Below are 56,653 nucleotides of genomic sequence, written 5' to 3' on the forward strand. Positions count from 1 at the left end.
GTCTGTGAAGGTTGTGAAAGCAAAAAGTGCAAAAGTCCAGGGATGCGCGCGCGTGTCACCCGCGCGTGAGAAAACCATTGCTGTGCGAACATCTTTAGGACGTCACACAATGAGACGCTCCAAATGAGTGGTGCAGGGAGGGAATTTCTGTCCCTTTGTGCTAACCCAGAGTAAAAACAGTGAAGAAGGTGGTGGAGCAATGCCAGTGTGCTCATAGCTTAGTTGGTGTAATTTCTTTGTTTTGCTAAATAGTGATAGCAATTACGGGTGTACTTGAATGGAAAATGTCAGTTTTTTGCCGTTTTTTCTCACTTTCCCTCTTTATCTACCCATATATAGTAGGGGGGGCGTGCAAAGCATCCTAATAGCAATGTGGATAGAGGAGGGTGAGCAATCCCGAATTGGGGTAAGGGAGTCACTAGAGAGAAGTTCTTCTGTTCCACTAAGGCGGTTGCTTGTAGACTATCTTTGACGGAAATCTCATTCCTCCCCTTATATTGGGGCTTATGAGGTGGGCATTATTGGGTAGAAAGATTTTTTTCTTATATTTGCATTAGAAAAGTGTAGTAATAAATTAAAACGAAACAAAATGGATTATGTTACTGCCTTAGGGTTGGTGTTTTTCACCTCCATTCCTTTAGTTGCTGCGGTGCACTTTTTGCGTCTTGCCTTGAAGCGTGAGACCATTGGCACTAGTCGCGCAGTATGTTGGGGTTTCGGATTTTGGGCACTCGTTTTCACCTTTTGGGTGAGTTTCCAAAAGGGAGAATGGGTTTGTGCTGATGCTGTGACCTTGTTGTTCAAACGCTCCATTCTTTTGGTGCTGCTGTTTAGATTCTACAACCCTAAATATACAAGTGCTTCTCTATAGCCATATCTGCTTTTGTAAACAAATTTTTTCGTCAGATGAAAAGTCACTTTAATACTTTAGCCTCCATAACAATCGTCGTTATGTGGATGATTTTTGGCAGTAGCTATGCACAGCAAAAAGCACTCGTCACTTTTGAACTCAGACAGGTGGTAACAGAGGAAGTGATCATGCAACCCAAGTTCGCGCTTTTCTTCCAAGACAGCATTGCGGTGCCATTTCAAGAATTTGCTATTCACGACCCCAATAGCGGTGTGCACTCTTTGGAGTTTGAATATAAACCAGGGCGGTATACACTGCGGATCAGCAAAGAGGGCTACCAAAATACAGAGAAACAATTTCTGGTGCGCACACGCCGCAATTCAGCTTTGGGCATCGGTACAATCCAAATGAGCAAAGCCAAAGACTACAAGCTGGGCGAGGCTGTAGTGAAAGCTACGCACATTAAAATGGTGATGCGCGGCGATACATTGGTCTACGATGCTGCGGCTTTTGAGTTGGCCAATGGTTCGATGCTTGATGCGCTGGTAGCACAGCTCCCTGGTGCAGAACTCAAAAACGGACAAATCAAAGTGAACGGCAAGCATATTGAGAGCCTAATGATCAATGGCGAGGATTTCTTCGCTGGTACGCCAAAGGTAGCTTTGGAAAATCTACCTGCTTACACCGTGAAGAATATCAAGGTCTACGACCGCGCAGCCAATGATGCCTACCTTCGTCGTCGCGCAACAAGTGGAAAGAAGCTACCGAACGAAGACGAACATATGGTGATGGACGTTCATCTCAAGAAAGCCTACTCCACAGGCTGGATGGGCAATGCTGAAGCTCACTACGGTGTACCCTCCGAACGCTATTTGGGCAAGGCTTTCGGTTTGGGATACTCTGACCGCCTGCGGCTGGCGGCCTTTGTCAATATCAATAATATCAAAGACACGCAGGCTGGCAATGCCTCGGGACAATGGGGAGGAGGATGGCCACAAGACGGCTTGCTTAACCTCAAGATGGGTGGTCTTGACTATCTCTATAAGGTGAGGAAGACCAAGGTGTTTGGCAACGTGATGCTCACCCACGAAGATGTGGACACCGAGAAACAGACAAGCAGTGTGAACTACTATACCAGTGGCAACGTGTTTGGACGTACACTCTCACAGCAGATTGACAAGAAATTTCACTTGATTTCGTCGCACACGCTGCAGCACTTTGGAGAACAGATGTATCTTCAGCTTGCTCCCTCCATTGACTATCTGCGCAATGACTACACTTCTCTCTTGCGCACAGCAAACTTCAAGGCTAATATCCATGAAAACCACCGATTGGCATCCCTTGACTCCCTCTACTCTCCCCTCGGCCTACGCTCTTCACTGGCACAGCATCTACTCAATAGTACTAATCAAGAGAAAGAAGGACGCTTAGGATGGTTCATTGGAAGACTAAATGGTGGGGCTACTATTTCGTTCCCCGGCTTGCGTGATAACCTCGAGATAGGAATGAACGGAGAGTACAGACACAACACAGACCGACCACTCATGGCAACGCATCGTTTTTCTGACTTTCAGACGCATACCAATGGCACGGGCGATCGTCTTAGCCAACGTCAAGATGGAGTTTCCACCTCCTACAACATCAATGGAGGAGCTGCATACTCTCTCTCTTTGATGCCTTATAATCCTCAAAATGGACACTATGGAATCGTACAATTCCGTGCCACTTATGGTCGCCAATACAATAAGCAAGACGACAACTATTGGAAGTTGCGCGAACAACTTGCCAATGGAGCGATGGCCACACTCTTACCCCCTTCTGCCATTCGTCCTGAGGTATTGCAACAAGATTTGAATAATAGTGTACATTCCGTTTATACACGAGACACCTATTCCCCAGGAGTGGAAATGGATTATGTGTATCAACCCAACATCAACGTAGAAAGACAATATAACGTCAATCTCAAATTGGCGAGCAATGTACGTCGTGAGTCATTGCACTATCTGAAGCATCAGTTAGACACTACTCTCATGCGATGGGCACATGAGTTCTCTCCTGCGCTCTCGCTCCGATATAGCTACAAGACTGGCATTAGTGCGAAGGAAGCCAAAGTAAGTTATGCTTTCTCCGAAGGCATCCCTAGCATCTACTATCTGCTGCCGACAGTGAACGATAGCGACCCGACCAACATCTACGCCAACAATCCCAATCTGCGCCGATCACTATCGCACAGCGTCAATGGGTATTACTCCTATCAACACCACAGTACGCACAGCAATATCTCTTTCAGCACGGGATACGGACGCACGGATCGCGCCATTGCCTACGCACGTCAATACCAGCGCAACACGGGCACCACCAAGTGGACACCGCAAAACATTGACGGCAACTGGAACGCAAATGCCTCCCTGCAATACTCCACTCCCTTGGGCAAGAAGGAGGCTTTCCAACTGCAAGGTACGAGTGCGGCCTACTATCTCAACTCGGCAGACTTCACCACCGACACCGATGAGATGACGCGCTCCGTGGTGCGCAACCTCACCCTCTCGCAGCATTTAGGCTTGACCTACCAGTTTGGCCAAAATCGTGTTGGACTGGAAGGCCGCGTCTCTTGGTTACGCAGTCGCTCCGATATGCGTAACTTCCCATCCACCGACGCTGTAGACTACAATGCCAAAGCCAGTGGTCTTTTCCACCTGCCTCAAGATTGGGAAATCGGTAGTGACATGAACTTCTATGCCCGTCGCGGCTACAACGATGCTACGCTCAACACGACCCACTGGGTGTGGAACGCTTCACTCTCAAAACTTTTGATGCGCGGTAACTTAGTCGTCAAGCTCACTGCCGTAGACTTACTCTCGCAAATAAGCAACCTGCAATACAGCATCAATGGCCAAGGCCGCACCGAAACGTGGGTTAACGCCCTGCCTCACTACGTGATGCTCGGTGTGCAGTATCGCTTTCACATCATCCCTAAAAAGAAACAATAATGAAGTTTTCTCGACAATTTGATCAGATGGACTGTGGTCCAGCATGCATATAAATGGTTGCCTCTCATTTCGGAAAGGAATGCCCATTGTCATATCTGCGCTCTTTCTCTCATTTAACAAGAGAGGGAGTTAGTGTAAGTGGCATTAGGAATGCACTAAAATAGAGCATTATGCCCCTTTTTGGAATACATTTGATCATTAAGTGCTTATTTAATAGAGAAAGCCTATGGACAGGTGTGGACCAATAGTCAACAATATGGTGCACTAGCGAAGGTGCTGGGCAAAGCCGTGCTCACTTTCCTCGTTGCGGAAGCCGTTGGCTTAGGTTGCTACGTCTTGTGGTTGAAGTTTATAGCCTAAGCACTCTCGCTATAGATGACACCCAAGATGATGGCTTACGCAGCTGTTGCCCCACTCATCTAGCATCTCAAAAGAAAATCCCGCCACTCACAGTGAGAGGCGGGATTTTACTATCCAGAGGGAGCGGTAAAAGTAGCTCCAACGAGGGACGAATAGGCTTATTGTCGCACCATCTTTTGGGCAATCTTTGCTCCTGAGGTGGAGACTTGCAGCACATACACACCAGGAGTGAAGCGGTCGGTGTCGATGTTCACTTCGTCACCTTGTGCGATGCTAGACAGTTGTTGGCGATAGAGGTTGCGACCATCGAGCGACGTCACCTCAATGGTGGCAAAGCGTTCGGGGTTGTTGAAGAGCACTTGCCATTGTGTTGCGGTGGTGTGGAAAGTGGCAGGGGCTGCACTGCCCGACACGCGCTCGATAGCGGTGAGCGGATCTTTACCAGCCTTTTTCAGCGCAAGTTTCAAGCCTTCATACACGTTGATCAATCCGTAACCATAGGTGGGTGTCCACTCTTTGCCAGCCATGTCTTCGTGTTTGGTAGAAGTAGCTTTGATGATATCCAATACATCGGTGTAGGAGAGTTGAGGATTGGCTTCGAGCCATAGGGCGATGCTACCCGCCACAAAAGGAGTCGCCATAGATGTTCCCTCTTGGTAGCCGTAGCGGTAAGTTTTGTTGTTCCACTTGCTAGAGTAGCTAGCCTCGTCTTGGTCAAAGTCAGGAGCATACTGGTTGAGCGCGCTCATGATATAAGAACCAGGAGCCAGTACGGCGGGCTTCGTGTAGTTGGCATTGAGCCATGGCCCATTGGAGGAGAAGGTGCTGCGTGTGCCTTCTTTTTCATCAGACTTAGCACCTTTGGGCACGTGGGTGGTGAAACTACCTACTGCGATGGCAGAAGGGATGGAGGCTGCACCTTCCCCCACGATGTAGAGATTGTCGGGCTTGATACTCTCGAGAGTAGAATTAGTGGCGAGTTCGGTGAACTCTGCAGAGTTGGGCGCATCGGCATAAATCCAGCCGTGGAGCGTGGCAGGTGTAGTGTTAGTTTTTTTTGCCGTAATCTCTAGACCAAAAATCACATCATCATATTTCTTGCCTATGTCTGCCAAGAGTTTGTTGATCTTTACGGCAACATAGTGGTATTCTCGCTTGTTGTTGGGATCAATACCCGTAAGGATTTGTCCCTCATCAAGATATTTCTTCCAAAAATTTGCATTACGTTTGGTGATTTGTGGTTCTGCATCTTCGTCATCGTTGCCATTTTGAGTGAGGGCAAGGATGGGAGTAATGGTAAATTGCTCAGTGGCGTTGGTGTCAATGCCCCAGAAATCAATATACGTGAGATCGTCTTCCGTGCCGTCTTGGTCTTTAAAGTAGTCCACAAAAAGATGTTTCGTCTCGCCAGGTTGGAAGGCAGAAGAAGCGTGGAGCAACTGATCTCCTTCGTTGCCCATGGCGGCTGTGATAATGCCCCCCTTGCCGCGCGCCATTTTGTCCATAGCTTGGTCGTAGTCGGTGCTACCATCGTGCGGGCCGATGACGCTACCCAAGCTCATGTTCACCACCCAAGGTTGCTGCTGTTTTTCGGCATATTCCTTAATCTTCTGCACGTCTTCGATGATTTCATCTTGTGCGAAGGCAGACGGAATCATGATGATGTCGGCGTTGGGAGCCACCCCATAATAAGGGTTGTTGCCGTGCTTTGAGCCTACGGCGATGTTGGTCACGTGTGTGCCGTGTCCGCTGCCCGTGTCGTAGGTGTCGTGGGTTTGTTTGCTAGCATCCACATCGAGAATGGGAGCTGCCGTGCTTTGGAGATCCTTTTCATAGTCTTTCGAGCGGTCCCAAATCATTTTGGCTCGTGACTTGCCATCTTCTCCCATGAAGCCCATGTGCTTGAACTCAAAACTCTGATCGATGACACCCACGATGACTCCTTTACCTGTGAAGGGAGTGTAGAGGTTATCTTTTTGGTGCACGCGGTCCACGCCGGTGGCAGCGCGTGCCTTTGCGAGAAAAGGGCGCAAACGCTTTGAAGCGGTGAGTTGCACCACTCGCTGGTCTTCTACCAGGCGTGCCAGCCATTCGGGAGCCACGCGCGCGGTCACGGTGGTTGCGCTGATGCGTGTGGCGTGCTGTCCTGCCTGTTGGAGCATCTCAGCTACATCTGTCGAAGCATTGGGCTGCGTGGTGATGATGAGTGAGAGAGGAGCGAGGATGGATTGACGTGTGCCATTGTAGTTGATAGTGGGTGCAGCGAGTGAGTCGGCAGTAGTGAGCGCACCGCCAGCGCGTGTGGCGCGGTGGGAGAGGCCATAGGCTTCTTGTTGTCGCTGTACTGCGCGGAGTGTGCGATCGAGCTTGGCGTTGGAAGTAGTCTCTTGGTGTTGGGTGGTCTGTGCAGAGCTGGAGAGTGCGAGTGCGCAGAACACCACGGGGAGCATGTATTTCTTCATGTGGAAGTCAGCGTTTAGTTGAGAAAAAGATCTGTTGATGTGCAACCATTTTGCTGGAAAAGTGGGGCATGAGTAGCTGTCCAACAGACTTGGGCTGCGAATATACAAAAAACTGAGAATATCGTGCACGAATTCTCAGTTTTTAGTGGTTAAAGAAGGACGGAATGCTCCAGAATGTGAGTTGCTGAAGTCCGAATCTTTGTTTGTGATTAGTGATTCACTACCACTCTGTGGGTGATTTGTGCACCCGGAGTGACGATGCGAAGGAGATAGACTCCTGAGGTGAGGGTGGTGAGATCGAAGGTTTCTTCATGACCTTGCGACACCTGTTGTAGGTTGCGTTGGAGAGCCACACGACCATCGAGGGCAACGACGGAAATTGTGGCAGAGCGTTCGGGATTGTTGAAGAGAATATTCCACACGCGACCATCCCCTTGAAGGGTGACAGGTTGAGTAGAGCCTGACACACGTTCGATAGAGGTGAGCGGATCTTTTCCTGCCTTCTGCAAAGCCAACTTCAGACCTTTATAGGCATCGATGCGGCCATAGCCTGTTAGTTTATTCCAGTTGTTAGACTTTCCTGGGTATATTTTATAGGAAGTCTTGTCGATGATTTCTTCGATGTCATTATGATCCAAGTTGGGATTAGCCTCCAACCACAGTGCTATCACGCCCGACACGAAGGGAGCTGACATGGAAGTGCCTTGCATATCGGCATAGTAGTAGTCTTCGCCGTTGACTTTCACCTTTTCAGATATCATCCAGAACTTTTCATCAAAGCCAGGATAGAGCTTGTTCATCGCACTGCACACTTGTGCGCCAGGACCGAGCACAGTGGGTTTCTTCACCTTATCATTGAGTACAGGGCCTATGCTGGAAAAATAGCTGCGCTGTCCGATGGCGTCTGGAAAATTGAAGCTCTTCTTGGTGATGGTGTTGGTGTGCGTGTTGCGACTAGTGTAGGCACCTACGGTAATAGCTGATGGGATGTTTCCTGCTGCATCCGCCACGGTGTAATTATTATCCCCTTTGAGGATTCGTTTGCTATCTATCTTTGGGATAGACTTCTTTACATAGGCTCCACGTTGTGATACCCAACCGTGCACCGTTTCTACTTGCACCTTGTCGGTGTTGGTTAATTTCAGGCCAAAGAGGATGGTGGCATCGTTCTTCTCCAGACGGACTTGGGGGAGCTTAACCCAAAATTTGTGTTGGTGCTTATGAGTAAACTTGCTGCTTCCCGTGTGAAACCATGCATGGTCTTTCCAGAAGGCAGCATCCATGTATTCCACCTTGTTATTGATCAAGAGGAAAGGTTTCACTTCTAGGCGGTCTACCTTGTCAGTGCTCTGTGACCAAAGATCGAAGGTGAAAGTCTTAGACTTCTTTTGGTCATCGGTGAGCTTTTCGTAGTCTTTGTAATCAAAGAGGATGAAACAAGAATCACTTGCAGGAATGTTGTGAGTGACGTGAATGTTCAAATCGCCATCATTGCCAGCTGATGCCACAAGAATGCCCCCTTTGTTTTTACCTACCAGTGACATGTTTTGGTCATAGCCTGTAGAGCCATCATGAGGGCCTTCTTGTGTGCCAAAACTCATGTTTACGACCCACGGCTTTTGGGCTTGCTTCGCTTTATTGCGCACAAATTTCACGTCTTCCAAAACCTCTGAGTCGAGGAAGGTGGATGGAATCATGATGATGTCGGCTTCAGGGGCTACACCATATTGAGCATTGCCTACGTCGCTACCAGCGGCAATGCCAGTGGTGTGGGTGCCGTGACCTCCCGAACCGCGGTCTTGAAAGTCTGTACCCACGGGAATTTTGTCCGTCGCAGATTTAGATTGGTTGGAAGTGGCTTGGGGAGAATAGCCTGAGCGATCCCAAAGCCATTTCACACGTGAGTTGCCGTTTTTGTCAAGGAAGGCCGCGTGGCGAAACTCAAAACTCTGGTCGATTACGGCGATGATGACGTCCTTTCCCTTGAAAGGAGTGTAGAGTTCTTTGGCTTCATGAATCTCGTCTACGTGTGACATTTTACGCGCTTCTTTCATGAAGGGGTATGCCCGTTGAGGCATCGCCATCTCCACCACCTCAGAAAGCTGAGCAACGGATTGAATTTGGGCAATAGGAATCTCTACCAAAAGGAAGTTCTCGGTGATTACGTTGGCTGTGCCACCGAGTTTCTGGACTTGCTGTGCCACCGCTTCAGCTTTGTTCTCTGTGGTATGGATATTGAACGCTACGGTGTTGAGCAATTGGAAATTGCCATCAGGAGTGGTTTGCTGCAGGGTAGCACTGTCGAGTTGGGCGGCTCCACGGGTGGCGATGAATTGCGTTGCCTGTTGATAGCCCTTTGCCAAGAGGGTGAGGGTTGCATCAAGTTTTGGCAGTGCCTCGTAAGGTGCGGTGAGTTGTGGAGTGTTTGTGCTGATTGTTGCACCTCGAGTGGGAGGTGCTGGTGTGGCAGGAACAAGGATGCGCGCTGAGACAGCAAGCGAAGAAGCAAGAAGAAGGCTGCTGACTAGGGGGAAAGAACGCTTCATGAAGGGAGAGATGGAGAGGGAAATAGAAAAAAGGCGCAAAAGTGGGCTACTTCAAGTGAGTGTGTACCACTTTTGCGCCAAAGATAAAAGATGTTGCAAGGATAATTCACCACATTGGGTGATTATAGCTTGGTGGTGAGGCCAGAATGCTAGGTTAGAAGTCGGTAATTCTTATACCTAACAAGGCTCTTGGCTACTATTTCTTGGGACGACCAGGTTGTACGTAGGTGATTACTGTCGATGCACCGCCCGAAGAGAGTTGGAGAGTAGCTGTACGAGGCTTTTCGCCTGTGTTTTCTCCATAGGTGAGTTCGACAATATTGCGTCCCTTGGCAGGTTGTTTCGCGTTGGCAGGGATCGTCAACCAATCTGCGTCAGAGGTGAGGGAATGGGTAGAGACTTGGTTGTCATAGAGTTCAAATACCATGCGCGTGGTTCCCCCCTTCTGTTGGAGCACCTCACTGAAATTAGGCTGTATGCTCTTAGACTGTTCGGAATAGGCTGCAACGGGACTGCTGATATTGAGCCAGCCTACTTGGTTGATGCGGCGTGACAAGCCGTTGAGAGGGCCTCCTAGCGGAAGGATGCGGAGGTTGGCTTGTTGCAGAAGTTGGGTAGCTGGCACTTGAGCCGTAATGACCACTGGTGTGACGATGTAGTATCCAGGTTTGACGGTGATCTCTTTAGGAGCGATAGTGAAAGCTGCTGGCGCGGTGGGAAGGGCGACTCCTGCGCTGCGATCCTCATGGGTTGAAGTGGTCGCGGGAGTCGTGGCCTGGTTAGCACCTTGTTCGGTAGTGGCTTTAATCATGTCTACACGAGAGGTCCATGATTCAGTGCTGGCCACCCACACGGTGTCAGTGGCCTGGTCGGCATAGAGGGTAGAAGCCAACTTGCGGTCGCGGCTTTGTATGCTCATCTGATGATTTTCAACATCAGATTTCGAGTTACAACTTGCGAGGAGCGCGATGCCGCCTAGTAGGGCTGTCGCTACTGAAAAGAAGTGTTGTTTCATGATGAGGTTTGTTTTGCCCAACCTGTGGAAGAATACGTCCTTCCACAGGTTGGAGGTTTATAAGTAGATCAATAGGGTCATAATTGATGGTTGTATGCTGCACTAAGATGCTCTTGCGAACGTGCTTTTCATTTCTTCGACAGCAGTGCATCAGGGGGACTAATACCAATCAATATTGCTGGAGTAGCTGCTTCGTTTCTCATACTTCAATGCATCGGCAAGCTCTGCTGCGCGAGCACGGAAAGAGAAGTTGAATGAAGAGTAGGGCAACAAGACAATGCTACAAGACATCTCAAAGCAGTGCAAATCTCGAGAGAGCGATGCTGTGGTCATGGAGAGCTTCTTATAGTTGAAATCGTAGCCCGAAGAGAAGTTGATGTTCCACCCCTTGGCCAGTGTGATATTACCCGAGAAGTTGAGTGTCTGGGTGAAGGAATAGGGATAGCGCATGTTGCGCGTGTTGATGGGCTTGGAGCGATCTTCAGCCATGGTGACACCATAACTAAAAGTGAGCGACCAGGGTAATGAGAAAGCTAGGTAGCCGTCATCATCGACGTCGGCACTTACTTTCTTTTCATTCTTCTTGTCTCTATTCTTTCTGAGCATGGGGTCAGTATTGGCCTCTTCTTCATCCTCGAGTTGGTCAGAATCGTCTTTGGGATTGGGACGCTTATCCTCTTCTTTGCGCTTCCCGGCAATGCCTTCCCAGACTTTGTCCCAACCACGACCAGCGAGTAACCCGAAGAATGTGGACATCTTCTTGTTGTCGAGGGTGTAGGAGATGTTTTGACTCATGCCTTGGAAGCGTCCGAAGCGACCGTGACTCCACTCAGTGGTGTTGCCCACTATGACTTTGCCGTCTTTGTCGAACTCATAAGCATAGGTGGCGAAACGTGCTGCCATGGAGAAAGTGTAGCGAGGAGAGAGTCGCAGACGGATATTTGTGGAGAGGTCACTCCATGGTTGGAAATCTGTGGCTAGATTGTAAGACATCGAAGCTGAAAGCTCGTCGATGAGCGAAATCTTACGGAATCCGCTGGTGTCTGCATCAGACTTGATTTTCATCTCCACATTGTTGGAGATGCTCATGTTGATGCTTCCTTGGCGTTTGCCCGAGGGATAACCATAGAGTCCTGAAGCGTAGGGTGAATAGTCGACTGTGCTTACCTTGCCATCTTTGTCAGTGCGCACATAACTGGTGACATAGCCATAGCTGCGTGTGGTGAAATCGGGAGCATAAGAGAAGCTCATGCTGGGTTTGAACACGTGGCGGATGGTTTGAATGCGACTACCGAAAAGTTTGCTCCAAGGTTTGTAGAAACCATAGAGGGTGGTGTTGAACGACATGGAAGCATTCCAATCATAGAGATTGTAGAAACCATAGGTGGTGTCGCGACGCTCTTCTTGTTGTGTGTTGTCCCAACTACGGCGTTCGCGTGAGAGATAGGTGCGACCGCTGAAACTGAGCGAGGGGGAGATGTTGATGTATTTGAACAGCTGGAATGTAGCATCAATGGGGACACGGTGCTGCATACCATTTTTCCATTTTAGAAGGGGGGTATGAAAAAGTTTATCTTCTTTAGTGTTGATGGAGTTGGAGAATTGTCCCGTGTAGGAAAGACTGATTTTCTCATACCATCGTTCCTTACCTACTGCCTTCTTGCGGCGGAAGGGGTAGAAGCGATTGACATTGATGGAGATGTCGGGCAAGGTGATGGCGAGTGAAGAGTCGCGCATGTTTTGCGTGATGTTGCTTGACCCCGAAAGAGAGATGCCGAGTGAAGGAATGTTGTGAGTGAAACTCACCGAAGAGGCACGTGTGGACTGTGTGTAGGCCGTGGGGGTGTAGAGCGAAGAGAGATTGCTGCGCTCATAGTTTTGTGAAGCAAAATTGACACGTGCCGTGAAAGAGGTGTTGGGATTGGCCTTTTGGTCGGAGGAGTGCGACCATTGCACCTTGAGGCTGGTAGTTTTGTTGTAGTCAGGCAGATTCTTTTCGCCCGTGATGGTGGTGAGATAAGAGACGTAGAAGTTCCCTCGATAGGCATAACGCTTAGCATAATTGGTCTCTGCCGATACTCCCCAGGAACCCTTGGTATAGATTTCTCCCAAGAGTTTGAGGTCCATGCGGTCGCTCAAGGCAAAATAGTATCCACCATCGCGGAGATAAAAACCGCGTGAAGTTTCATCACCATAGCTGGGCATGATAATGCCCGAAGAGTATTTCTTGTTGAAAGGGAAAAAACCATAAGGAATGGCTAAGGGTAGCGGCACATCTGCTACTACCAAATATGCCGGCCCGAAGAAGGTTTCCTTACCAGGCGATACTTTGGCGCGTGTGAGTTGGAGATAGAAGTGAGGATGGTCAGCGTCGCAGGTGGTGTACTGCGCATTTTGAAGATAGAAGTTGCCATCGTTGGAGCGTTTTGAGTCAACGCTTCGCAAGAAACCATTACCCTGGGTGGTCTTTACCTTCTCAATGAAGCCTTTCTTTGTCTTGAAATTGAACGACATGCGCTCACTTTCATAGTTTTCACTCCCTTGTTTATAGATGGGAGTGCCTTTCATGGCTTTGCCTGTGCTATCGGGTACACCCTGTGCATGGACGATTGTCGAATCCATGTTGAGCGTAATATAGTCAGCACTCAAATCCATGTTTTGATAATGCACCTTGGCATCACCATAAAGATGGGCGAAACCTGTAGTGGCATCGTAGACCAAGGAGTCCTTTGCACTATAGTCTACTGGAGCTTCCAATCCCGAACGCTGACGAGTGGTGTCGAGCTTAGCAGAATCTGCTAAGGCTTTAGCATTGCTTACTGCAATAGTGGTGTCGCGACGTAAGGTGCGGCTCAAACTATCGATATTGATGGCTGAAGTTTGGCGTGTAGAATCAGCAACTTTAAGGGGGGGAGTGGGATTATTTACATTTTCTTTGAGTAGGCTATCTGACGTTTGGAGCATGTTTAACACGTGTGCAGTGTCTTCTATGGCATCACGAAGCGCAGGTTGGCCTACACCATTGGTGTCCGCTGCTACGGTGGGAGCAGCGGAGGAAGTAGTCGTGGTAGTGGTCGCAACTCGTTGATGGCGACCTGGAACAAGGGCGGTGAGATTACACCCCACGAGGGTGCTACCCAATAGGAGAACGACTACCCAAAGAAGTGTTTTATGATGGATTGTGCGTGACAAGTGAGATGTCTGATAGGGGAAAGTATGAAAAAAACGCCTTTAGCAAAAAGCCCTTTTCCAACAAATGAGAGAGAAGGGTGAAGGCTGTAAGAGGTGATTTTGCCACAGGCTAGGGGCAAAGTTACAATTTTCTATTCAAAAAGTTCGGCCCAGTGGCGAAATTTCTCCACTCCTGCATCCCCAAATTTCTCTAAACTCTCAATGGTTTGGGAGAGGCTACGTTCGCGCTCCAAGTGGCTTTTACTGTAAAACTTATCGGCGTAGCAGATAATCTGTTCTTCGATTGTTTCGGGTAAGAGATCTTGTGCTGGCATGGGAAGGCCCCGTTGGGCTATGACCTGACGAGTAAGTCCCGTTCCAGTGTGCCGTTCACAAATGCGAGCAAGGGCTTCGTAGAAAGTGCAAGTCTCGTCAGAATGGATGGTAGCTGATACATCAGTAGTTGCTTTTTGACGTAAGACTTCAGCCTCATGGCGCAAGATGCTAGCCCCGATGATGCCATGGAGTAGATAGTGTTCGGTGCCATGGCAGTGGATGCCTGGAGCATCAGTGCGGAATATGCCTATGTCGTGTAGCATGGCACCAGCTTCTACCAATATGCGATTAGCCCCTAATTCGGGATGGCGATCTACAATCTGTAAGGCGCGCGTACAGACTTGCTGGCTATGATGCAACAGCATGCGACGAAGGGCATTGTCCTCAGGATAATAGCGATAGATGAGTGAGAGATAGTCCATAGACGAAGAGGCAGATGAGCTAGAAAGTACCGAATATTTAAAGAAGCATTGAGGCAGCTTCCCCCAAAAATGCCTTTAGGAAGATGCGTTGCCCCAGAGCGACTTTGCAGCATCGCACAAAGATGGTTGGGGGAGTCTTCGATAGATTGGCGAAGCTATATCAGTTCTTATAGAAACGCGAAGAGGAGAGATTTATTATTTAGTTGGAGATGCACTAGACTTTGGAGCTACTGGGGATTTAGTGCTGTGGGGAGGAGCTGCGTGCGGGGGATGATTGGTTGGATTGTTCGGCTTAGTAGATGGAACATTTGTTTTAGGAGCGGTAGATGGAGGAGTGATGGTTGGCTCTTCATTGAGAGGTGCCTCTTCTTCACCTTGGTTTTGTCCATCTGCAAAGCCTTGTGCGTATCCTCGTTTGTAGGCATCGGTGTAGTTTCTACGTTGAGCTTCCGTGGGGAACTTAGATGTGTCGTCATAAGAAGCTCGTTCCATGTCATCAAGTCCGTCTTGGAGGCCTGCAAAATAACCGTCCTCATATCCAGCATCAGAAGGAAGACGTAAATCCATGGATACTGTGTCGGTGGGGAGTGACGAGTCTGTATCGGTAGAGGTGAAGTCCTCAATTGGAGCTGTAGTGGTGTCTGGAGTCGCCATGCGTTGTATGCTGTCGCGTGCAGCAAAACCTTCTGGCGTTAGGGGAACATCAGAAGAGTGTTTCAAAAAAATGATGATACCAACGGCTAGCAACACCACAGCTATGAAGAGAATGCTGCGGATGATAGTTTCGTTGCGGTCGGAAGATGGGTTTGCCATGTTATGTTATCCCAAGTAGTTAACTTAATGTTTGAGTCAAAGAAAATAGGCCTTGAGCAATTAACCATTATCTGCGTTTGCGCCCAGCATCAATGCGGAGGAAGATGAACAGCAGAAGGGTGAAGCCCCATAGTGATGAACCTCCATAAGAGAAGAAGGGCAGTGGTATGCCAATGACTGGTGCGATGCCAAGCACCATGCCAATGTTGATGAATATGTGGAACAGGAGTATTGAGAGTACGCAGTAGCCAAAGACCCGTCCAAATCGTGACGTTTGCCGTTCGGCTAGATAGATGAGGCGCCATATTAGTGCCAAGAAGAGCAGCAATACAGCACTAGCCCCTAAGAATCCTTCTTCTTCACCCACAGTGCAAAAGATGAAGTCGGTGTCTTGCTCAGGCACATAGTCGAGCTTGGTCTGCGTGCCATTCATGAAACCCTTGCCTTGGAGACCGCCAGAACCGATGGCAATCTTTGACTGAATGACATTGTAGGAGGCATCTCGGTCCTCTTCGATGCCAAGTAGCACGCGGATGCGCGTGCGTTGATAATCCTTCATTACATTGTTGAGCGCGTAGTCGGAGGCGTAGAGAAATCCCATACTTCCTAGCGAAAATGCAGTGATGAGTAAGAAGGTGCGTATGCGTTGGCCTAGCCATTGCAAACCAAGATAGCCAGTCATGACTACACCTCCTGCCATTTGTGCCCAACTAATATCAAAAGGTACTATCCACAAGGACACAGCATAGGCGACAACGTGGAGAATGATACCCCAAAGGAGCAGACGTCGTGCGTGCTCGGGTTGTTTAGGACAATAGATGCGGAGCATGCCGATGGTGAAAATCCAAATGAGAGCCATCACCAAGACTTCACCTAAAGAAGCTAATGTGCCAGGTAGGGCGACATCTCCTTGTCCTATGCCTATGACAAAATAAGCTACTGCTGCAACCCCACTAAAAAGAATGCTACCAGGCATTCCTTCTCGGTAGAACATGAGGAAGAAAGACAGATAAACAAGAGCTGAACCTGTTTCTTTCTGTAAGATGATAAGGACGAAGGGCAGGAGAACGATACCCGCTGCTTGGAGAAACTTACGTCGTTCATTAAGGGTGAATCCGTATTGTCCAATGAGTTTTGCGACCATGAGTGAAGTGGCACACTTCGCAAATTCAGCAGGTTGAAGAGATACTGGACCTAATGAAATCCACGATCGAGACCCTTTAATGTCATGGGCAATAAAAGGGGTGATGAGTAGGATTAGCATCATGCTCCAATAGAACAAGTCGGCCAACATGTCGAAATATCGATCATCGAACATTAGAATGACTGCTCCAAGTCCAAGAGAGCAGCAAATCCAAACTAACTGTTTGCCAGGACGTGTGTCGAAAGTGAGAAAGTCGACGTCACCAAAACTATGACTAGCTCCGCACACACTGAGCCATCCAAAAGCAAGGAGAATGAGAAAGATGAGCAACACCCACCCATCCGCTCGAAAAGCGGGGTTGAGTTGAATACTATCGCGCTTGTTTGCCATAACTGATGTGTCGGTGTTGGAAGGTGTTGGCTTTAGCCTCAGAAGCGGGTGAGAGTTTGCCATTCACAAATTGCTCCATGATGAGTGAGCCAAGAGGGACGGCAAAGTCTGCTCCGAATCCGCCATTTTCTACATAAACGCAGACGGCTATTTGGGGATTGTTCATTGGAGCAAAGCCCATAAATGCTGAGTGGTCGTGACCGCGGTTTTGCGCAGTACCAGTCTTTCCGCACACTTGTACGCCAGGAAAGTCGGCACCTCGGCAGGTGCCTTGTTCCACTGCGCGCCGCATACCTGCCACTGCATAATTATAGTAGTGGCGATCCACTTTGGTTCGCCTCATATTGGTGTAGGTCGTATCGAGACGTTCACCTTGCACACTGTGCACTATGTGTGGCACGTAGAAATGTCCACGATTAGCGATAGTGGCTGCTAGATTGGCAATCTGAAGTGGAGTAGCAGTGACCTCTCCTTGACCAATCGAAATCGAAATCACGGTGAGGGCATTCCAAGATTTCTTATAGGCCTTGTCATAATAGGCTGCATTGGGGATCATGCCTCTTCGTTCCCCAGGAAGATCAATGCCTAGTTTATAGCCAAAGCCCATAGCAACAAGATGATCTTTCCAGCGAGTCATGGCATTTTGCACACTTCCGTATTTTCCTTTGTTGCCAAACATACGGAGCAAGTTCCAGCAGAAATAGGAATTACAGCTCGTTCCTATGGCTGGGACAAGGTTGATGGGCGAGGCGTGTCCGTGGCATCCAAGGTGAAGTCCTTTGTAGTTGAACCCATGGTGGCAAGGAAAAGCCACGCTGGGATTAATGCTTCCTTCTTGAAGTCCTAGGAGAGCTTGGGAGATTTTGAAGGTGGAACCAGGAGGATAGAGCCCACTAATGGCACGGTTGAGAAGGGGTCTTCGTTCGTCGCGCATGAGAATGCCCATGTGTTTGCTGCGATCGCGGCCTGCCATGCTGCGAGGATCATAGGAGGGAGAAGAAGCCATGGCAATGATCTCTCCAGTAGCCGGTTCGATAGCTACGATAGCTCCGAGCTTACCTTCCAGCAAACGCTCTGCAAGTTGTTGAGTAGCGAGGTCGATGCCAAGAGTTAGGTTGCGACCTGGGTGAGCTTTCGTGTCAAACTTCCCATCCATATAGTGCCCTTGGGTGCGTCCATGTACGTCGCGGAGCATGATGCGCATGCCTTTCTCTCCGCGAAGAGCTTTCTCATAGCTGCGTTCCACCCCGAGTTTGCCAATATAGTCACCACTCTTGTAATAAGCATCACTGTCAATATCTGCTTGATTCACCTCGGCCACATCCCCCAGGATATGTGCTCCGATGCCACTGGCATAACGGCGAACACTGCGTTTTTCGACGCTAAATCCATTGAAGCGAAAGAGTTTCTCGCGAAATTTAGAGAACTCCTGGGCTGGTATTTGGCTCATAAAGAGCTGAGGGGTGTTGCGAGAGTAACCTAAATTCTTTTGGGGATCCTTGATTTCAGCCATGCGAGCTATATACTCCTCTTTTGTGATGCCAATTGTCTCACAGAAATCTAGGGTGTCGATGCCGTGTTGGTCTTGCATCGTCACGAGGATGTTGTAGGAAGGCTCATTATAAACAAGGAGTTTGCCATGGCGATCCATAATCAGGCCGCGTGAGGGATAGATAATCTCTTTGCGAAACGCATTAGAGTCGGCACTCTTGCGATAGTCGTCGCTCATGAGTTGCAGTGTGAACAAGCGAATCAGGTAGACCGCGATGATGACTGCCGCCACCGCGCCTACTACAAACCTTCGCTTTTCATAACTGTAATCTTGGGGCATAATCTAGACGTTAGTCGTTAGAGATTAATTTTTCGAGCGATTTGAGCTCTTTAATTCTGTGACATCCTGTTTATTCTGATTTTTCCTATCTACACTGCAAGTAGTTGGGGTCATGCACTTCGAGAGGTATTTCTCAGTTTCTCAAAAGTGGCCATGAAAATCACTGTCAATGCTGTGCTACTCACTACTTCTATGAGCAGGCGAAGCGGGTCGAAGAGAGAGAAAGTTTCGAGGAGGAAGAATACCATCGTGTGAATGAACGTCACTGCAATAGCAAATTTCAAGAAACCACTCCATTGCATCGTACGAATAGAGGGGGTGAACTCCTCTTCCAGTTTATCATCTGGAGCAAAAGCACGCAATAGCAAGGGAGTGACAAGCCCAACGAGGGTTAAGGCTCCGGCAGCTGCTCCAACCGTGTTGCTGAGTGTGTCTACCACCAGTCCAAGCGCGAATCCAAGCACTACGTAAATCCATCGTGAAGTGCCGTGAGGCAGCATGATGAGTGCGTAGACATACGGCATTGGTGTGGCATATCCTATCAGGTGAATGTGATTGAACACCAAGGTTTGGGCGAGAATTAAACCCAAAATCCAAAGGATGCGAGGGAGGATGACATTAAACATGGGTTTACGACGTTAAAACTTATAATTTAGAGGCTAGTGGGCAACTATGAATGGATATAAGTTGTACGCAGAACTTACAACATCATATAATCATCGATGTTAGCATGTACAGTGGAGACTGTGATATTAGAAAATGGAATAGAGGTTTGATTCCCCATTCTAACGTGCTTATACGATTACCTATTGTAAGCTATCAGCCTTTTCTTGTAATTGTCGAATCTCTGCTTTGTAGGGAGTCACCACTACATTGACATCGCGTAGGTTAGCAAAGTCGGTGCCGAGGACGATGTCCAAGCGGTAGCTCTGTCCATCGGAAGAGTTGCTCACCTTGTGCACGCGACCTACAAAGATGCCTGGAGGAAATACCGAAGAATATCCTGAAGTTTCAATCACATTGCCAGCTCGAGTTTTGGCGTAGCGCGGCACATCATCGAGCTGTGCCATGCGCGTGCTACCACCATCCCATTGTAGGTAGCCAAAATAGTTCTTACCGCGCACTCGGCATGAGATGCTAGACTTGGTGTGAGTCACTGGGATAATCAAAGCATAGTTTTCACCTACTAAATAGACTATTCCTATGACACCACCACCGCCAACGACGCCCATCTCGGGGCGGACGCCATCTTTTCTTCCGCGGTTAATCACCAAATATCCATCATGACCACGGCGCACTCCATTGCTCACCACACGCGCTGGGAGCAGCTGAAAGCCCGCAAGTTCTTGTCGCACCTTACGTTCGGTAAATGTGGTGTCGTGTGTTGCAGAATCTAGTGCAGCGCGCAACACCGCATTTTCTTGTTGCAGTTTGGTGTTCTCTGTGGTGAGTAGGGCGTTGATATCTCCGAGCTTGAAATAGGCTTCGAGCGAAGCATAGGTTTCATTGGCCTTTGCTGCGCTTTCATTGGCCGCAGTGTTCCATACGCTCCCTTGGTAGTTGTTGAACTGGAAGAGGAGCGTCAAACTGATCCCCTCCAACAGGATGAAGAGAAAGAGATAGTTGTAGCGGCGAAGGAAGTCGAGAAGTATTTGCATCGTTGGGGATATGATGGGCAAAAGCCCTGCCTACAGAAGAGACAGGGCAGAGATTGCACAGAAGATGCTGCAAAAATGCGCGCTGCTCTCCATGTGGGTTATCGCCATATATGAGCGATTATTCATTATAGAAAGCAGAGAAATGATCATGACAAAGCCTAAAGGCGCATGATTTATCGCATCAAGCAGGGGTATTCGTCGATGTTGGCGAGAGCCTTGCCCGTACCTTTGGCCACACAGAGGAGGGGTTCTTCAGCTACGTGGAAGGGGATGTTGATCTTATTGCTCAAACGCTGTGCCAAACCACGAAGGAGGGCACCACCACCGGTGAGATAAATACCGTTCTTCACGATGTCGGCATAGAGTTCGGGTGGAGTGTTGGAGAGCGCATTGAGCACTGCCGTTTCGATAAGTCCCACGGAGCGTTCGAGACAGTGCGCGATTTCCTGATAGCATACGGGCACTTCCATAGGAAGCGCAGTGATGCGGTTAGGACCATGCACCACATAGTCTTCGGGAGCTTCTGCAGGAGGCAATTCAGCCAAGGCACTACCCACGTTGATTTTGATACGTTCCGCCATACGTTCTGAGACAGACACGTTGTGCTGTCGGCTCATGTATTCGCGGATATCGGCTGTGAAGTCGTCGCCTGCCATCTTGATGGAGTTGTTCGATACGATACCACCCATAGAAATCACCGCGATTTCGGTAGTACCACCACCGATGTCCACCACCATATTACCTTCAGGGGCGTTCACATCAAGACCAATACCGATGGCAGCAGCCATAGGTTCGAAAATCAGATATACGTCGCGACCACCAGCATGTTCGGCACTGTCGCGCACTGCACGGAGCTCCACCTCAGTAGAACCCGAAGGCACACCAATCACCATGCGGATGCTGGGGGTGAAAAGGTGGCGACTGGTGCGCACCATGTTGATCAGTCCGCGCATCATCTGTTCGCAGGCGTTAAAGTCCGCAATCACACCATCGTGCAGAGGGCGAACTACGCGGATTTTCTCGCTGGTCTTTTCATACATGAGCTTCGCACGCTCACCCACTGCGATAGTTTTCTCAGTGGTAGGGTCGAGTGCCACCACAGAAGGCTCGTTCACAGCTATCTCACCATCGGAGATAATGATGGTGTTGGCCGTGCCGAGGTCCATGGCAAGCTCACGCTTCATAGAGAAAAAGGAAGAAAAAATTCCCATTGTCAATATTTTGCTTGATTCATTGCCCAATAGGGCGCATCCCTTTGGGCACTGTGTAAGGAGAAATCTAAACTAGATACGTATGTCCTCGTTTAGTTTTTGCTAAACCATGCGTGAATCGCAGTGTCGTAGTGGCTAGAGGTTGCGAAAGCGTTGGTAGCAAATTGTTTGCGTTGTTCCAAGGTTGTTTCAGCACCTTGCGCCTTGACGATGTCGAGCAAAGGTTGGTAGTCCGCTTTAGAGGAAACAATCACCACATCCTTATGGTTTTTCGCACCTGCGCGAATGAGAGAGATACCACCGATGTCAATCTTTTCGATGATGTCTGCATCAGAAGCACCAGAAGCCACCGTAGCTTCGAAGGGATAAAGATCGACAATCACGAGGTCAATTTCGGGGATTTCATAGTGCGCCATTTGCTCGCGGTCATCTTCCAAGTCGCGACGGCCGAGAATGCCACCGAATACTTTGGGGTGGAGTGTCTTCACACGTCCACCGAGGATGGAAGGATATGACGTCAAATCTTCCACTTGTTGGCAGGGAAGTCCGAGCGACACGATAAAATCGTGCGTGCCACCAGTGGAAAGAAATTGAACACCTTCGTTGTGAAGGGCTTTGAGAAGCGTGTCGAGGCCATCTTTGTGGAACACCGACACGAGAGCGGTTTTGATTTTGCGCGTAGTAGCCATAGGGTTGTTTGAGGAGATAATAATCCCAAATCGGTCATTAGACCGTTATAGTGCAATTCGTTATAGAGAAGATAACTTCCTGCCATCTTTCATTTTCTTGTTGGCATCTTGTTTCTTGTTCGTTCTCGACGTAGCCCGCTACGCCTTCGAACTCACAACCAACCATCTGCTCAACAATATAATGAAATCTGTTCAGGCTCTAATGAGCGATTTGGGATAATACGTGTGCACAAAATTACGACAAAGTTTTGGATTATCCCCATAAATCTCCGTGATACCGCGCGAGTTTAGCCCTTTTTATTTCCACTTTTGCTATAAACCACCCGATTTGCTTTGTTTGCAACCCAGTTGCACACGAATTTCTCTATCTTTGCATCATCAAAATCATCACACAATCTCTGAATTATGGATAAGCATTGTCACTCTCATCATGAACAAAATGGCCATGACACTGGTGTACATCACCATGCACACAGCCATCACGACCACGAGCATTGCGGTTGTGCCCATTATCATGAGGAGCACAATCCGCATCACGATGCAGAGCATCTGCATTGTGCGAGCGACACCTGCGCTTGTGCCTGCGGATGTCATGCACACGATGGTCATAATCACGAGCATGGCGGAGCGCGCCAATGGATAGTTTTCACGGTGGCTGCCTGCCTTGCCCTCAGCACTTGGATATTGCAAAGCCTTGTTGCCCAGCAACACTTGTCGTTTTCCCATCCCGAATGGTTGAAATTCGGATATATCCTCGCCTATCTCCTTGCAGCGCAAACCGTCTTCAAAGGAGCTTGGCAAGGACTGCGCAAAGGCCAGGTGTTCAACGAGTTCTTTCTCATGCTCATTGCCACCGTGGGAGCGATTGCTCTTGGGGATTATCCCGAAGCTGTGGGCGTGATGTTGTTCTACCTGTTGGGCGAAAACCTACAAGGACTAGCCGTGGGGCGTGCGCGCAAGAGCATCGCATCGCTCGTGGCTTTGCGTCCCGACGCCTGCACCTTGGTCAATGAGGCCTCGGGCACCACACAGATGTGCAGTCCTAAAGACGTAGCTCTCGGCAGTTTGCTCCGTGTAGAGCGCGGAGCGCGTGTGCCTCTGGACGGCGTGTTGTGCGATGTCCCTTCAGTAATCACGGAGGGAAAACCTTATACCTCTGCACAGTTCGACACCGCGGCTCTCACAGGAGAGAGCGTGGCGCGCAAAGTAGCTGTTGGGGAGCGCGTGATGTCGGGCTATATCGTGATGGATCGTCCCATTTATCTCCGCACCGACCGCGCATTGGGCGAAGATGCTCTCTCGCGCATCCTACAAATGGTGGAAGATGCCGCAGCGCGCAAAGCCCCTGCCGAACAGATGCTCACGAAAATCGCGCGCATCTACACTCCCGTGGTGGTGGCCCTCGCTGCTTTGCTCGTAGTGGTGCCTGCTTTGGTGCAATGGGTTGCGCCCCAAACCGACATCGTCCTCAGTGAATGGGTGTATCGTGCCCTCGTCTTCCTCGTGGCATCTTGTCCCTGCGCCTTGGTGCTGAGCATCCCATTGAGCTATTTTGCCGGCATTGGCAGAGCTTCCAAGCGTGGTGTCCTTTTCAAGGGCGGATTGCACCTAGATGCTGTGACCCAAATTGATACGGTGGTGTTCGACAAAACTGGAACCCTCACCACGGGTGTCGTGACTTTGCAAGACGGCATGGATAGCGGTGCAGAAGGAGCCTTCTCCGTGAGCAATGATGAGGCGCGCCCCACGTCCAAAGCTGCGGTAGAGATGCTCCAACAAATGGGCATTCACACCGTGATGCTCTCAGGCGACTATGCCGAAGCGGTGGATGCACTGGCCCAACAGTTAGGGCTCAATGAGTGGCATTCGCGCTTGTTGCCCGAAGACAAACTACATCATGTGGAACGCCTCATGAGCGAAGGGCGCAAAGTCGCCTTTGTGGGTGATGGCATCAATGATGCTCCTGTATTAGCTCGCGCTCACGTTGGTTTTGCGATGGGAGCAGGTGGCACAGATGCTGCGGTGGAAACGGCAGATGTGGTGCTGGCCACCGACGATCCGCTCCGTGTGGCCGATGCTATTCGTGCTGGACGTAGCACGCGCCGCTTGGTCTGGGAAAACGTCACTTTGGCGATTGGTATAAAAACAATCGTGTTGGTGCTCTCCGCCTTCGGTTTAGCGGGCATGTGGGCTGCCGTGTTTGCCGACACAGGAGTCGTATTGCTCTGCGTACTCAATGTGCTTCGTCCTCGACGATAAGGCTACTCTCTCTCTTATTTCTCCTAAAGGGTGCAAATCATCTCTGTCAGATGGTTTGCACCCTTTTTTTGTGTTTCAACGCAGAGGGTAAGGGAGTGCCGTGGTGAGTGGTCGTTTACTTTCTATCTTTGCATGTGAAAGTCATGTGCACTGCAGATTTGAAGGGGATAATAGCCTTCAGACGAGTCCCTTTTTCGTACGAAAAATGCACAATCTCTGAGTATCGCAAAAATATCTCGGAGATTTCTCAAAAAATCTCGGAGTTTTTTCCAGAAATGTCGGAGATAATTTTGAAAAACTCCGATGTTTTTGCAAAACTCTCCGAGAAAAGACAACGGATGCTCCAAGAAGTGGGAAGAGCATCGTGTAGTGCACTAAAATACATCGCTCTAAAGTCGGATATAAATCATGCTGAAGTCAAAAATATATCGTGCTGTCTTTCTTGCAATACTTCCCAAAGGGTGTAGAAGAATAGTCATCTGAAAACCTCAACGCGCCGATTCCTCCATTGGGGAAATCGGCGCGTTGTCCTTTAATAATGTGCATCAGGGTGAGAGTAAATAGCAGAAAATCAATAGGTGTTCTCTTGCCTTTCTGTAAATCTCTGACGTGTCAATGTAGAAAATGCATTAGTCTACGAGTTCATCGGCAGGATAGCCACCCATTTCGCGGATAGCATTTTTGAGATGCACGTATTGGCGGTAGAGATTGTTCTCAGGTTCTTCATCCACGGTGTAGTCGTGTTGAGGGCTCTTGAGGTAGAAACTCAAGAAGCGTTGCGTGCCGTAGCGACCATCGCGCGCAGCCGCATCGATGAGTAACACAAGGTCGAGGCAGAGTGGTGCGGCAAGGATGGAGTCGCGACAGAGAAAATTGATTTTCACCTGCATGGGATAGCCCATCCATCCGAAGATGTCGATGTTGTCCCATCCTTCTTTGTCGTCGCCACGTGGGGGATAGTAGTTGATGCGCACCTTGTGATAGTAGTCGCCATAGAGGTCGGGCTGATCTTCGGGGCGGAGAATGGTCTCGAGTGTGGAGAGTTTAGACACCTCTTTCGTCTTGAAGTTTTCGGGTTCGTCCAAGACTAGACCATCACGGTTGCCCAAAATGTTGGTGGAAAACCAGCCGTTCAGACCTAAACAGCGTGTGCTGAGGATGGGCGAGAAGCCACTCTTCACGAGGGTTTGGCCAGTCTTGAAGTCCTTACCAGCGATGGGCACGCGTTGTTGTTCGGCGAGTTGCCACATTGCAGGGATGTCCACGGTGGTGTTGGGCGCACCCATGACAAAAGGTGCACCTTCCATGAGCGCAGCATAGGCATAGCACATGGAGGGAGCCACATGTTCGCGGTCGTCGGCACGCATGGCTGCTTCAAGAGAAGCTACAGATTCGTGTACTTTGTCCACAGGAACATAGATTTCGGTAGAAGCTGCCCACAGCACAACCACACGGTCCACACCACGCTCTGCCTTAAATTGTCGGATGTCTTGGCGCAGGTGTTCCACCATCTCCCAGCGTGTCATCTCGGGTAGCACGTTGGTGCCGTCTAGACGTTGGGCATAGTGGCGGTCGAAAGCCGCGCGGAGCGGACGAATCGCCTCAAGTTCGGCTTGAAGGGGCAGAATGTCTTTGGCGCGGAGCACATCTGCATTGACTGCACTCTCAAAAGCATTCTCGGGATATACGTCCCAGGCGGCAAACTCTAGGTCGTTGAGTGAGGGGAGTGAGAGGATTTCGTTATAGGGAAGGTAGCGTTGGGCTTCTCCTGTGCCCACGCGGATTTTGTCATACTGGGTGAGTGCGCCCACAGGTTTGGTGAGTCCTTTGCGTGCAGAGAATACACCAGCAATAAAAGTGGTACTAACGGCGCCAAGACCTACGATCATTACACCGAGTTTTCCTGTAGCTTCTTTCATGTGTAGGAGTAAATTAAAAAGAATAGACAGAGGTGTCTACAAGGTATGCGGCTCATGCAGCGCATGTAGGCCGTGTTTCCATAGGTCAAAGTTACACATTCTTTCGCGGTAGTGCGAAGAAAATCCGAGAAAAAGCACAACCCTTGGTCTAGATTGTACACTAAATGATGCAGTTCACCCCTTTTTTAGGAGGTGAGCGCATGATTTTGGAGAATAGAGTCTGATTGCCCTCAAAAAATATCGTACATTTGCAGTGGCAGCCTAGCCCTACAATTTCTATTTTATCTCTCTTGCTGTGGCTGCCATCACAGTACTGCTGCTCAGCTCTTGCACATCCATTGTATATGCCATCACAGACTACCCACGACACTGCTCATAAATTTAATGCATTGGGAGAAAAATCTATTCCCAAACTCCTTGTGCAATACTCACTCCCTGCCATTATAGCGATGGTAGTGTCGTCGCTCTACAACATCATTGACGGCATTTTCATCGGCCAAGCTGTGGGAGCAGATGCTATTTCGGGCTTAGCCCTGACCAATCCTCTCATGGCCATTTCAGCTGCCTTTGGAGCTATGGTCGGCATCGGGGGATCTACGCTCATGAGCATCCGATTAGGGCAAAAAGATCATCAATCGGCACACGCCATCTTGGGCAATGTTATTGTGCTGAATGTCATCATTGGTTTGACACTCGGCTTAGTGCTGGAGCTAAATCTTGATTCCATCCTCCGCCTATTTGGTGCTTCTGAGCGCACGCTCCCACATGCTAGAGCTTACATGCAAATCTTGCTCTTCGGTAATGTGTTTACCCACATGTATTATGGCTTAAACGCGCAGCTTCGTTCAACCAGTCGCCCGATGTATGCGATGTATGCTAATATCGGAACGGTGGCGATTAACACTGTCTTGGCCTATCTGTTTGTGATGCGCCTAGGCTGGGGCATTGCAGGGGCAGCATGGAGCACGCTCATCGCGCAGGTGTGCGCCTTATGTTGGCAATTCTGGCTGTTTAGTGGGAAGAATAGCCCCGTGCGCTTGTTGCGTCGTTATCTCCGTCCGCAATTGCGCATCATGAAAGAGATTGTCACCATTGGTCTTCCTCAATTTCTCATCAACACCACCACGAGCTTAGTGGCTATCATCATCATGCGTTCTATGGCAGAGTTTGGAGGAGACACCGCAGTTGGTGCTTATGGCATCGTCAATCGCCTAGCCATGTTCATGGCTTTCGTGGTGATGGGGCTCGACCAAGGCATGCTTCCCATTGCTGGCTACAACTATGGTGCGCAGAAGTTCCATCGTTTGGAGAGTGTGGTCAAATATACGCTGGTCGCTGCCACGGTGGTCACCACGCTGAGTTTTGCGGCGAGTCATCTTTTGCCAGGAGCTTTGGTGGGACTCTTTGTGAAGGATGCTCCCGAACTGGCTGCGGCGGGAGAGCATGGGCTGAAAGTGGTGAGTCTTTTCTGGCCTGTGATTGGTATGCAAATAGTTTCCTCAGCCTTTTTCCAAAGTATTGGTTCGCCAAGTAAGAGTATTTTCCTATCTCTCACACGACAACTCATATTTCTCATCCCTCTCATTCTCACACTTCCCCATATCTTGCCTGGACTACTCCCTGGCACAGCGGCCATAGACGGAGTGTGGTATTCGCTCCCAGCGGCTGATGGAGTAGCCGCTCTGATTTCGGCAGTGATGCTTGTGGCGCAAATTCGTAAGCTACGCCAAAAGAGTGCGATGACTCTTTGAACGCTTTCCTGTTATTGTACCAAATGTTTCGCGACATGAGTGCAGTGACGTAATCATCTATTTGAGAATCTCGGTTTCTTCATGTCAAACTTCTAATTTTTGAGTCTATCATGTCTTCTCCCTTTGTCATCAACATCGGTCGCCAACTAGGTAGTGGTGGCCGTGAAATCGGTAAGCACCTTGCCGAACATTTCAACATTGCCTACTACGATAAGGAGATTCTCTCCCTTGCTGCCCAAGAGAGTGGACTGCGACAGGGACTCTTCGAGCGTAGCGATGAGAAGAAAGGCTTTTTCCATAGCATTTTTCATGTGGTGCAACCTTTCTTCGGTGGCGGTGGTGACTTCTATGACAACCAGCTCTCCGAGGAGAATCTCTTTATCATCCAGAGCCGTGTCATCCAACGCATAGCTTCCGAAAGATCTTGTGTCTTTATTGGCCGAGTAGCAGACTATATTTTGCGAGAGCATCCACGTCATGTGAACATTTTCATCACAGCTAATCTTGATGATCGCATACGCCGTGTGGCGCAACGTCGCAATGTGTTGCCCAAAGCTGCTCAGAGCATCATCGAAGAAGCTGATGAAGAACGCGCAACTTACTACAACTTCTATTCTTCTGGCACGTGGGGTGCAGCAGATACCTATGACCTTTGTGTAAACTCTTCCCTTTTGGGCATAGAGGATACGGTAGCATTTATCGCCAACTTCATTGAGCAACTCGGATTTACTCAAGAATAGCTCGCGACATCTCCCAACGTCTCCATAAAATAGCCCTAGAAGCTCATCAGAGAGCTTTTAGATATTCGAGAGAAAGGGCTTTAGCTCCAAAAAATAATCCCACCTCAGGAATATATCTTGAGGTGGGATTACGTTATTTAGTGGCTCAATCCGAGAGCAAAGACTGACAATACGTAGAAGTGCGTGCTTAGATGCTCAGCCTTCATGAGGAAGTGCATGGGCGCAACCTAGAGTGAGATTACTTACGTCCGAAGATGGAGAAGTGAATGTAGCGTTTGGGCGACTTTCTCACGTCATATAAGAGTGAGTCTGCATTGACAACCGTGCGATTAAGGTGGTCGTAGAGGGTGCGGTCATGGAGAAACGCTCCAAGGTTGTTGTCTTTGGAGTTGAGTTTCTGCTGCACATCGGTCATGACAGAGTTGAGTTGTCCAGTCATTTGGCGCACATCATGGAGCGTACCATTGACATTTTGCATCGTGCCTTCCACATCTATTTTTGCCAAATTACCACTCAATGTGGCTGCATTGCCCGCAGTGCGGTTGAGATGTGCCACCATCAAGGGGACATCTTTGGCCATGAGGCCGTCCAGACGTGCGGAAGTGGTTTTGAGACGCTCCGTGATTTCTGCTGTATTGGCCAGTGTTTGCTGGAGTTCGGCCGAGGCAGTGAGTCGGTTGATATTGGTGAGGATGCTATCAATCTTAGGCAGCATCTGTTGCACTTGCGGGAGCATCTCGCGCACTTGCTCTGTGGCTCCTTGGTGTAGTCCACCAGAGAGGGTGTCGAAAGGTGCCATAATTGCGCTAGGATTAGCACCAAGGATGAGGTTCATCGTCACACCGCCCATAAGTGCCAATTCGAGTTCTGCAGTTGTGCCCTTGGGCACACTCATCTCTTTGTCCAATTCGATGCGTACGACAACGCCATTGTTGTCACTATAATTATAGTTGATGTCGCGCACAATGCCCACAGGATAACCATTAGCATAGACTGCATTGGACACAGTAAGCCCTTTGATGTCCTTAAACTTGACATAATAGGAGTTGCTCGACTCAAAAATGTTGATGCCTTTGAGGAAATTGATACCTACAAAAAGCAAGATGCCCGCAGCAATAGCGGTGAGTGCGATTTTGATTTCGCGAGTAATCTTGAACATGTTGGGGAGTTTAGTTTTTGCCATTTGGCATAAGCTTCGATAGCTTGATGGCTTCGGCGAGTTCTGTGCGTTGATTGTTGAGGAAGGCTACCACGAAAGCATCCGGAAATCGGTCTGCAATTTCTTTTTGCAGGCGTTTAGCCTCTTCATAATTGGCCGTTGCGCCATAGGTGTATTTGTAGCGGCCGCCTTCTTCATAGTATTCCACGGGAGAGAGACCCTTGAAATGACGGTCGTCACTGCGGAGGGCACGATCAATCGTGAAGAGCTGGAGCTTAAAAATCGGGCGATTGCTGAGCGTTTGCTCAGGGGACTTCTGAGAAGTCTTGTTTTCCTTACGCTGAGTCTCCTTATTTTCCTTAGCTACAACCTTAGTTTCTTGCTTTGTTACTTTGGAGTCTTGTTTGACAGCTTTGACTTCTTGCTTAGCCGCCTTGACATCATAGCCGACAACCTTGGTGTCTTGGGGCGAAACCTTGTCATTTGAGGCCACAGTCTTAGCAGTTTTGGGGTCTGTTGTAGCTTCTTTCAACACTGTCTTGGCTGGACTTAGCTCTGTTTGAGCCACTTTCATTTCTGCCTTTGCCACTTCTTGTGGCAGAATCTGGGATTCTTGCGCAGCACTAGTGGTGGTGCTGGACATCATTGGTGGCACCGTCTCTACTTTTTGTGAGACAGGAGTGCTAACGGGCAGCACAGGCACCATCGAGTCTTGGCTAGGGGGTGTGGCCAGAACAGGAGAACTAGAAGCGGCAACTGCAGGCGGAAGTTCGGGCAAAGAAATGACCTTCGTCGTTTCTCCATGCGACTTCTCTACTGGAGCTGCCGGTTGGCCAAAAGGGCGCGTGGGCACAGGCACTATCTCGGCTTTGAGTGTAGACACATCCACAGGTTGAGGAGCGGTCACGGAGTTGCGCACAACTTCGAGCGGAGACATAGGTGCTGTTGTAGGAGGATTCTCAGCTACTAAGGGTTGTGCTTCACTCTCGTCATGGGAGATTTCTGGTGAAAACACATCTTGCGCATAATGCTTTTGGCGATATGCCTTAAAACCATCAAAGATGGCGCGTGCCAAACTCTCTACACCATGCCGTGAATGTAGGAATTTCTCTTCTTCAGCGTTGGAGATAAATCCCAATTCGGTGAGCACCGAGGGCATAGAAGTGGCACGAAGCACGAGGAACCCTGCTTGATGCACGCCTTTATTGCGGCGACCAGAGGAAGTGTAATGGCGTTGGATCGCGCGAGCAAGGTCTACACTTTGCTGCATATTGCGATCTTGCAAAAATTCAAAGATGATATAGCTCTCCGACTTCCGAGGGTCAAAGTTGTGATAAGTCTGCTTATAGTTGCTTTCTTGCGTGATGACACTATTTTCTCGCTTAGCCACCTCAAGATTGTCCGCCGCGCGGTGCATACCCAAGGTGTAGGTTTCTGCACCCATAGGAGCTGCTTTGCCAGCAGGCGAAGAGTTGGTGTGTACAGATATGAAGAGATCGGCTTTATTGCGGTTGGCTATCTCCGCACGTCCTTGGAGCGTGACAAAGACATCGGTCTTTCGAGTGTAGATCACCTTGACATCTGGACAATTCTTCTCAACTAGACGGCCCAGTTCAAGAGCCACATTGAGATTGATGTCTTTTTCTTTGGTGAGTTGTCCCACAGCACCAGCATCTTTGCCACCGTGTCCCGCATCAATCACAAGGACAAAGGGGCGTTTTGGAGCTGCGCTGGCCGAAAAGCACGCACCACTGCCCCATGCCACTGCGAAGAGTAGCATGAGCATCCAGACGAGTCGTGCCCAATGGTTTCGAGAAATCATAATGGTATGTCGCATCGCATGAAATGATGTTGCTAGGCAAAGTTAATCATTTTCGGGAGAATAGACTTCATTTTGAAGAGAATACTCTTGCGTATATCGGATATTTTGTACATTCCAGCCGTGGTTTAGGTGTAAAACTCACCTGCGGCCATCAAAATAGCCCCACTTCTACTTAGAGAAGTGGGGGATAGCGGAGCCTATATTAAGAAGAATTGTTTTTATATTAAGATGAATTGTTTTTAATCGAACGACAAGCAGACTCACTAGCAGTGTTGTTTGCCATCAAAGAAGGGAGCACGCGATGTTGAGCTACTCAACAAGGCTCTGTGAGCTTAGGGCTATTCTCCAAACAAAGGGGTGGAAAGATAGCGTTCTCCCGTGTCGGGAAGGATGGCAACGATAGTTTCTCCTTCATACTCTGGCTTTTGAGCCAAAGTAATAGCCGCATGAAAGGCTGCCCCCGAGGATACACCGCAGAGCAAACCTTCTTTTCGTCCAAGCAAACGAGCGGCTTCGTAGGCCTCTTCATTGGTGACTTGCATCACTTCGTCCACCACAGAGGCATTGTAAGTCTCGGGAACAAAGCCTGCACCAATGCCTTGAATCTTGTGTGGTCCTGCTTGTCCTCCGCTGAGCACTGGGGAGTCTGTGGGTTCTACTGCCACAATGCGAATGGCGGAATTTTGGGTTTTCAAGTAGGCACCTGCTCCACTCAATGTGCCGCCAGTGCCTACTCCTGCTACCAACACGTCCACAGTTCCTTCAGTGTCGTGGGCTATTTCTACTCCAGTAGTGTCAAAATGCTTCTGAGGATTAGCGGGATTGACAAACTGTCCTAGCATCACTGCTCCTGCAGTGTTTTGACATATCTCCTCTGCCTTAGCCAAGGCACCTTTCATACCTTCAGCCCCCGCGGTGAGCACCACCTCAGCCCCGAAGGCTGCCACTAGGCGACGGCGTTCGATGCTCATGGTTTCGGGCATCACGATGATGGCTTTGTATCCCTTGATGGCTGATACAAAGGCGAGTCCAACTCCTGTGTTTCCGCTCGTGGCTTCGACAATAGTGGAGCCAGGAGAGAGTTTTCCCTCGAGTTCTGCGGCTTCCACCATGGCCAGTGCGGTGCGATCTTTCACCGAGCCAGCAGGATTAAAGGATTCTAGTTTGACCAATACACGAGCTTTCAGCTGCAGTTCGGCAGCCACACGTTGAGTTTCTACGAGGGGAGTGTGTCCCACGAGAGAGAGTGCAGAAGATGCTATCTTTGACATAGGCTTTGTGTTAAGCATAAGGGCGGTTATTTTAAGCGAAGCAAACCAAAACATCTGCGAAATTATGCGTAACTTTGCAGTAATGCGGCCATTCTTCACCGCAAATTTACAAGTTTATAAGCAAACATCTAGGATGCACCCCTTATAAAATAGGTGTGTTTTTGCATTTTCTTCCCATGACCCTACAGCCTCTCCTCAATCCCGACCAAATCGCTCAGCTCACCGTGGCTCTTGCAAAGCCCGATCCCCATATCCCTTTGGGAGAAGCTGACGGCATCGTGCCAGCTCAACTCGAAGAAGCGGTGTCGTTGTTGCGCGACTTGGTGTTTCCTGGTTATTTCACTTCGCGCCCCACGGTGGAGTGTCTGTCGAAGCTCTCGCGCATTCTCCTCGAACAGGTGCGACAAGCTCTTTTGGTGGCGGGAGAAGATTGCTGTTCGCGACAGATTACCACGGCCTTTATGGAGTGCATCCCCGAGTTGCGCCGCCTCATAGGGCTAGATGTCGAAGCCATTTACGATGGAGACCCCTCGTCTACAACCTTTTCTGAGGTCATCTTGTGCTATCCTTCGGTTAAAGCCATCCTGCATTATCGCATGGCTCACGCCTTGCTCCGTGCCAAAGTTCCCATTTTGCCACGCATCATCAGCGAATTGGCGCATGCACAGACAGGCATCGACATTCACCCTGGTGCGCAGATTGGTGAAGCCTTTGCCATAGATCACGGCACAGGTGTGGTGATTGGTGAAACATGCATCATCGGGCGCAACGTGCGCCTCTACCAAGGAGTCACCCTCGGTGCGCGTAGTTTTCGCAAGGCAGAAGACGGTTCGCTGATGAATGTACCACGTCATCCCATCATCGAAGACAATGTAGTCATCTACAGCAATGCCACCGTGCTGGGGCGCATCACCATCGGTCATGACAGCATCATTGGCGGTAACGTGTGGTGCACCCAAGCCATGCCTCCACACAGTCGCATGTTGCAGAGCAAAACCACCCTCGGCACTACCTTTGAAGACGGAAGCGGCATCTAGCAACTTGCTTTGCCATGAAGGAAAGATTGGAGCCTATCATTCTCCCTGCTGGATGTTCTCAATAGAAACATCGAATAGTGCGATACAAAAAATAGGCTGGCGCAATGAAGTTCTCGAAAGAATTTCATTGCGCCAGCCCTTTTTCTAAGATCTAATGTGGCTAGGCTTTTAGAAAGCCAGGGACTTTAAATCAAAGGTACACCCATCTCTTTGCAGGATTGTCGCATCTCTTCTGGCCAAATCGAGGCTTGTATTTCTCCGATGTGTGCTTTTTGCAGATAGTACATGCAGAGTCGGCTCTGTCCTATGCCACCTCCCACACTGAGAGGTAGGGTGCCGTCGAGTAGTCGTTGGTGGAAATAGAGCGAACGGCGGTCTTCGTGACCGCTTTCTTTGAGTTGGCGTTCCAGAGCCTCCTTGTCCACACGAATCCCCATGGACGAAAGTTCCAGCGAACGGCCTAACACTTCGTTCCACACCAAGAGGTCGCCATTGAGTCCGGGAAGTCCCTCATCGGAAAGTGTAGAGTAATCATCATAGTCTGGAGCGCGCATGTCGTGTGGTGCGCCATCGCCGAGTTTTCCTCCGATGCCAATGATAAATACTGCGCCAAGCTCGCGCGTAATAGCATCTTCGCGCTCCTTAGCACTCATGTTAGGATAGCGTTGGCGCAAGGTTTCAGCATGAATGAAGGAAATCTCTGCTGGCAATTGCGGAGTGAGCTGTGGAAAACGCTCACACACCAGATATTCGGTGCGTTGCATGGCTGCATAAATCGAACGAACGATTTGTTTCAAGAAGTCTACTGTGCGATTTTCTGGGGAAATCACGCGTTCCCAGTCCCACTGATCGACATAAAGGCTGTGGAGATTGCCCAGTTCCTCGTCCGCTCGGATGGCATTCATGTCAGTGTAGATGCCATATCCCTCAGGGATTTGATATTCGCTCAGTGTCAATCGCTTCCATTTGGCTAGTGAGTGCACCACCTCCGCACGAGCATCGTCCAAATCCTTGATAGGAAAGTTAACGGCACGCTCCGTTCCACTCAAATCGTCGTTGATGCCCAGACCGCGCAGCACAAACAGCGGAGCGGTGACGCGGCGCAAGCGCAGCGCGGTGGAGAGGTTGTCGGCAAAAAACTCTTTAATGACCTTGATGCCTTGTTCCGTTTCGCTCATGTCTAGGAGCGGACGATAATTGTTGAGGGGGAGAAGATAACTCATAAGTAAGGTTTTCTCAAGAAAATGAGAGAGATGTTTTACAAATCACTAGAAATTAAGCCAAACAGATGACCATTTTTCATTTTAACGTCCACAAAAGTACATTTTTATTTGGAGTCTTAAAAGCGAAAAAGCGTTTTTCTGGCGGTTTTGGTTGCGTTTTTCTTTTGTGAGGTGTGAAAAACTAGCATTTTGTGCGAAATAGCTTTCTTGTTTATGGTTGCGCACCACTGCATTTGTCGCAAATGCCTTTGACCACAAAGCCGACAGTGCGGACTGAAAATCCCTCTGGCAGTGCTGGTATAGGCACGGGCACCCCACGAAGACAGAAGGTGCGCTGGCATCGCTCGCAATAGAAATGGGTGTGAAGGTCGGCCAACTCGTCATTGTCGTCTTCTCCACAGTGGCAATCGTCGGAGCATAGAGCGTATTTAGCCAATCCACTCCCATCTTCCACCACATGTACCAAGTGATGCGCCGCAAAGGTGGTGAGGGTGCGAAAGAGAGTGCTCTTGTCGAGTGTGGGGAGAATGGCTTCGAGGTCGGAGAGCGCAAGTGCACTCTCCGTGGTCATGAGGGCACGAAGCACGAGTATGCGGCTCGAGGTGGCGCGGATGTCACGGCGAGCAAGCTTCTCTTCTACAATACTGGCGAGTAGTGGGTTGTTCATAACTGCAAAGATAACGATTTTCTCCTTTCCCTGCGTGCCTCTTCCCTGAGTTCTATACGAATTTTGGTATGAGATTGTTTGCAATCTCCGAAAGGGCAGAAGAGGAGATGTGAGGGATGAGAAAAAAACTCGGAGATTTTCTAAAAACTCTCGGAGTTTTTTCAAAAGTTCTCCGAGAACTTTTTGAATATCTCCGACTTTTTCTTCCATTTCTTCGCCTTGGGCTTTCGATACTCCGCATTGTGAAGTGAGAAAGATGCCCGATGCAAGAGGTTAATAGTGGATGGGCGAGAGGAAAATAGGGATGGGGTGATGGATAAGGGAGCATTTGCAATCGTGTTTCGCGTAGCCCTTTTCAAAGGTGAGGCTTGATGTGCATGCGAAGGTAGGAGCGGTATGGCATTTGTGCTTAAAATCACAAAAGAAACCCCGATAAAGCAGTGTGCCTTATCGGAGTTTTCAATAAAGAATAAAGTGTTTTAGATAGATAAAAGGCCAACACGAGGTTGGTATGAAGTGCTAAGAAGGTGTGCGTTTGTGCAAGTTGTCGTCTAAAAAGGTGAGGAGTTATTGCAGGGCTTGTCGAGAAATGCCCAATCAAATTCTTCCGCCGTGTCGGATTGTGCGAGTTGTTCGATGATGCGTGCTTCGATGTCGTGCCGTAAGTCGGAGTTGTCAGCAAGAGCTTGTAAGAACGCTTCACGCCCCATGGCGATGTGGCGATTATCAAGGCTATACCATGCCCCCGTCTTGTAGATGACTTTGAGTGTAAGCCCGAGATGGAGCAGTTCGCCCAAGTGCGAGATGCCCCGCCCGAAGATAAGTTCAAACTCGCAAGAGCGAAATGGAGGAGCCATCTTGTTTTTCACCACTTTCACGCGAGTCATTGCTCCGATGTCGCGCCCATCTTTCTTGATGTTACTGAATCGCCGCACATCGAGTCGGAGCGAAGCGTAGAATTTGAGGGCATGTCCGCCTGTGGTCACCTCGGGATTGCCAAAGGGGACATTGATTTTCTCACGCAGTTGGTTGATGAAAATGCAGGTGGTGCGTGTTTTGGCTAGCGAAGCCGTGATTTTTCGGAGTGCTTGGCTCATTAGTCGCGCTTGCAATCCGAGTTTGTTGTCGCCCATCTCCCCTTCTAGCTCAGCTTTCGGGGTGAGGGCTGCCACAGAGTCCACCACCACGAGGTCAATGGCTGAGGAGCGGATGAGGGTGTCGGTGATGTCGAGTGCATCTTCGCCACAGTCGGGTTGCGCCACGAGGAGAGCCTTGACGTCTATGCCCAGTTGGGCAGCATAGCGAGGGTCGAAAGCGTGTTCCGCATCGACAAATAGTGCCGTGCCGCCCATGCGTTGCACCTCGGCTATGGCATGGAGGGCGAGCGTGGTCTTGCCCGAAGCCTCGCCACCATAGATTTCTACGATGCGTCCTCGGGGGTAACCGCCAATGCCTAAGGCTGCATTGAGTGCCATGGAGCCTGTGGGAATCACTTCTATCGGCTCGGTGGGCTGCTGTCCGAGAAACATTACAGAGCCTCGGCCGAAGTCTTTCTCAATTTGTCGCATGGCAGCTTGCAGAGCCTTGATGCGAGGGCAGGTTTTTGCTATAGATGTGGGAGTTTCTTGTTTAGTCATGGTAGAAATGTTAGTGATTGTCTTTTCCGAAATAGCCTTTTCAATGAATAGTTAGCCAATGATGCTGCAAAGATATGCGGAGTATTTGACAGTATATGACAAAGGTGAGGCGCGAACGTTAAAGAGTGGGGTGACACTGATGCTCGAAGATAGTTCTAGGAAATACAATAAATAGTAGTGAAAACCCATAATTAGGGGATGAAGGGGGGGATAATTCTTTTCGTCATTGCAATGTCTTCGTGCATATCCCTAATTTCTATGCACTTCCTTGGCAGATTGCTCAAAAAAAGTTACCTTTGCGGTAGCAGGAGAATGTCAATGTGCCTCTATGGATGAGGCAAAGAAAATGATTAGTCTTGATAGACTCTTTGAGCATCCTGCTCAGAGTGATAATTATCCAGGCCAAAGGGTGTTTATGCACCTTTGTATAACCATCTCCCGCTCTCCTTTTTTTCTACGGCCATCGTGGCCATCCCTACATATAGACATGCACGATACCACCATCTCCGACCCTGCTCTCAGAGGATTCTCAGCTTGCGGTTGTGGATGCTCCAAGCATCAGCTCAATACGTTCGACTATTTCAGTGACGTGCCGGGCAACAACCAAGTGTCGAACCTCGTAGAGGTGCAGTTCAAAAATACTCGCAAAGGCTATTTTCTCAATGATAATCAGCTAGATCTCGCAAAAGGCGACATCGTGGCTGTGGAAGCCTCGCCTGGACATGACATTGGCACGGTGACCCTTACGGGAAGTCTGGTGCCTCTTCAAATGAAAAAGGCACAACTCAAGCCTGGCACCGAACTCAAACGCATCTACCGTAAAGCGCGTCCCGCAGATATTGACAAATGGGATGAGGCGCGCGGTCGCGAAAACGCCACAATGATCCAAAGCCGTCAGATTGCCAAAGAACTCGAATTGGACATGAAGATTGGTGATGTGGAATATCAAGGTGATTGCAACAAGGCGATTTTCTATTATATCGCTGATCAACGCATCGACTTTCGCAAGTTGATTCGCGTTTTGGCCGACACTTTCCACGTGCGCATTGAGATGCGCCAGATTGGGGCCCGACAAGAGGCGGCTCGCATCGGTGGAATCGGCCCTTGTGGTCGAGAATTGTGTTGCTCCACTTGGCGCAAAGATTTTCAAACCGTCTCTACTGGGGCTGCCCGTCAGCAAGATCTCTCGCCCAATCCTCAGAAACTGGCAGGACAGTGCGGCAAACTCAAGTGCTGCCTGAACTATGAACTAGACGTCTACCAAGAGGCGCACCAAGTGCTCCCTGATCGCAGCGTTCCTCTCGAAACTCTCGATGCCACTTATTTCCATTTCAAGACCGACATCTTGAGCGGCCGCATCACCTACTCCATGGATAAGCGCATGGCAGTCAATTTGGTGACCATCAGTGCTGAGAGAGCTTGGGAAATCATTGCACAAAACAAAGCTGGCGAAAAGCCTGAAGCACTGGATAATGAAGAACGTCCAGCACCGAAAAAGCCTGTGGATCTAGCGGAACAAGACGATTTAACTCGCTTCGATAAGCTTCGTAAGAAGAAAAAGCGCAAACCCCAATCAAAGGATAAGGAGCGCGTCCCACGCAATCGTGACGAACAGGGAAGAAACGGCCGTGAAGCGCAAGGTAATGGTCGTGATGAGTCGCGTAGGCCTCGAGAGAATCGTCAGCGAGAGCCGAGACAAAAGGATAATACTCCCAAAAGCGGAAACAATCCAGCAAAGGAATAGTTTATGAATTGGGCACGATTTCATCAAGCTGCAATAAGAAGCCATGGCTTTCTTGCTATGGTGTCTGCAGTTTTGCTCGTGGGAGTGATGCACCTTGTGAGTTGCACCACAGACAATGGCTATTTGCGCTACCAGTCGTTGCGTGTCGCAGGTTGGGAATACCGTGATTCTGTTGAGTTCGTCGTAGATTCTCTCCCCACCTCAGGCACTCGCCAGTTGAGTGTCGCGCTGCGCAAATCGTCGTCGCACGCTTATCCTTACACCTCATTGACCATGGCCGTGCATCAAACCTGGCGTTTAGGCGACAGCACGTTGGTCAATCGCATCGACACTATGGAGTGTGTCTTCAATAAGCCCGATGGCATGATTCGCTCCAAAGGTGTTTCCCTCTATCCTTTTGAGTTCTCATTGGGCACAGTCACGTTGCCCACCCACGCCACAGGGCGTGTTGTCATCCGCCATCTGATGAATCAGCAGAGCCTTCCTGGTTTTGAGTCTATCGGTCTGCGGATGGAGTGAGGAGGATCGTCTTATTCTAGCATCTTCGGCAAAAGTAAAGTCAAGAAAAATAGCGTTTTTCTTAGTGTATCCTTAGTGAAGTGGCTCGAAAAGCCATAGATATAGTGAACAAGGAAATTAGAAATAAAGGGCAGTTGCTCATATCTTGTTTCCATATAGTACGCCCATCTTATGCACAACGTACGTAGATTTTTCATGTTGCTAGCCACCTTCGTTCTTTGTTTGGGGACGATGGCGCAGCAGCGCGTGGTGCAAAATAAGCCGTTTATCGACGAGCGAAAGTGGCATTATGGATTCCACATAGGATTTCACGACCAGAGTCTCAAGCTTATCAACAATGGCTTTATAGACCCAAAGACTGGTGCGCAATGGATGGCCGAGAATGATCGACAAAACTTTGGCTTTTCTGTTGGAGTGCTCGGTGACTGGCGCATCACACGTCAGGTTGCGCTGAGAGTGAGTCCAGGTTTACACTTTGGTTCTAAGCATATCGCTTTTAGAAACCAAGTGAGTGGTGAGCTTCGCTCGCAAGATTTGAAGAGCACCTTTGTAAGCCTACCCTTAGATCTTAAGGTTGCTGCACCGCGTTTCAATAATTATCGTCCGTATGTTGTGGGAGGCTTCTCCGCCATGTACGACATGACCAGTGGAAAGGGCGAAATGCTCCGAACACAACCGCTACAAACCTTCGTACAAATTGGGCTTGGTTGTGATTTCTATTTGCCTTTCTTCAAATTGACCCCTGAACTCAAATTCTATTTCGGCTTGGGCAACGTGCTACGCCACGATCGTCCCGATCTCACTGCGCCTGAGCAGCATGTTTTTACTCAAAGTCTTTCAAAGGCTATCCCAGGAATGGTGGTGCTGACTTTCTATTTTGAATAGCCATCTTTTGCCGTTCATTGAAAACTCTCTCCGAGTTGTGAAGTTTCCTTTCACGATATCGTCCCTTATTTGAGGGAATCTAACTTAGATAAATACTCATCAATATCATTAATAGATTACATGAAAACCAAAACCTTTTCATCTCTGCTCACCCTCGTTGCGATAGGAGTGCTGTGGTGTTGTGGTGCTCTTTCCGCTTCTGCCAAGTTGGAAGCTGAGCGTTACTACACTCTCACCAATGTGCACCATGGAATGACACTTTCTACGGGAGGTGTTGGAGCAAAAGACAGTCCGCTTGTGGGAGAAGCCTACAAGAAGGGAAGTCCCGACCAACTCTGGCAGCTCAAAGCCTCTGGCTCTGATGCTTTTGCACTCTACAATCCAGAGTCGAATCTTGCTGTGGACCTCGCGATTCAAGCCAAAAAGAATCCTCTCTTATGGTCGCTAGATGTGAACAATCCCAACCAGCAACTCATTCTCGAAGAAGAAGGCACCAACTTCCGTCTTCGTGCTGCCTCTTTCCAATTTGAAGCGCGCTATCTTTCGATTACTAGAGATGGTAAAGTATTGCTCGATTCTAATAAAAATAACAATTCCCTCTTCAAGTTCACGGAAGTGAATCTCAAGGATATTCAATATCCTGACCGTGCAGAGTGGGAAAACGAAATGATTTTTGGCATCAACAAGGAACGTGGTCGTGCCACCTTCATCCCCTATGCCACCACCGCTCAGCTCCAAGCCGATGCACGCTACAAAAAAGCCTGGCTGGATCCTGAACAAGGGCAATTTCTCTCGCTCAACGGCATGTGGAAGTTTAAGTATGCTCCCGATGCTGCCAAGCGCGACACCGCGTTTGTGAAGACCACCTTCGACGTCTCCAAGTGGGACAACATCGAGGTGCCCTCTTGCTGGGAGATGAAAGGTTACGATAAGCCCGTATACGTCAATGTAGACTATATTTTCGCCGACAAACCACCTTACATCAAGCTCCGCAATGAGTATAAAGGACTGGTAGACCCCAACCCTGTGGGCAGCTACCGCCGCACCTTCACCTTGCCCACCAACTGGGACAAGAAAAATGTCTTCCTCCATTTCGATGGCATCTATAGTGGTGCTTACGTATGGGTCAATGGTAAGTACATCGGCTACACCGAAGGCGGCAACAATGATGCAGAATTTGACATCACCAAGGCTGTGAAAGCTGGCGAAAACCAAGTCGCCGTGCAAGTCATCCGCTGGACAGATGCTTCCTATCTCGAAGGCCAAGATGCTTTTCACATGAGTGGTCTCCACCGCGATGTATATCTCGTGGCCACTCCTCAGACTTTCGTGCGAGATCACGTGATTACCGCACAGCTTGAAGCCTCTAAGTCTTACACTGCTGGTGTGATGGAGGTAAATCTGGAACTCGACAACCGTCATAAGCTTAGCGGTAAGAAGCAAATCAAGGTGAGCTTGCTCGATGCTGACAACAAGGTGGTGAAGACCGCTACCACTGAGGTGCAATACACAGCTGCTACCGAGAAGGTGATGGCGAAGGTAAACCTCGATGGTTTGACCAATCTCCAACCTTGGACGGCAGAAACTCCCTATCTCTACAATGTCCTCGTGTCGCAACAAGATGAAAAGGGCAATGAAGAGATGGTGTTCAATACCAAATATGGCTTCCGTCACATTGAAATCAAGCAAGGCTTAGTTCGCATCAACGGCAAGCGTGTCTTCTTCAAGGGCGTTAACACCCAAGACACTCACCCCGAAAAGGGCCGCACCATGGACGTTCCCACCATGCTTCGCGACATCTTCCTCATGAAGCAAGCCAATGTGAACACCGTGCGCACCTCGCACTATCCTCGTCAGCCCAAGATGTATGCCATGTTCGACTATTATGGTCTTTACATCATGGACGAAGCCGACATCGAATGCCACAAAAACTGGAACGACCATGGAGCTAATGGCGGTTACAACACCCAAGTCATCTCTGGACGCACAAGCTGGAAGCCCATGATGGTGGATCGCACTGAGCGCATGGTGTTGCGCGACCGTAACCACCCCAGCATTGTCTTCTGGTCGTTGGGTAATGAAAGTGGTGCAGGCGACAACTTCATCGCCACTTACAACGCGGCTCGTGCTCTTGATGCACGTCCCATCCACTACGAAGGAGCCACCAATGCCGGACGTCATACCGCAGGGCTTACTGACATCAACAGTAAGATGTATCCCGACATTGATTTCACCAGAAGAGCTGCCAACAAGCAAGGCAGCAACACCGCTGGACAGCCTTTCTTCATGTGCGAATACAACCATGCCATGGGTAATAGCATGGGCTATCTCCGCGAATACTGGGATGTTCTTGAAAGTTCTTCTGTAGGTATCGGCGGATGTATCTGGGACTGGGTAGACCAAGGCATCTACAACCCACAATTACTCAAGAAAGGTGAGCGTCGTCTCACCACCGGTTACGACTATCCTGGCCCTCACCAAGGAAACTTCGTGAACAATGGTGTCATCACCTCCGAACGCGAATGGACACCCAAGCTCACAGAGTTGAAGAAGGTGTATCAGTACGTTCGTATCAGTTATAATAACAAGACCAAGCAACTTAGCGTGACCAATCGCTATGCATTCCGCACTCTCCAGGGCTTCTCGCTCCATTATAGCGTGTTGCGCGATGGTGAATCAGTAGAGACTGGCACACTAGACCTTCCTGCACTTGACCCTCAACGTGCACATCATTTCCCACTCTCGTTGAAGACAGCCATCGACAACAAGGCCGATTATCATCTCAACGTGGAAATGCGCACCACAGTCGATGAAGACTGGGCAAAATCTGGTTATGTGCAAGCTGCCGAACAATTTGTACTCGCACAGCGTACGGCACTTCCTGCTCTTCCTGCTGTGAAAGGCGATGTGAAGCGTCTCAAAGTAGACCGCAAAAATAATCAAGTCATCGTGAGCAATGACCGTGTGTCAATGACATTCGATGAGAACACGGCTGAACTTGTGGCTTGGAGCTATAACGGACAACCCATCCTCTATCCTGGCAAGGGTGCAAAGTACGACAACTTCCGTTGGATTGAGAATGAAGCTCCCTACACCAGCAAGCCCTACAAGGAGCTCGGTTCAGGTCATCAAGTGCCCGACCTCTTCAATTTCGGAAGTGCGCCTGAGGTGACCACCCAGCAGAATGGTCAAAAGGTGATTGTCACTGCGATGAACGAAGGTAACGTGCCCAACCCCCTCACCTACACCATCCATGCCGATGGCACGGTGTTGCTCGATGCTTCCTTCTCTTACAACTCTGGTAAGCTCCGCCGTCTTGGCGTGTCTATGGGCTTCGATCGCAAATACAACAATCTCGACTACACCGCTAAAGGGCCTCAGGAAAACTATGTAGACCGTCAAGAAGGTTCCTTCTTTGGTCGCTACAAAACAGTCGTAGACAGCAACATCGTCAACTATGCACGCACGCAAACCTGCGGCAACCGCATGAGTCTCCGCCGTCTTGACCTCACCGACAATGAAGGCAATGGTTTCCGTGTCGAAACCCAAGGTCAGGTAGACTTCTCCATCCTTCCCTACGACGACCACGACCTTGTGGCTGTAGAACACTGGTGGGAACTCAAGAAGCCCGTCTACAACACTGCTCACTTCGATGCCTTCCAGCAAGGTCTCGGTAGCGGAAGTTGCGGACCTGCTGAGACGCTTGACAAGTATAAGGCCTTCAAGCAGGATATGCCCATGAAGTACACCCTTCGTTTCACACCTCTGGGTGGTCTCATCACAGGTATCTCCTCTCCCTCTTTGTCGGCTTCGACAGCAGCACTCCAACTCTCTCAGCCCGACAGCAGCACAGTGGTGGTGAAAGGTGATCTAACGCCCTACCACCAAGCACAGCTTGTAAACCTCGGTGGGGTGATACTTCAAAGCCTTCCTCTTTCTGGCAGCAACAATCTCCGCTTCTCGGTAGCAGATTTGGCTGAAGGCACCTATCTTCTCCATCTTCAGCAAACAGATGGCACGAGTACCACGCTCAAGTTCTTCCATTAATCTTGTCCGATGTCAGAAGAAACAACGCTCTGCCTAGGTTTTTCCCTAGGAACTTACGTACGATGAAAATCTGACGTCTAAGATATAATACATTCCAGCAGTGAGATAGTCTTCGTTTGAAGAGCTATCTCACTGCTTTTTTCGTGCCAGAATAAGACCTTCGGGACTTGCAAACTTTTTGGGATAATACCGCTAAATCATAATTTAGAGGCGATGGCAAAGCAACTCTACGACTATTGGTTCGTGCAGTTCGACTTTCCAGACGAAAACGGCAAGCCCTACAAAAGTAGCGGTGGAAAAATGGTGTGGAATGAGAAGCTGAAAAGGGAGATTCCTGAAGGATGGTGTGTAGATGCGATAGGGAATATTCTAGACAAATATCCTACAACTAAAAGATACGAAACAAAAGAGTATTTGTCAATAGGAAAATATCCGATAGTTGACCAAGGAGATGCTTATATTGTTGGTTTTACCAACGAAAACGATAACTTACTAAGCAGATACCCCGCAGTGCTATTCGGAGACCACTCTACAAAAGTCAAACTACTTGACTTCCCTTTTGCGCGCGGCGCAGATGGTACACAGATTTTATACTCAAAATCTCCTTTGGTGAGCCAATACTATCTTTATTTGGTCGTTGCATCATTACAGATACCTAACCCAGGCTATTCAAGGCATTTTAAATACCTGAAAGAATTACCAATTGTAATTCCTTCCAAGAGTGTCATTAGCACTTTTACGGCAAAAGTTAAACCTTTGTATATAGAAAAGAAAGAGAATATATTTGCCAATATAGCATTAACTAAGCAGCGCGACGAACTTCTCCCTCTCCTGATGAATGGACAGGTAGAAATCGGTGTCGAGCGTTCTCGACTAAATTATGATTTATCGAACGATTGAGGGCTATTTTACGGTCAATATCAGATAAGAGTTGCCCTATCTTTTTTTGTTCAGGCAAAGGAGGAAGCCATACTGTGCAATCTTTTATTTTATCAGGAGAGGTATGCCTAATTTTTGTTTGTTGGGCGGCTGCACTTAGTTGTCGTTTCACCATATCAGAAGATATGAGATAATAGGCAAACCTTTTATCAAGGAGTTCTTCTTTGCAGGTAATTTTGGCTATATCCTGGCTTTGAATATATTTCCCGCTTTCAGGAATCCATGCGGTAGAACCGAGCAAACCTATAGCTTGTTCGGTTAGTGGAGTTATCAAATCTCCCTTTTCAAGCAGAAGTTCCTCCTTGAACTCTCCTGTATAAAAAAGATTGTCCTTAGAGGTATTCTGCTTAAAGCAGTTGTTGCGATAGTCAAAGTGCCCACAGGTCAGGCGAATGTATTTGCCCGATGTTGCATAGAAATCACCACTAAGGCTTGCTCCTCTTGTTACCTCTATTAAATCTCCAAGTTTATATTTTCTCATTACCGTTTTGATTAAAAAGGAAGTTCGTCATCAGAAATCGTCTCAGACTTATTAACTGGTGGATAATTAGATTTATAGAAATTGAGAAGAAATAAACCAACAGTGGTTGTTGCATTGACGACAAAGTAAGCATATACTGCATCTTTAATCATTAAATCTCCATCAGTTTTTCCATGAAATTCTGTCTTATCGCTACGTAAACCCTCTATCGCTTTCCCTGCATTTATTAGAGAACAGGCTAAGGTCTTTATCTCTTTAGGGAGATCCCCATTACTCTGCAATCCGAATGCTTTGCAGATATTCCCAATGAGTTTTGTCAAGGTCTCGTTTTTACTCCATGTTACATTTATTCTTGAATCCTTTAGAATCTCCTTAATAATGCTTTCAAGGGCTGAATTTGCTAATCCGACAGCAAGGCTTGGATCTGTCTCTACATCTCTAAATGCCTTTTCAAAGGTTAGGCTTGCTGTTTCATAACTGGACTTTAATTCATTTTTGAAAGTTGGTATGCTTGGGATATAATCAGGAGTTTCTATCCCCAAATCAATTGCAATCTTCAGTAAGGTTCCGCCATCAACATTATGGAGTGTCTTAGTGGCATCTATTTTCTTTTTTGCCTCATCTTTATAATAAAACTGGAAGTTCTCCCAAAAATTATTCCACTCCTGTTCTTCTTTATGCCATTTGCTTAAATACGCTTCAACATCTTCATAACTCTTGAATTGCTCAAATAAACTGGCATTTATCTTTTGAACAATATCCATTTGATATTTTGGAGAGATACTTTCAATCATAGCAATTTCTTTAATTCATCAATACTTGGCAGAGCTTTACGCAGTTTCTCAGGCATTTCTGAGGAGGTCTTATAGGTTGCCACTCCCATAGGCTTGTCATATTGGCGCACCATATACTCTGCGTAGTTCTTGTTAGCACTTCTGCAAAGCACAATGCCTATGGTTGGATTTTCGTGTGGTTTCCGTATTTTGTCATCGGCAATGGCAAGATAGGCATTGAGTTGTCCAAGATAGGATGTTTTGAACTCACCTGTTTTCAGTTCAATAACGACCAAGGCGTTCAACTCTCGATTGAAGAAAACAAGATCGGGAAAATGTTCCACGCCATATATCTCCATCCGATATTGGTTGCCTACAAATGCAAAGTCGTGCCCAAAGGTCATAATGAACTTTTTGATATTGTGAACGATTTGCTGTTCCACCACTCGCTCGTCTATATCCGCGGCATCACGTTCTCCAATTTCCTCAATATTGATAAAGTTCAGCAGATACTCATCTTTGAACGCCATAACTGCCTTACGTGCCAAATCACCTTTATTGATAGTGGCTGTAAAGTTGTTGGGGATGTCGGACTGATGGTGGTAGTCATCATTAGCCATCGCCTTCTTCAGCGTTTCTACGGACATGTGCTCCTCGGCACAGCGATGGATATAGTACAAACGTTCATCAAGCAACTTAACTTTGGCAAGAATACGTGAGTGATGGGTGAATGGAACCCTGAAAAAATCGTCTATTGGGAAACCTGCCGAATTTGTGAATTGCAATTCACGAATTGGCAGTTGGAAATCTTCGGAATTGTCTAAATCGTGAATCGCAATTAACGATTTATCCTTTTCTTCTTCGGCTTCCCAAGATGTAGCATCCAATTCTTTCCATTCTTCATAGAAGATACGCATTAGTTTAAGACTTTCTGGGGAATATCCTCGCAGTCCTGGCAGTAATTGGCGCAATCGGGTACTTATAGCTTCCAATGCACCAGTTCCCCAAACGCCTTGTCGGGTGTTAGCCGAAACATATTTGCCCACACTGAAATAGGTTGCCAACTGAATGCGATTAACACCTTTGGCTGCCTCATACTGTCCTTGTAAGATTGCACTTTTTATGGCTTCAGCCGCAATTTCATAGGTCTGTGATATATGATGTTACTCCATGACTAAACCTATTGGTTAAACTTCAAGCTATCAAGCTGGTGCATGATTTCCTCTTCGAGTCGATGACTTTCTGCGAATTGTTCAGATAGCGTTTGTTTGAAGTTCGCCATACGAGCATTGAATTCCTCCTCGGTGATGTCCACATATTCGATTTTGATGTCGAAATATTGTCCGGCAGAGAGGGAATTGCCTTTTTCTTTTATCTCATCGTAGCTTACGCACACGGAGAAGTCGTCGACAGCTTTGCGCTCGCGGAATGTAGACACGATTTGTTCCACCTCGAAGTCTCGGAGACGCTTCTTCTGATTGTTTCCCTCCTTGTATTCCTCGCCCAACTTGCTTGCATCGATGAGGATTACCTTGTCGGTTGAAGCAGATTTGTCGAAGAAGAGCACAGACACATTGGTGCCCGTGGTGGCAAATACATTGCTAGGCATAGAGATGCAGCCATAAATCCAGCGTTCGTCCACTATTTTAGAGAGAATTTTCTTTTCGATGCCACTTTTGGAGGTGATGAATCCCGTAGGTACAACGATGGCGCCTTTGCCTGTAGATTTCAACGAGTTGAGCACGTGCTGAATGAAGCAAGTGTAGATGGCCATAGCTTCTTTCTTCTTGGCTGGCACATTGGGCACTCCCGCCCAGAAGCGCGCAGGTTGCGCTGCAATCTTTTCACGCGTACCTGAAAAGTCGAATTTGAAAGGTGGATTGCTGACGACAAAGTCAAATTGTCGAAGACTTTGTTTGTCATCGCTTTTGTGGTAAGGCGAGGTGAGGGTGTCGCCTTGGATGGCATAGTCGAGAGAAGAGACCAAACCATTGAGTAGGAGGTTGAGTTTGAGCATCTTGTTGGAGCGCTGCGAAATGTCTTGTGAGAAGATGGTGCAGCGTTCCTCACCGATTTGGTGGCTCAGCGCCATGAGGAGTGTGCCTGTGCCTGCTGAGGGGTCGTAGCATTCTTGGCTGTGCAACTCAGGGGTGTCGCCCACCAGCAAGCGCGCCATGATGGTGGCAATGGCGTGTGGAGTGTAGTATTCGGCATATTTTCCTCCGCCTGCAGTGTTGTAGTCTTTGATGAGATATTCAAAAATCGAGGCAAAGAAGTCGTAGTGCTGCTCGAAGGCAGATTCGAAAGAAAAGTTGACGAGCTTATCGACTAGTGCACGAGCAAAAGGAGCGCGCTGTGCGGCATCAGTGACATAGTGGGTCAGTGGTTCGAAGAGTGGAATCTTGGTGTTCTCTGTGGTTTGCGTAGAGAAAATATCGGCATTTTTTTCTGCGATGTCCGTCATGGTGTTGTCGAAAATCGTGTCAAAATCCCCTTTCCCCTGTTGATTCCACAGATGAGCGATGAGGTGATAAGGCTCTAAGGTGGGCACCTCAGCAGGGAGTGCCCCTTGTAAGAGTAGTCTTTCCTCATCAGTGAGCTGAGCATAAGCCTCTTCCCATTTGGGAGCCTCTTTGATGCGTGGGGCTATGTCGCTAAACGCCCTTTTGATCTCAAAACCAAATTTGTCGTTGAGAAATTTGTAGAGAAACACCTGCGTGATGATTTTATATTCGTTGCCATCGTTGCCCATACCATAACTGGTGCAGGTGGCTTTGAGTTCATCAATGAGTTTGAGGGTTTGTTCTTTGATTGGCATATCTTAGGCGTTAGCGTAGGTGGCGTTGTATTGGTTGAGATATTGCTGCGCAATGCGATCTTTGATGAAATGATAGTCCGCAGTGTCAGGCTTGATTTGGGGTAAATGATAAAGACATCCTTGGATGAGTGAAAGCACCGTCTTCGTGAAAAAAGCATCTTTTTTGAGAATGTCATTCCTGTCGTAGACTTTCTTGTCGATGTCTTCTTTAATCATGCGTAGTATGACCATGATTTCTTCGTCTTTGAAGGAAAACATGGGTGGTTTATTTTCTGCTTCTCTTTGGTGATTCACCTCTCGGATGCGTTTGTGCACGCGAGCGAATTTGACATCTCCATCATATTTCTTCACTAAAGCATTGTTGCGTATGAAAATCACCTTTAGGCGTTTCATCACATCGTCTAGAGCCTTGGTTTCTTCGTTAAACTTCGCCACGGTGTCAATCACAAAGCCACGTTGTTTGAAACGTTCGGTGAAGGCATCGCGCAGAGTGATAAACTCTGGGTCGTCTTGGTCGAAGTTTTGGGTGAAAGCTGTGATGGTGCGTTGCCATTTCTCTTTCAATTCCATACCTCCAGCAATGAGCCGCAATTCCTCTTCTCCAATCTTTGAGAAGTTGAACTCAATGTCTAGCATAGCTTCGTTGATGAGTAGCTTTGTTTCAGCGTTTATTTCGAAGGCTGCTTTCTGATTGATGATGTTGATGCGGTGCTGCACTTCGCTGAGGAGCTCAGGGAGTTTGGTGATTTCCACCTTGGCAAAGTCGTTGCGCATTTGGTCGTCTCCGAAGGTGCGCACAACGTTGGCCATGTTTTTGGCAGCGGTGAGGGCGTGTTTGAGTTCGAGTAGCGTTTCCTTGTCTTCTTCAGTGGAGATTTCAGCAGAGAAATCCTCCGCATTGTCGCACGAGTAGTTGAAGAGAGTTTGACGGATGTTTTTCATCTGTTCGATGATTTCCTCCTTGCTCTCCAGCACTTGAGCGAAAGTGTTCACATTAGTTGGTGCCTCGTCGTTGGATACCTCATTAAATCGGTTCAACTCTTTTAGGTACGCCTCATTGGTTTCATCGAAATTGCGTTTGATGTCTGCAAAGTCAATGAGAAATCCATAGCGCATTTGCTTGTAAGGGCGATTGACGCGCGTGATGGCTTGCAGCAGATTGTGGTCTTTGAGTTTACGACCGAAATACAAGCGTTTGAGTCGTGGTGCATCAAATCCGGTGAGGAGCATGTTGAAAACGATGAGCACATCTATGGTCATGTTTTTCTTGAAGTCCTTGACGATTTGTCGTCGTGTTTCTTTGTCCTCGTGGTCATGCAAGATGAGTCCAGCTTTGAGGGAAGTGTCAGGACACACACTTTGACGGATTTGTTCGAAGTGTTCGTAGAGTTTCTCAGCCTGCGCACTTGTTTCGCAGATAATCATACCACCTAGACTAGGGTCACCCTGAATCTTGCGAAATTTGACCAAATCGCTGATGATATATCGCAAGAGTTCATCCACATAGTTGTCATGCTCTATAATCTGACTCTTGCGCACATCCTTTTTCTCTACGAGGGTTTCTAGTTTGTCTTGCACCTCCGTAAGTTTTTCCTTATAGGACGTTTCAATTTCCTCTCGCAGGATTTTGAGCGTATAGCCGTCGGCGATGGATCGGTCGTAGTAGTAGGTGTGAAGATAGTTGCCAAACACTTGGCACGAGGCTTGTTCCTCCTTGAGGAGGGGAGTGCCCGTGAGTGCAATTTTGATAGCATTTTGGTCTGCATCAAAAAGGTTGGCCAAGAAGCAGCCTCCAGGACGATAGCCTCGATGCGCTTCGTCGAGGATAAACACGCGTTGCAGGTTGGTGGCATAGGCATTGAGTTCCACACGCTCGGTGTCTTCTGCAAATCGTTGAATGTTGACCACGGTGATTTCTGCCTTTCCTTCAGCACCATGTTGAGCCTGGTTCTTTCGGAATTGTTCCATCAGTTCTTTGCGCGTGTTGGCGGTGTTCACCACCAATCCTCTGGCTTCAAACTCTTGGGTGGCTTGTTCTAGGAGATCAAGGCGGTCTACGATAAAATAAAACTTCGCCACTTTGTTTTGCCGAGCAAAGTAGTCGTTGAGCACATGCGTCAAGTGGTAGGATAAAGCCGTTTTGCCACTCCCTTGCGTGTGCCACACCACTCCTGAACGCACTCCTTCAGAGAGTTTGCGTTCTATCGCCATCGCTGCAAAGAGTTGCTGATAGCGCATGACATGTTTTTGGTCGTTCGACTCAATTTTTCCATCCACCTCGCGTTCCATTTTCACATAGGCAATGCCATAGCGCAAGATATAGAGCAATCGTTCCGGACTGCACATGGAGGTCAATATGCGGTTGGTGGGTGTAAAGGCGGAAAGGTTCGTCTGATATTCCGGACTGGTGTGGATGACTTGGCAGTTATAATCCTTTAGAATCTGTTTTTCTGTTGCATCATCGATGGGTGCATAGGGATAATTCTTATGAAAAGGAGCCACTTTGTTGCCTTGAGGATTCTCTTCTCGGAAACAGTTGAAGGGTGCGCTTTTTCTTGCACTGGTGCAATAGAATGCTCCTTCCACTGGCACAACGCCTCCCATGGTGTCATATTCCATGTTGTTGGAGAAAATCATCAATTGGGTGATGTTGAGAAATCGGCGAAACCTCTTGTTGGGAAATCGCTCATTGTTCATGCGCAAACTTTCAGCCACTATTCCTCCAGCATTGTTGGGCTTTTTCACCTCCACGAAGCATAGCGGAAGCCCATTGACAAAGAGCGTGATGTCTGGGCGGAACTCGTCCTGACCATTTTTGCACGTAAACTCCGCCGTAAAGTGAAAGACATTGTTAATAGGGTGGTCGAAGTCTATTAACTTGGTGGGAGAAATGGCTTTGAGCCTTTGATAAAATCCTCTTCCTAAGTCATCATCGTTGAGTTCTTTGCGGATGTACGATAGCATTTGCTCGAAGTTTCCAGCTTGTTCTGGATTAAGTCGGCAAAATTGTTCCTTAAATACCTTAAGGAGAATATTCGTGTGTGGGTCATACACGCCATTGTGCGCATCTTCCTCATGGATTTTACCAAAATATTGGTAGCCCAGTCGGGTGAGATGCACCATTGCTGGCATTTGTACGCGTGTTGCTTCGTTAAATGTACCCATATATTTTCAATTAGAAAGGCTAGAGAATAGGCGAATGTTGGGAAAAATGCTTTCAAAAATGGATAGAAGGATAAATGACCATAGTCCTAGTTGTTGTCTTGGTTGACATAATAGTCTGACTTACCTACAAAGATACAACTTTAAAGGATTTTATAAAGAGAAAATGTCGATTTCTTTATGTTAGGCAAGGATAATCCGCGCATTTCTGCTCTGTGATTTATAACCTACAATTGAGGAATCAACTATCCTTTGACTTTAGGCCTGGACGAAAGAGCATCCCAAAGGATTAAGGCGCGTCGTAGGGATGCTAATGAAGTCTCCAACACTTCCAGCGCAGAAATAGCGCAAAGGCTAAGAAAACTCATGACGGAATGATGCTGCCGAAAGCTGATATTTCTTAAGGACGATGATAGCCCTAATTTGGGGCTTCTCGCGCGCGCGTACGCGCGCGCATTACAGCAAAACTATACTTTTTGCTTTCACAACCTTCACAGAATTGTGCGTATCTATGTGGTATATAGTGGATTATAGAGGTAATAGGAACGGTGTTCGTTCAGAATAGGGCTTTCTAGCTGGGAAAGCCCATTTTTCCATAGACGAAATGAGAAGAAGAAATGAAAACTTGTAGCTTGAAAGTCTCTGAGAAATGCTCCGAAAATCATGGAGAATTTCTGGAATATGTCGGAGTTGTTCTAGAATATCTCGGAGATTTTTTAGGTTTTCTGCGAGCGTTTTGAGGAGACACTTGTAGTAAGTGAAAGTGGATTAGGATAGACATTTTTGAAAGCTTTCAGCAGCGAAAAGTGCATGTGATTGCTTGAATTGTTAAAATATGTCCGAAAAGTTGGTCTAACTCACTGTAGAATAGTTTGTTACGATGGCTGTATGTGAAGGTTGTGAAAGTGAAAATATAAAAACTCCTGTAATGCGCGCGCACGCGTACGCGCGAGAGAAGGCGATTTAAGGTTTGTTAGCTGGGACTCGTTCGTGAGATGAACAACGATGAGTGGTAGGATTAGCTTACAGAGTGGTGGTGAGTGCTCAAAAGGTGGAGCAGGGAATAAGAGGTAGAAGAAATCGCATCCGAAGAAACCATGTTTCTTCGGATGCGATTTAGGAGTCGAATGGGCTTTAGGAGAGTGTGAAGTCGAAATCACTCACGTGTGGCAAGTTTGTGCTCAAGGATTAGAAATTCTTTGGACATGGTGAGACACGAATTGCGCACTCCATACTTATCATCTTGTAAGAAGAGGTTAGGCTTTTGCGGCGTCCCATCCTTGGGCTTTGAGGGCAAATTCGTTGCCATCGCGCGTGATGAGCTGTGTGCCTTCGGCAGCCGTCGTGATGTGACCGATGATTTTGACATCGGGAAGGGCTTCTACACGCTCGTGGTCGGTGAGTGGTACGGTGAAGAGGAGTTCGTAGTCTTCACCTCCATTGAGGGCGCAGGTGGAAACATTGAGATTGAATTGTTCGGCTGCGACTGCTGTTTGGTAGTCAATGGGGAGACGTTCCTCAAAGATGCGACAACCCACTTGACTTTCGTGGCAAATGTGAAGGAGTTCGCTGCTGATGCCATCGCTCACATCGATCATGGCTGTGGGATGGATGCCTGCTTGGCGAAGATTTTCGACCACATCGCGACGTGCCTCGGGCTTGAGCAAACGCTCGAGGAGATATTCCTGTCCAGAGAAGTCAGGTTGGAAATTGAGAGCATCGCGGGCTTCTTGCGATTTGGCAGCCTTCACCTGCGAGAGATAAATGGCTTTCTCGCGCTCCATGAGTTGGAGTCCCATATAGGCCGCTCCGAAGTTGCCCGAAACACAGACGAGGTCGGTGGGTTTTGCGCCTGAACGCTTGACGATGTCAGAGGGAGCAGCGGTGCCGATGGCCGTGATGCTGATGGCGATGCCGGTGAGGGAAGCTGAAGTGTCGCCTCCCACGAGGTCTACACCGTGACGTTCGCAGGCAAGTCGAAGGCCTGCGTAGAACTCATCGAGATCTTCCACTTGGAAGCGATTGCTCACCGCCAGCGAAACTAGGAGTTGACGGGGCGTGCCGTTCATGGCGTAGATGTCGGAGAGATTGACCATGGCGGCTTTGTAGCCCAGATGACGGAGTGGGGTGTAGACGAGGTCGAAGTGGATGCCCTCCATGAGCATATCAGTGGTGACGAGGGTTTGTTCGCCTTCGGTGGCTCCGATGATGGCGCAGTCGTCGCCTACGCCCTGCAAGGTGCTGGGCTGAGTGGGCTTGATGCCTTCGGTGAGGTGGCGAATAAGACCAAATTCGCCAAGAGAGGATATGGTGGACATTAGCTATTAGACGTTAGAGGATAGACGTTAGACGTTAGAAGGTCGCGGACCCTTTCTATTCGCCACAATAAGTGTGGCTCGGGGGCATAGACGTTGGAGAATAGACGTTAGGTGTTAGACATTAGACTTTAGACATTTGAGGCTTGAGGGGCGCAGCCCCTTTTTCACTCGCCTCGAAGACATCAAAGAAGCGATAACGTCTAATGTCTACTCTCTAACGTCTAACCTCTAATTTCTATTTTAGAAATAGAATCCTAGACCAATGCGCATGCCGATTTCACTGCCTTGGGTGAAGTCATTTACCGAGAGCTTGTAGAACACTTGTGGTTCGATGGCAATGTAGTGATTGAGATAGAAAGTATAGCCTATGTTGAAAGGAAGGCGGAGGTCATTGTGGTTGGGGCTACGGTGCATGTATTCGAGGCCTGTGCCGAGTGAAATGCCGTTGGAGGAGAAGTAGTAGCGTAAACCAGCACCGAGAGTGATTTCGTTGTTGCGCTTACCGAAATGGTTAATCCCTGCTGAACCATGCACCATCCAATTGTCTTCAAAGAAATAACCGCCTTCAGCGTTCATGCCGAGGCGAAGACCACCGCGATCGTTGTAGCTGAGACCGAAATTAGAGAGAGACGTATTGACATATCGGGTGTCTTGCTCAAACTGAGCACGAGCACCGATGGTGAAGCTCACGAGGAGAAGCAGGAGAGTAAAAAACTTTTTCATGAAATCTACGTTATAAGTTAGTGAGAATATGCTAACTATTGAATATTAAAGTGTTGCGATAAGTGCTGTGAGACGTTGTACGTGGTCATCGGCTTTTGCCTTGAAGACTTCCGCTTGACCAGGTTCATTGCGCATGGCGTAGGACACACTGCAGGTGTGCACCATGCCAGCGAACTCCATGCCAGTGAAACCTGCAGCAAACATCTGGGCAAACATAAGTTTGTCGAAGGCATTGCCGTTGGCATTGATATAGACTTCTTCGGGAGCCCCTACAGTGAAGGAGAGAATGAGCTTCTTCCCTTTGAGGGCTGTGCCTGTGGAACCATGAGAGAAACCATGGAGCCACACTTCTTCTATCCAGCGTTGGAGCAAACTGGGGATGCTAAACCAGAAAAGTGGGAATTGGAACACTACGATGTCGGCTTCGACAAGGCGTTGTTGTTCACGCGCCACATCAATAGGCTTATGGGTGTAGAGATCTGCTAGACGAACGATTTCAACTTCGGGAAGTGCGACAGAGAGGCGTTCGAGAATTTCATTATTAACAACGGAATCTTTGGGGTCGGTGTGACCGCTGATGACAAGTACTTTAGACATTGATTTTAGATGTTAAGCTCTAGACGTTAGCAATTAGACGTAAGAGATTAGACGTTAGACGTTAGAGGGGCGCAGACCCTTTCTGCTCGGCTTCGTCTACACTGCGTTTCGCTCGCCTCGGGCTCAGCTTAGACGTTAGCAATTAGACGTTAGCAATTAGACGTTAGCAATTAGATGTTAGCAATTAGACGTTAGACGGCTTTGCTGTTGTACATCTATTGCCGCACGGTTCTAAGGTAAACTCTCTAACGTCTAAAGTCTAATCTCTAACGTC

39 protein-coding genes and 1 pseudogene are annotated in these 56,653 nt (G+C 48.5%); 13 read left to right on the forward strand and 27 right to left on the reverse strand.

Going from position 1 to position 56,653, the window contains the following annotated elements; genetic code table 11:
* The first annotated feature begins 589 nt into the window (after window positions 1-589).
* The 4 genes from HMPREF9999_RS01985 to HMPREF9999_RS10835 all read left to right on the forward strand — a co-directional run bounded on the left by HMPREF9999_RS01985 (window position 590) and on the right by HMPREF9999_RS10835 (window position 4,200).
* Window positions 590-871 (forward strand): hypothetical protein, encoded by a 282-nt coding sequence (locus tag HMPREF9999_RS01985; RefSeq protein WP_009436602.1) that lies wholly within the window; start codon window positions 590-592, stop codon window positions 869-871.
* A gap of 80 nt (window positions 872-951) precedes the next feature.
* Window positions 952-3,840 carry an outer membrane beta-barrel protein gene (locus tag HMPREF9999_RS01990; protein ID WP_198144607.1) on the forward strand — a complete coding sequence of 963 codons (2,889 nt, stop codon included), beginning with the start codon at window positions 952-954 and terminating at the stop codon, window positions 3,838-3,840.
* Between the two features lie 53 nt (window positions 3,841-3,893).
* Window positions 3,894-4,004, forward strand: a complete 111-nt coding sequence (locus HMPREF9999_RS10880; RefSeq protein ID WP_157049578.1) for a cysteine peptidase family C39 domain-containing protein — start codon at window positions 3,894-3,896, stop codon at window positions 4,002-4,004.
* A gap of 70 nt (window positions 4,005-4,074) precedes the next feature.
* A complete protein-coding gene (locus HMPREF9999_RS10835; RefSeq protein WP_009436604.1) occupies window positions 4,075-4,200 on the forward strand; it encodes a hypothetical protein in 126 nt (41 codons plus the stop codon).
* Between the two features lie 158 nt (window positions 4,201-4,358).
* On the opposite strand, the gene HMPREF9999_RS01995 is transcribed toward HMPREF9999_RS10835, so the two are convergent.
* The 12 genes from HMPREF9999_RS01995 to HMPREF9999_RS02050 all read right to left on the reverse strand — a co-directional run bounded on the left by HMPREF9999_RS01995 (window position 4,359) and on the right by HMPREF9999_RS02050 (window position 21,888).
* Window positions 4,359-6,662 carry a S8 family peptidase gene (locus HMPREF9999_RS01995; protein WP_009436605.1) on the reverse strand — a complete coding sequence of 768 codons (2,304 nt, stop codon included), beginning with the start codon at window positions 6,660-6,662 and terminating at the stop codon, window positions 4,359-4,361.
* 209 nt (window positions 6,663-6,871) lie between these two features.
* Entirely contained in the window at window positions 6,872-9,208 is a 2,337-nt protein-coding gene (locus tag HMPREF9999_RS02000) for a S8 family peptidase (RefSeq protein ID WP_009436606.1), read from the reverse strand.
* Window positions 9,209-9,404: 196 nt separating this feature from the next.
* The gene (locus tag HMPREF9999_RS02005) at window positions 9,405-10,223 is read right to left on the reverse strand and encodes a BACON domain-containing protein (RefSeq protein WP_009436608.1); all 819 of its coding nucleotides are present in this window, start codon (window positions 10,221-10,223) and stop codon (window positions 9,405-9,407) included.
* A 159-nt stretch (window positions 10,224-10,382) separates the two neighbouring features.
* A complete protein-coding gene (locus HMPREF9999_RS02010) occupies window positions 10,383-13,187 on the reverse strand; it encodes a putative LPS assembly protein LptD (protein WP_410488777.1) in 2,805 nt (934 codons plus the stop codon).
* Between the two features lie 359 nt (window positions 13,188-13,546).
* On the reverse strand, window positions 13,547-14,152 hold the full coding sequence (locus HMPREF9999_RS02015; RefSeq protein ID WP_009436610.1) for an HD domain-containing protein: 606 nt from the start codon (window positions 14,150-14,152) through the stop codon (window positions 13,547-13,549).
* A 195-nt stretch (window positions 14,153-14,347) separates the two neighbouring features.
* On the reverse strand, window positions 14,348-14,965 hold the full coding sequence (locus HMPREF9999_RS02020; RefSeq protein ID WP_009436611.1) for a hypothetical protein: 618 nt from the start codon (window positions 14,963-14,965) through the stop codon (window positions 14,348-14,350).
* Window positions 14,966-15,032: 67 nt separating this feature from the next.
* Window positions 15,033-16,499, reverse strand: a complete 1,467-nt coding sequence (rodA, locus tag HMPREF9999_RS02025; protein ID WP_009436612.1) for a rod shape-determining protein RodA — start codon at window positions 16,497-16,499, stop codon at window positions 15,033-15,035.
* Window positions 16,480-18,330, reverse strand: coding sequence for a penicillin-binding protein 2 (mrdA, locus tag HMPREF9999_RS02030; protein ID WP_009436613.1), 1,851 nt, complete (start codon window positions 18,328-18,330; stop codon window positions 16,480-16,482). Before mrdA ends, rodA begins: the two co-directional genes overlap by 20 nt.
* A 110-nt stretch (window positions 18,331-18,440) precedes the next feature.
* Window positions 18,441-18,956, reverse strand: coding sequence for a rod shape-determining protein MreD (mreD, locus tag HMPREF9999_RS02035; RefSeq protein ID WP_009436614.1), 516 nt, complete (start codon window positions 18,954-18,956; stop codon window positions 18,441-18,443).
* 180 nt (window positions 18,957-19,136) lie between these two features.
* Window positions 19,137-19,988 (reverse strand): rod shape-determining protein MreC, encoded by an 852-nt coding sequence (mreC, locus tag HMPREF9999_RS02040; RefSeq protein WP_009436615.1) that lies wholly within the window; start codon window positions 19,986-19,988, stop codon window positions 19,137-19,139.
* 173 nt (window positions 19,989-20,161) lie between these two features.
* A complete protein-coding gene (locus tag HMPREF9999_RS02045; protein WP_044062978.1) occupies window positions 20,162-21,199 on the reverse strand; it encodes a rod shape-determining protein in 1,038 nt (345 codons plus the stop codon).
* A gap of 92 nt (window positions 21,200-21,291) precedes the next feature.
* The gene (locus HMPREF9999_RS02050) at window positions 21,292-21,888 is read right to left on the reverse strand and encodes an MGS-like domain protein (protein WP_009436618.1); all 597 of its coding nucleotides are present in this window, start codon (window positions 21,886-21,888) and stop codon (window positions 21,292-21,294) included.
* A 405-nt stretch (window positions 21,889-22,293) separates the two neighbouring features.
* On the opposite strand from HMPREF9999_RS02050, the gene HMPREF9999_RS02055 reads away from it, so the two are divergent.
* Window positions 22,294-24,147, forward strand: a complete 1,854-nt coding sequence (locus tag HMPREF9999_RS02055) for an HAD-IC family P-type ATPase (protein WP_083475803.1) — start codon at window positions 22,294-22,296, stop codon at window positions 24,145-24,147.
* A 629-nt stretch (window positions 24,148-24,776) separates the two neighbouring features.
* Here HMPREF9999_RS02055 and HMPREF9999_RS02065 read toward each other — a convergent pair.
* Window positions 24,777-26,066, reverse strand: coding sequence for an inositol-3-phosphate synthase (locus HMPREF9999_RS02065; RefSeq protein WP_009436623.1), 1,290 nt, complete (start codon window positions 26,064-26,066; stop codon window positions 24,777-24,779).
* 344 nt (window positions 26,067-26,410) lie between these two features.
* Here HMPREF9999_RS02065 and HMPREF9999_RS02070 point away from each other — a divergent pair, with 344 nt between their 5' ends.
* A complete protein-coding gene (locus HMPREF9999_RS02070; RefSeq protein ID WP_009436625.1) occupies window positions 26,411-27,817 on the forward strand; it encodes an MATE family efflux transporter in 1,407 nt (468 codons plus the stop codon).
* Between the two features lie 110 nt (window positions 27,818-27,927).
* A complete protein-coding gene (locus HMPREF9999_RS02075; RefSeq protein ID WP_009436626.1) occupies window positions 27,928-28,557 on the forward strand; it encodes an AAA family ATPase in 630 nt (209 codons plus the stop codon).
* Between the two features lie 238 nt (window positions 28,558-28,795).
* Here HMPREF9999_RS02075 and HMPREF9999_RS02080 read toward each other — a convergent pair whose 3' ends face one another.
* The 3 genes from HMPREF9999_RS02080 to cysK form a co-directional block, all read right to left on the reverse strand.
* Window positions 28,796-29,740 (reverse strand): MlaD family protein, encoded by a 945-nt coding sequence (locus HMPREF9999_RS02080; protein ID WP_009436627.1) that lies wholly within the window; start codon window positions 29,738-29,740, stop codon window positions 28,796-28,798.
* Entirely contained in the window at window positions 29,727-31,538 is a 1,812-nt protein-coding gene (locus HMPREF9999_RS10885; protein ID WP_410488776.1) for an N-acetylmuramoyl-L-alanine amidase, read from the reverse strand. Before HMPREF9999_RS10885 ends, HMPREF9999_RS02080 begins: the two co-directional genes overlap by 14 nt.
* 338 nt (window positions 31,539-31,876) lie before the next feature.
* The gene (gene cysK / locus HMPREF9999_RS02090; RefSeq protein WP_044062982.1) at window positions 31,877-32,809 is read right to left on the reverse strand and encodes a cysteine synthase A; all 933 of its coding nucleotides are present in this window, start codon (window positions 32,807-32,809) and stop codon (window positions 31,877-31,879) included.
* Between the two features lie 176 nt (window positions 32,810-32,985).
* Here cysK and epsC point away from each other — a divergent pair, with 176 nt between their 5' ends.
* The gene (gene epsC / locus HMPREF9999_RS02095) at window positions 32,986-33,846 is read left to right on the forward strand and encodes a serine O-acetyltransferase EpsC (protein WP_009436630.1); all 861 of its coding nucleotides are present in this window, start codon (window positions 32,986-32,988) and stop codon (window positions 33,844-33,846) included.
* A 185-nt stretch (window positions 33,847-34,031) separates the two neighbouring features.
* Here epsC and asnA read toward each other — a convergent pair whose 3' ends face one another.
* The 3 genes from asnA to recA all read right to left on the reverse strand — a co-directional run bounded on the left by asnA (window position 34,032) and on the right by recA (window position 37,373).
* Window positions 34,032-35,069, reverse strand: a complete 1,038-nt coding sequence (gene asnA, locus HMPREF9999_RS02100; protein ID WP_009436632.1) for an aspartate--ammonia ligase — start codon at window positions 35,067-35,069, stop codon at window positions 34,032-34,034.
* Window positions 35,070-35,280: 211 nt separating this feature from the next.
* Entirely contained in the window at window positions 35,281-35,736 is a 456-nt protein-coding gene (locus HMPREF9999_RS02105) for a Fur family transcriptional regulator (RefSeq protein WP_044062983.1), read from the reverse strand.
* Between the two features lie 551 nt (window positions 35,737-36,287).
* Window positions 36,288-37,373 (reverse strand): recombinase RecA, encoded by a 1,086-nt coding sequence (gene recA / locus HMPREF9999_RS02110; protein WP_009436634.1) that lies wholly within the window; start codon window positions 37,371-37,373, stop codon window positions 36,288-36,290.
* Between the two features lie 487 nt (window positions 37,374-37,860).
* On the opposite strand from recA, the gene ricT reads away from it, so the two are divergent.
* The 5 genes and pseudogenes from ricT to HMPREF9999_RS10890 all read left to right on the forward strand — a co-directional run.
* On the forward strand, window positions 37,861-39,117 hold the full coding sequence (ricT, locus tag HMPREF9999_RS02115) for a stage 0 sporulation family protein (RefSeq protein ID WP_044062937.1): 1,257 nt from the start codon (window positions 37,861-37,863) through the stop codon (window positions 39,115-39,117).
* A 3-nt stretch (window positions 39,118-39,120) separates the two neighbouring features.
* The gene (locus HMPREF9999_RS02120) at window positions 39,121-39,636 is read left to right on the forward strand and encodes a gliding motility lipoprotein GldH (protein ID WP_009436636.1); all 516 of its coding nucleotides are present in this window, start codon (window positions 39,121-39,123) and stop codon (window positions 39,634-39,636) included.
* Window positions 39,637-39,807: 171 nt separating this feature from the next.
* Window positions 39,808-40,521, forward strand: a complete 714-nt coding sequence (locus tag HMPREF9999_RS02125) for a porin family protein (RefSeq protein ID WP_044062941.1) — start codon at window positions 39,808-39,810, stop codon at window positions 40,519-40,521.
* Window positions 40,522-40,641: 120 nt separating this feature from the next.
* Window positions 40,642-44,568 (forward strand): glycoside hydrolase family 2 TIM barrel-domain containing protein, encoded by a 3,927-nt coding sequence (locus HMPREF9999_RS02130; protein WP_009436639.1) that lies wholly within the window; start codon window positions 40,642-40,644, stop codon window positions 44,566-44,568.
* Between the two features lie 192 nt (window positions 44,569-44,760).
* A pseudogene (locus tag HMPREF9999_RS10890) lies at window positions 44,761-44,920 on the forward strand (restriction endonuclease subunit S); the annotation flags it as partial.
* Window positions 44,921-45,370: 450 nt separating this feature from the next.
* Here HMPREF9999_RS10890 and HMPREF9999_RS10175 read toward each other — a convergent pair.
* From HMPREF9999_RS10175 to HMPREF9999_RS02170, 8 genes are all read right to left on the reverse strand, one after another.
* Window positions 45,371-45,988 carry a restriction endonuclease subunit S gene (locus HMPREF9999_RS10175; RefSeq protein WP_009436641.1) on the reverse strand — a complete coding sequence of 206 codons (618 nt, stop codon included), beginning with the start codon at window positions 45,986-45,988 and terminating at the stop codon, window positions 45,371-45,373.
* An 11-nt stretch (window positions 45,989-45,999) separates the two neighbouring features.
* Complete coding sequence (locus HMPREF9999_RS02140; protein WP_009436642.1) at window positions 46,000-46,782, reverse strand: abortive infection family protein; 783 nt, start codon at window positions 46,780-46,782, stop codon at window positions 46,000-46,002.
* The gene (locus HMPREF9999_RS02145; RefSeq protein WP_044062943.1) at window positions 46,779-47,918 is read right to left on the reverse strand and encodes a YhcG family protein; all 1,140 of its coding nucleotides are present in this window, start codon (window positions 47,916-47,918) and stop codon (window positions 46,779-46,781) included. Before HMPREF9999_RS02145 ends, HMPREF9999_RS02140 begins: the two co-directional genes overlap by 4 nt.
* 23 nt (window positions 47,919-47,941) lie before the next feature.
* Window positions 47,942-49,579 carry a class I SAM-dependent DNA methyltransferase gene (locus HMPREF9999_RS02150; protein ID WP_009436644.1) on the reverse strand — a complete coding sequence of 546 codons (1,638 nt, stop codon included), beginning with the start codon at window positions 49,577-49,579 and terminating at the stop codon, window positions 47,942-47,944.
* Window positions 49,580-49,582: 3 nt separating this feature from the next.
* On the reverse strand, window positions 49,583-52,744 hold the full coding sequence (locus HMPREF9999_RS02155; protein ID WP_009436645.1) for a type I restriction endonuclease subunit R: 3,162 nt from the start codon (window positions 52,742-52,744) through the stop codon (window positions 49,583-49,585).
* A gap of 1,253 nt (window positions 52,745-53,997) precedes the next feature.
* On the reverse strand, window positions 53,998-55,059 hold the full coding sequence (gene thiL / locus HMPREF9999_RS02160; protein WP_044062945.1) for a thiamine-phosphate kinase: 1,062 nt from the start codon (window positions 55,057-55,059) through the stop codon (window positions 53,998-54,000).
* Window positions 55,060-55,299: 240 nt separating this feature from the next.
* The gene (locus HMPREF9999_RS02165; RefSeq protein WP_009436649.1) at window positions 55,300-55,782 is read right to left on the reverse strand and encodes an outer membrane beta-barrel protein; all 483 of its coding nucleotides are present in this window, start codon (window positions 55,780-55,782) and stop codon (window positions 55,300-55,302) included.
* Window positions 55,783-55,827: 45 nt separating this feature from the next.
* Window positions 55,828-56,379 (reverse strand): NAD(P)H-dependent oxidoreductase, encoded by a 552-nt coding sequence (locus tag HMPREF9999_RS02170; protein WP_009436650.1) that lies wholly within the window; start codon window positions 56,377-56,379, stop codon window positions 55,828-55,830.
* Window positions 56,380-56,653 lie beyond the last annotated feature (274 nt).

The sequence above is a fragment of the Alloprevotella sp. oral taxon 473 str. F0040 genome (assembly GCF_000318095.2).
Taxonomy (GTDB): Bacteria; Bacteroidota; Bacteroidia; order Bacteroidales; family Bacteroidaceae; genus Alloprevotella.

Coding starts and splice junctions, on each gene's coding strand:
- HMPREF9999_RS01985 (WP_009436602.1), top strand. CDS start 590: ATGGATTATGTTACTGCCTTAGGGTTGGTGTTTTTCACCTCCATTCCT.
- HMPREF9999_RS01990 (WP_198144607.1), top strand. CDS start 952: ATGTGGATGATTTTTGGCAGTAGCTATGCACAGCAAAAAGCACTCGTC.
- HMPREF9999_RS10880 (WP_157049578.1), top strand. CDS start 3,894: ATGGTTGCCTCTCATTTCGGAAAGGAATGCCCATTGTCATATCTGCGC.
- HMPREF9999_RS01995 (WP_009436605.1), bottom strand. CDS start 6,662: ATGAAGAAATACATGCTCCCCGTGGTGTTCTGCGCACTCGCACTCTCC.
- HMPREF9999_RS02000 (WP_009436606.1), bottom strand. CDS start 9,208: ATGAAGCGTTCTTTCCCCCTAGTCAGCAGCCTTCTTCTTGCTTCTTCG.
- HMPREF9999_RS02005 (WP_009436608.1), bottom strand. CDS start 10,223: ATGAAACAACACTTCTTTTCAGTAGCGACAGCCCTACTAGGCGGCATC.
- HMPREF9999_RS02010 (WP_410488777.1), bottom strand. CDS start 13,187: ATGCTCCAAACGTCAGATAGCCTACTCAAAGAAAATGTAAATAATCCC.
- HMPREF9999_RS02015 (WP_009436610.1), bottom strand. CDS start 14,152: ATGGACTATCTCTCACTCATCTATCGCTATTATCCTGAGGACAATGCC.
- HMPREF9999_RS02020 (WP_009436611.1), bottom strand. CDS start 14,965: ATGGCAAACCCATCTTCCGACCGCAACGAAACTATCATCCGCAGCATT.
- rodA (WP_009436612.1), bottom strand. CDS start 16,499: ATGGCAAACAAGCGCGATAGTATTCAACTCAACCCCGCTTTTCGAGCG.
- mrdA (WP_009436613.1), bottom strand. CDS start 18,330: ATGCCCCAAGATTACAGTTATGAAAAGCGAAGGTTTGTAGTAGGCGCG.
- mreD (WP_009436614.1), bottom strand. CDS start 18,956: ATGTTTAATGTCATCCTCCCTCGCATCCTTTGGATTTTGGGTTTAATT.
- mreC (WP_009436615.1), bottom strand. CDS start 19,988: ATGCAAATACTTCTCGACTTCCTTCGCCGCTACAACTATCTCTTTCTC.
- HMPREF9999_RS02045 (WP_044062978.1), bottom strand. CDS start 21,199: ATGGGAATTTTTTCTTCCTTTTTCTCTATGAAGCGTGAGCTTGCCATG.
- HMPREF9999_RS02050 (WP_009436618.1), bottom strand. CDS start 21,888: ATGGCTACTACGCGCAAAATCAAAACCGCTCTCGTGTCGGTGTTCCAC.
- HMPREF9999_RS02055 (WP_083475803.1), top strand. CDS start 22,294: ATGGATAAGCATTGTCACTCTCATCATGAACAAAATGGCCATGACACT.
- HMPREF9999_RS02065 (WP_009436623.1), bottom strand. CDS start 26,066: ATGAAAGAAGCTACAGGAAAACTCGGTGTAATGATCGTAGGTCTTGGC.
- HMPREF9999_RS02070 (WP_009436625.1), top strand. CDS start 26,411: ATGCCATCACAGACTACCCACGACACTGCTCATAAATTTAATGCATTG.
- HMPREF9999_RS02075 (WP_009436626.1), top strand. CDS start 27,928: ATGTCTTCTCCCTTTGTCATCAACATCGGTCGCCAACTAGGTAGTGGT.
- HMPREF9999_RS02080 (WP_009436627.1), bottom strand. CDS start 29,740: ATGGCAAAAACTAAACTCCCCAACATGTTCAAGATTACTCGCGAAATC.
- HMPREF9999_RS10885 (WP_410488776.1), bottom strand. CDS start 31,538: ATGATTTCTCGAAACCATTGGGCACGACTCGTCTGGATGCTCATGCTA.
- cysK (WP_044062982.1), bottom strand. CDS start 32,809: ATGTCAAAGATAGCATCTTCTGCACTCTCTCTCGTGGGACACACTCCC.
- epsC (WP_009436630.1), top strand. CDS start 32,986: ATGACCCTACAGCCTCTCCTCAATCCCGACCAAATCGCTCAGCTCACC.
- asnA (WP_009436632.1), bottom strand. CDS start 35,069: ATGAGTTATCTTCTCCCCCTCAACAATTATCGTCCGCTCCTAGACATG.
- HMPREF9999_RS02105 (WP_044062983.1), bottom strand. CDS start 35,736: ATGAACAACCCACTACTCGCCAGTATTGTAGAAGAGAAGCTTGCTCGC.
- recA (WP_009436634.1), bottom strand. CDS start 37,373: ATGACTAAACAAGAAACTCCCACATCTATAGCAAAAACCTGCCCTCGC.
- ricT (WP_044062937.1), top strand. CDS start 37,861: ATGCACGATACCACCATCTCCGACCCTGCTCTCAGAGGATTCTCAGCT.
- HMPREF9999_RS02120 (WP_009436636.1), top strand. CDS start 39,121: ATGAATTGGGCACGATTTCATCAAGCTGCAATAAGAAGCCATGGCTTT.
- HMPREF9999_RS02125 (WP_044062941.1), top strand. CDS start 39,808: ATGCACAACGTACGTAGATTTTTCATGTTGCTAGCCACCTTCGTTCTT.
- HMPREF9999_RS02130 (WP_009436639.1), top strand. CDS start 40,642: ATGAAAACCAAAACCTTTTCATCTCTGCTCACCCTCGTTGCGATAGGA.
- HMPREF9999_RS10175 (WP_009436641.1), bottom strand. CDS start 45,988: ATGAGAAAATATAAACTTGGAGATTTAATAGAGGTAACAAGAGGAGCA.
- HMPREF9999_RS02140 (WP_009436642.1), bottom strand. CDS start 46,782: ATGATTGAAAGTATCTCTCCAAAATATCAAATGGATATTGTTCAAAAG.
- HMPREF9999_RS02150 (WP_009436644.1), bottom strand. CDS start 49,579: ATGCCAATCAAAGAACAAACCCTCAAACTCATTGATGAACTCAAAGCC.
- HMPREF9999_RS02155 (WP_009436645.1), bottom strand. CDS start 52,744: ATGGGTACATTTAACGAAGCAACACGCGTACAAATGCCAGCAATGGTG.
- thiL (WP_044062945.1), bottom strand. CDS start 55,059: ATGTCCACCATATCCTCTCTTGGCGAATTTGGTCTTATTCGCCACCTC.
- HMPREF9999_RS02165 (WP_009436649.1), bottom strand. CDS start 55,782: ATGAAAAAGTTTTTTACTCTCCTGCTTCTCCTCGTGAGCTTCACCATC.
- HMPREF9999_RS02170 (WP_009436650.1), bottom strand. CDS start 56,379: ATGTCTAAAGTACTTGTCATCAGCGGTCACACCGACCCCAAAGATTCC.